The 57,671-nt window shown below is 38.0% G+C and carries 50 protein-coding genes (1 of these 50 running past the window's edge); 25 read left to right on the top strand and 25 right to left on the bottom strand.

The features are described from left to right. Positions 1-917, top strand: a 917-nt coding sequence (locus tag IQ282_RS02535) for an EamA family transporter (RefSeq protein ID WP_317174169.1), incomplete at its 5' end; no start/stop codon positions are given. A gap of 136 nt (positions 918-1,053) precedes the next feature. Here IQ282_RS02535 and IQ282_RS02540 read toward each other — a convergent pair. Both IQ282_RS02540 and IQ282_RS02545 read right to left on the bottom strand, forming a co-directional pair. Then, positions 1,054-4,716 carry a DUF7149 domain-containing protein gene (locus IQ282_RS02540; RefSeq protein ID WP_194850339.1) on the bottom strand — a complete coding sequence of 1,221 codons (3,663 nt, stop codon included), beginning with the start codon at positions 4,714-4,716 and terminating at the stop codon, positions 1,054-1,056. Between the two features lie 140 nt (positions 4,717-4,856). Beyond that, positions 4,857-7,562, bottom strand: coding sequence for a putative LPS assembly protein LptD (locus IQ282_RS02545; RefSeq protein ID WP_194850340.1), 2,706 nt, complete (start codon positions 7,560-7,562; stop codon positions 4,857-4,859). 143 nt (positions 7,563-7,705) lie between these two features. Between IQ282_RS02545 and IQ282_RS02550 the strand changes: the two genes are divergently transcribed. From IQ282_RS02550 to IQ282_RS02575, 6 genes are all read left to right on the top strand, one after another. Beyond that, complete coding sequence (locus IQ282_RS02550) at positions 7,706-8,839, top strand: N-acetylmuramoyl-L-alanine amidase family protein (RefSeq protein WP_194850341.1); 1,134 nt, start codon at positions 7,706-7,708, stop codon at positions 8,837-8,839. A 72-nt stretch (positions 8,840-8,911) separates the two neighbouring features. Continuing rightward, entirely contained in the window at positions 8,912-9,865 is a 954-nt protein-coding gene (locus tag IQ282_RS02555) for an MlaD family protein (RefSeq protein ID WP_194850342.1), read from the top strand. 3 nt (positions 9,866-9,868) lie between these two features. Next, complete coding sequence (locus IQ282_RS02560; RefSeq protein ID WP_194850343.1) at positions 9,869-11,227, top strand: (Fe-S)-binding protein; 1,359 nt, start codon at positions 9,869-9,871, stop codon at positions 11,225-11,227. Then, on the top strand, positions 11,227-11,661 hold the full coding sequence (locus tag IQ282_RS02565; protein WP_194850344.1) for an LNS2 domain-containing protein: 435 nt from the start codon (positions 11,227-11,229) through the stop codon (positions 11,659-11,661). Before IQ282_RS02560 ends, IQ282_RS02565 begins: the two co-directional genes overlap by 1 nt. A gap of 120 nt (positions 11,662-11,781) precedes the next feature. After that, complete coding sequence (locus IQ282_RS02570) at positions 11,782-12,573, top strand: (Fe-S)-binding protein (RefSeq protein ID WP_194850345.1); 792 nt, start codon at positions 11,782-11,784, stop codon at positions 12,571-12,573. A 429-nt stretch (positions 12,574-13,002) separates the two neighbouring features. Further along, the gene (locus IQ282_RS02575) at positions 13,003-13,485 is read left to right on the top strand and encodes an ABC transporter ATPase (protein ID WP_194850346.1); all 483 of its coding nucleotides are present in this window, start codon (positions 13,003-13,005) and stop codon (positions 13,483-13,485) included. Positions 13,486-13,557: 72 nt separating this feature from the next. Here the strand turns inward: IQ282_RS02575 and IQ282_RS02580 are convergent, their stop codons facing one another. Beyond that, positions 13,558-14,109: a hypothetical protein gene (locus IQ282_RS02580; RefSeq protein WP_194850347.1), complete on the bottom strand. Its 552-nt coding sequence runs from the start codon at positions 14,107-14,109 to the stop codon at positions 13,558-13,560. A gap of 284 nt (positions 14,110-14,393) precedes the next feature. On the opposite strand from IQ282_RS02580, the gene IQ282_RS02585 reads away from it, so the two are divergent. Continuing rightward, the gene (locus tag IQ282_RS02585) at positions 14,394-17,309 is read left to right on the top strand and encodes a glycoside hydrolase family 3 N-terminal domain-containing protein (protein ID WP_194850348.1); all 2,916 of its coding nucleotides are present in this window, start codon (positions 14,394-14,396) and stop codon (positions 17,307-17,309) included. Positions 17,310-17,321: 12 nt separating this feature from the next. Continuing rightward, on the top strand, positions 17,322-18,446 hold the full coding sequence (gene bshA / locus IQ282_RS02590; RefSeq protein ID WP_194850349.1) for an N-acetyl-alpha-D-glucosaminyl L-malate synthase BshA: 1,125 nt from the start codon (positions 17,322-17,324) through the stop codon (positions 18,444-18,446). A 67-nt stretch (positions 18,447-18,513) separates the two neighbouring features. Here the strand turns inward: bshA and IQ282_RS02595 are convergent, their stop codons facing one another. From IQ282_RS02595 to IQ282_RS02610, 4 genes are all read right to left on the bottom strand, one after another. Next, positions 18,514-19,014, bottom strand: a complete 501-nt coding sequence (locus IQ282_RS02595) for a hypothetical protein (RefSeq protein ID WP_194850350.1) — start codon at positions 19,012-19,014, stop codon at positions 18,514-18,516. 88 nt (positions 19,015-19,102) lie between these two features. Further along, a complete protein-coding gene (locus IQ282_RS02600) occupies positions 19,103-21,562 on the bottom strand; it encodes an outer membrane beta-barrel family protein (RefSeq protein WP_194850351.1) in 2,460 nt (819 codons plus the stop codon). 115 nt (positions 21,563-21,677) lie between these two features. Beyond that, positions 21,678-22,784: a peptide chain release factor 2 gene (prfB, locus tag IQ282_RS02605; protein ID WP_194850352.1), complete on the bottom strand. Its 1,107-nt coding sequence runs from the start codon at positions 22,782-22,784 to the stop codon at positions 21,678-21,680. Positions 22,785-23,262: 478 nt separating this feature from the next. Next, positions 23,263-23,655 carry an endonuclease domain-containing protein gene (locus IQ282_RS02610; RefSeq protein ID WP_228547190.1) on the bottom strand — a complete coding sequence of 131 codons (393 nt, stop codon included), beginning with the start codon at positions 23,653-23,655 and terminating at the stop codon, positions 23,263-23,265. 263 nt (positions 23,656-23,918) lie between these two features. On the opposite strand from IQ282_RS02610, the gene IQ282_RS02615 reads away from it, so the two are divergent. Further along, a complete protein-coding gene (locus tag IQ282_RS02615; RefSeq protein ID WP_194850353.1) occupies positions 23,919-24,935 on the top strand; it encodes a threonine aldolase family protein in 1,017 nt (338 codons plus the stop codon). A 373-nt stretch (positions 24,936-25,308) separates the two neighbouring features. Here IQ282_RS02615 and IQ282_RS02620 read toward each other — a convergent pair whose 3' ends face one another. Then, positions 25,309-25,632, bottom strand: a complete 324-nt coding sequence (locus IQ282_RS02620; RefSeq protein WP_194850354.1) for a YbaB/EbfC family nucleoid-associated protein — start codon at positions 25,630-25,632, stop codon at positions 25,309-25,311. A 108-nt stretch (positions 25,633-25,740) separates the two neighbouring features. Here IQ282_RS02620 and IQ282_RS02625 point away from each other — a divergent pair, with 108 nt between their 5' ends. The 3 genes from IQ282_RS02625 (at position 25,741) to IQ282_RS02635 (ending at position 30,368) form a co-directional block, all read left to right on the top strand. Further along, entirely contained in the window at positions 25,741-27,795 is a 2,055-nt protein-coding gene (locus tag IQ282_RS02625; RefSeq protein WP_194850355.1) for a S9 family peptidase, read from the top strand. Positions 27,796-27,854: 59 nt separating this feature from the next. Next, positions 27,855-28,895, top strand: a complete 1,041-nt coding sequence (locus IQ282_RS02630) for a PLP-dependent cysteine synthase family protein (RefSeq protein ID WP_194850356.1) — start codon at positions 27,855-27,857, stop codon at positions 28,893-28,895. A 216-nt stretch (positions 28,896-29,111) separates the two neighbouring features. Then, on the top strand, positions 29,112-30,368 hold the full coding sequence (locus IQ282_RS02635) for an aminotransferase class I/II-fold pyridoxal phosphate-dependent enzyme (RefSeq protein ID WP_194850357.1): 1,257 nt from the start codon (positions 29,112-29,114) through the stop codon (positions 30,366-30,368). Between the two features lie 68 nt (positions 30,369-30,436). Here IQ282_RS02635 and IQ282_RS02640 read toward each other — a convergent pair whose 3' ends face one another. The 3 genes from IQ282_RS02640 to uvrA form a co-directional block, all read right to left on the bottom strand. Next, positions 30,437-31,021 (bottom strand): hypothetical protein, encoded by a 585-nt coding sequence (locus tag IQ282_RS02640; protein ID WP_194850358.1) that lies wholly within the window; start codon positions 31,019-31,021, stop codon positions 30,437-30,439. Between the two features lie 439 nt (positions 31,022-31,460). Beyond that, a complete protein-coding gene (gene corA / locus IQ282_RS02645) occupies positions 31,461-32,531 on the bottom strand; it encodes a magnesium/cobalt transporter CorA (RefSeq protein WP_194850359.1) in 1,071 nt (356 codons plus the stop codon). 17 nt (positions 32,532-32,548) lie between these two features. Continuing rightward, positions 32,549-35,353, bottom strand: coding sequence for an excinuclease ABC subunit UvrA (uvrA, locus tag IQ282_RS02650; protein WP_228547191.1), 2,805 nt, complete (start codon positions 35,351-35,353; stop codon positions 32,549-32,551). Positions 35,354-35,555: 202 nt separating this feature from the next. Here uvrA and IQ282_RS02655 point away from each other — a divergent pair, with 202 nt between their 5' ends. Together IQ282_RS02655 and IQ282_RS02660 are read left to right on the top strand one after the other, a co-directional pair. Then, positions 35,556-36,140 (top strand): RNA polymerase sigma factor, encoded by a 585-nt coding sequence (locus tag IQ282_RS02655; protein WP_194850360.1) that lies wholly within the window; start codon positions 35,556-35,558, stop codon positions 36,138-36,140. Between the two features lie 61 nt (positions 36,141-36,201). Further along, entirely contained in the window at positions 36,202-36,351 is a 150-nt protein-coding gene (locus IQ282_RS02660; protein ID WP_194850361.1) for a hypothetical protein, read from the top strand. 35 nt (positions 36,352-36,386) lie between these two features. Here the strand turns inward: IQ282_RS02660 and IQ282_RS02665 are convergent, their stop codons facing one another. After that, positions 36,387-37,052 carry an endonuclease III domain-containing protein gene (locus IQ282_RS02665; protein ID WP_194850362.1) on the bottom strand — a complete coding sequence of 222 codons (666 nt, stop codon included), beginning with the start codon at positions 37,050-37,052 and terminating at the stop codon, positions 36,387-36,389. A gap of 29 nt (positions 37,053-37,081) precedes the next feature. Between IQ282_RS02665 and bcp the strand changes: the two genes are divergently transcribed. Continuing rightward, complete coding sequence (gene bcp / locus IQ282_RS02670; protein WP_194850363.1) at positions 37,082-37,531, top strand: thioredoxin-dependent thiol peroxidase; 450 nt, start codon at positions 37,082-37,084, stop codon at positions 37,529-37,531. Here the strand turns inward: bcp and IQ282_RS02675 are convergent, their stop codons facing one another. After that, positions 37,532-38,989 (bottom strand): TonB-dependent receptor, encoded by a 1,458-nt coding sequence (locus IQ282_RS02675; protein ID WP_194850364.1) that lies wholly within the window; start codon positions 38,987-38,989, stop codon positions 37,532-37,534. Positions 38,990-39,071: 82 nt separating this feature from the next. Here IQ282_RS02675 and IQ282_RS02680 point away from each other — a divergent pair, with 82 nt between their 5' ends. Both IQ282_RS02680 and IQ282_RS02685 read left to right on the top strand, forming a co-directional pair. After that, positions 39,072-39,845, top strand: a complete 774-nt coding sequence (locus IQ282_RS02680) for an MBL fold metallo-hydrolase (protein WP_194850365.1) — start codon at positions 39,072-39,074, stop codon at positions 39,843-39,845. Then, a complete protein-coding gene (locus tag IQ282_RS02685) occupies positions 39,842-40,345 on the top strand; it encodes a hypothetical protein (protein WP_194850366.1) in 504 nt (167 codons plus the stop codon). Before IQ282_RS02680 ends, IQ282_RS02685 begins: the two co-directional genes overlap by 4 nt. Before the next feature lies 1 nt (position 40,346). Here IQ282_RS02685 and IQ282_RS02690 read toward each other — a convergent pair whose 3' ends face one another. The 7 genes from IQ282_RS02690 to IQ282_RS02720 all read right to left on the bottom strand — a co-directional run bounded on the left by IQ282_RS02690 (position 40,347) and on the right by IQ282_RS02720 (position 48,503). Then, entirely contained in the window at positions 40,347-41,012 is a 666-nt protein-coding gene (locus IQ282_RS02690; RefSeq protein ID WP_194850367.1) for an alpha/beta hydrolase, read from the bottom strand. A gap of 2 nt (positions 41,013-41,014) precedes the next feature. Then, complete coding sequence (locus IQ282_RS02695) at positions 41,015-41,371, bottom strand: hypothetical protein (RefSeq protein ID WP_194850368.1); 357 nt, start codon at positions 41,369-41,371, stop codon at positions 41,015-41,017. Continuing rightward, positions 41,355-42,614, bottom strand: coding sequence for a dihydroorotase (locus IQ282_RS02700; RefSeq protein WP_194850369.1), 1,260 nt, complete (start codon positions 42,612-42,614; stop codon positions 41,355-41,357). Before IQ282_RS02700 ends, IQ282_RS02695 begins: the two co-directional genes overlap by 17 nt. Next, positions 42,611-44,512 carry a BatA domain-containing protein gene (locus IQ282_RS02705; RefSeq protein ID WP_194850370.1) on the bottom strand — a complete coding sequence of 634 codons (1,902 nt, stop codon included), beginning with the start codon at positions 44,510-44,512 and terminating at the stop codon, positions 42,611-42,613. The genes IQ282_RS02700 and IQ282_RS02705 overlap by 4 nt, the downstream gene beginning before the upstream one ends. Before the next feature lie 71 nt (positions 44,513-44,583). Then, complete coding sequence (locus IQ282_RS02710; protein WP_194850371.1) at positions 44,584-45,351, bottom strand: TIGR02757 family protein; 768 nt, start codon at positions 45,349-45,351, stop codon at positions 44,584-44,586. After that, positions 45,344-46,012, bottom strand: a complete 669-nt coding sequence (locus tag IQ282_RS02715) for an ABC transporter ATP-binding protein (RefSeq protein WP_194850372.1) — start codon at positions 46,010-46,012, stop codon at positions 45,344-45,346. Before IQ282_RS02715 ends, IQ282_RS02710 begins: the two co-directional genes overlap by 8 nt. Positions 46,013-46,037: 25 nt before the next feature. Continuing rightward, entirely contained in the window at positions 46,038-48,503 is a 2,466-nt protein-coding gene (locus IQ282_RS02720) for a DUF5916 domain-containing protein (RefSeq protein WP_194850373.1), read from the bottom strand. Between the two features lie 94 nt (positions 48,504-48,597). Here IQ282_RS02720 and msrA point away from each other — a divergent pair, with 94 nt between their 5' ends. After that, positions 48,598-49,122, top strand: a complete 525-nt coding sequence (gene msrA / locus IQ282_RS02725) for a peptide-methionine (S)-S-oxide reductase MsrA (protein ID WP_194850374.1) — start codon at positions 48,598-48,600, stop codon at positions 49,120-49,122. A gap of 2 nt (positions 49,123-49,124) precedes the next feature. Here msrA and IQ282_RS02730 read toward each other — a convergent pair whose 3' ends face one another. Together IQ282_RS02730 and folE are read right to left on the bottom strand one after the other, a co-directional pair. Further along, positions 49,125-49,436: a hypothetical protein gene (locus IQ282_RS02730; RefSeq protein ID WP_194850375.1), complete on the bottom strand. Its 312-nt coding sequence runs from the start codon at positions 49,434-49,436 to the stop codon at positions 49,125-49,127. A gap of 49 nt (positions 49,437-49,485) precedes the next feature. Then, complete coding sequence (gene folE, locus IQ282_RS02735; RefSeq protein WP_194850376.1) at positions 49,486-50,082, bottom strand: GTP cyclohydrolase I FolE; 597 nt, start codon at positions 50,080-50,082, stop codon at positions 49,486-49,488. Positions 50,083-50,656: 574 nt separating this feature from the next. Here folE and IQ282_RS02740 point away from each other — a divergent pair. Both IQ282_RS02740 and IQ282_RS02745 read left to right on the top strand, forming a co-directional pair. Continuing rightward, positions 50,657-51,283, top strand: a complete 627-nt coding sequence (locus IQ282_RS02740; RefSeq protein WP_194850377.1) for a Crp/Fnr family transcriptional regulator — start codon at positions 50,657-50,659, stop codon at positions 51,281-51,283. A gap of 59 nt (positions 51,284-51,342) precedes the next feature. Then, on the top strand, positions 51,343-52,143 hold the full coding sequence (locus tag IQ282_RS02745) for a sulfite exporter TauE/SafE family protein (protein ID WP_194850378.1): 801 nt from the start codon (positions 51,343-51,345) through the stop codon (positions 52,141-52,143). Between the two features lie 156 nt (positions 52,144-52,299). Here IQ282_RS02745 and IQ282_RS02750 read toward each other — a convergent pair whose 3' ends face one another. Next, positions 52,300-52,896: a class I SAM-dependent methyltransferase gene (locus tag IQ282_RS02750; protein ID WP_194850379.1), complete on the bottom strand. Its 597-nt coding sequence runs from the start codon at positions 52,894-52,896 to the stop codon at positions 52,300-52,302. Positions 52,897-53,010: 114 nt separating this feature from the next. Between IQ282_RS02750 and IQ282_RS02755 the strand changes: the two genes are divergently transcribed. From IQ282_RS02755 to IQ282_RS02770, 4 genes are all read left to right on the top strand, one after another. Continuing rightward, positions 53,011-53,670, top strand: coding sequence for a peroxiredoxin (locus tag IQ282_RS02755; protein WP_194850380.1), 660 nt, complete (start codon positions 53,011-53,013; stop codon positions 53,668-53,670). Between the two features lie 137 nt (positions 53,671-53,807). Continuing rightward, positions 53,808-54,185, top strand: coding sequence for a rhodanese-like domain-containing protein (locus IQ282_RS02760; RefSeq protein ID WP_228547192.1), 378 nt, complete (start codon positions 53,808-53,810; stop codon positions 54,183-54,185). A 4-nt stretch (positions 54,186-54,189) separates the two neighbouring features. Further along, positions 54,190-54,552, top strand: a complete 363-nt coding sequence (locus tag IQ282_RS02765; protein ID WP_194850381.1) for a cupin domain-containing protein — start codon at positions 54,190-54,192, stop codon at positions 54,550-54,552. Positions 54,553-55,118: 566 nt separating this feature from the next. Further along, a complete protein-coding gene (locus tag IQ282_RS02770) occupies positions 55,119-56,447 on the top strand; it encodes an MBL fold metallo-hydrolase (RefSeq protein ID WP_194850382.1) in 1,329 nt (442 codons plus the stop codon). An 88-nt stretch (positions 56,448-56,535) separates the two neighbouring features. Here the strand turns inward: IQ282_RS02770 and IQ282_RS02775 are convergent, their stop codons facing one another. Next, positions 56,536-57,168: a TlpA family protein disulfide reductase gene (locus IQ282_RS02775; RefSeq protein WP_194850383.1), complete on the bottom strand. Its 633-nt coding sequence runs from the start codon at positions 57,166-57,168 to the stop codon at positions 56,536-56,538. Positions 57,169-57,396: 228 nt separating this feature from the next. After that, on the bottom strand, positions 57,397-57,671 hold the 3' portion of the coding sequence (locus tag IQ282_RS02780; RefSeq protein ID WP_194850384.1) for a hypothetical protein. 103 nt of this gene lie beyond the right edge of the window; only the last 275 of its 378 coding nucleotides appear in the window; its start codon lies off the right edge, out of view; it ends in the stop codon at positions 57,397-57,399.

Below are 57,671 nucleotides of genomic sequence, written 5' to 3' on the forward strand. Positions count from 1 at the left end.
ATTTTTGCACAAAATTTGGAATGAACAGTAATTTAAAGGGTGTTATCTACATCGCATTAGGTGCCTCCAGTTATGGAGTTTTAGCAACCTTTGTAAAATATGCCAATAACAACGGCGTGGGAACTGGCGGGATGGTCTTTTCGCAGTTTGTGGTGGGAGCAATTTGTCTCACGCTACTTTCTCTATTCTTAAAAGGAGAAAAAGGTATAGAAAAAGTAAAACCCAGCTCGAAATATCCTAAGTTGAAGCTGATGATGTTCGGAACGCTTTTGGGTTTTACCAGTAGTTTTTACTATTTAACGATTCAATATGTTCCTGTATCTGTAGGAATTATAATGCTCATGCAAGCCATCTGGATGGGTGTTGTTCTGGAATATATTATTGCTAGACATCTAATTACTAAGATTAAAGTTATAGGAGCGATCGTTACCATTATAGGAACGTTGCTGGCTGCAAAAGTCTTTGAAACCGACTTTGACGTTAATCTAATCGGTATCGGTTTTGGATTGTTAGCAGCGCTAAGTTATACGGGAACGATGTATGCTTCAAATACGGTTTCTCTGGAACTCTCTGTTATCAATAGAAGTAAATATTTGGTTTACGGTGGTCTTGTGGTTGCTATATTGTTTTGGAATGTTCAGATTTTAGAAACTATGAGTTGGGAAGTATTTTTCAAATGGGGCGCATTCCTTGCCTTTTTTGGAACCATTCTCCCGCCGATTCTCTTCAACAAAGGTTTTCCTGAAATAGGTACTGGTCTAGGAAGTATCGTTGCAGCAGTGGAGATTCCGGTTTCTGTCTTTAGTGCTTACCTGATTCTCAATGAAGACATCAGTGCATTGCAATGGCTAGGTATTGTGATTATTCTTTGTTCTGTAGTCTTGATCAATTTGAAGAAAGCGCAGAAAACGATTTAAGTTGAACTAGCAACTTTAGTTTTTAACAGCCGACTCAAATCACCACAAATCATCGAAACATAAAAACGCCGCAGCAAATCATTGCTCGGGCGTTTTGGGTTTTAAGATTTGGATCTTGAAAGATCTAGAAACAGACTTATGCGGTGGCTTCCTCGATGATTTTTATTTCGTCTGCCGTGAGATCGTAGAGTTGGTAAACGAGTTGGTCGATTTGGGACTTGTAAATATTAAGTTCTTTAACATTGTTTTGAATAGCAAGGCTTATAATTTTATTTACAATTTCAATAAAATCTTGCTGTTCACTTAAAGATATATTTGGTATTGAAAGTTTATCTAATTCATTTTTTGTCACTTTCGATCCAGAAAATTGCTTGGTGAAGAAATAACCAGCAAGTTTTGAGTTCAAAATTGCCACTAGAAATTTTAAAGAGGATTCTGTAGTTTTCTTTCGAATTACATAAGTAGAACCTAAAGTATAATAGTTATCTATATCATAGGTGGATTTCAAATAACCGTCTTTACCTATGAATCTATATAATATGAGTTTTTCATTTTCAAATCTTTCTTTTTCTCCTGGTCTAGCCGTTGACTTTTTTTTCATTAATTCAGGTAGATATTCTACATATTTACCCGACCATTTCATTATGTAGCTATTAAAATCTTTTCCTTCCAAAACCTTTTTGGGATTTTGTAAACCTTCTTTAGTACTGTAGATAAACCTCGAATCATCTGCTGTATTCATTCCCAAATCTATTTTAAAAAAATCCTTAAGTTTTCTCTTTGATTTATTTAGTTTTTGTATTAGAGAATAATCTTCAATCGAGATGTCTATCGGGATTTCTTTCTTTTTCTGAGACCTTATGAATTCTAATGGAATTTTCCTGCTATTTGAACTATTAATTATCTCTTTTATTTTTGCGATGCTTTCAAAGCGATAATCTTTTAAATTTATAAAATCATCATTATTACTAGCAATCTCTACGATACTTGTTAGAACGTTAGCCTCTTCAAAAATACCATTGGGAAATACTGCCAGATTATTAATTGAACTTTTATTAAAAATCAATTTTCTCAAACTTTCAAAACTACTACTGGATAACCAAGAATATGGAGTAATCTGACATATTATTCCGAGTTCATTTTTTATCTTTAAAGACAATTCAATAAAAAACGAGTATAGATCTGTTTTGAATGTTGCAGATTTATATTCAGTGCCTTTTCTAAAAACATAATCTCTAATATTACTATTTAAATCTTTTATAGTTTGATAAGGCGGATTCCCAATCACCACATCAAAACCTAAAAAGTCCCCATTATCATCCAGTACTTCTGGAAACTCAAAACGCCATTCAAAGGCATCTTCATAGATTTTGTTATTCTTGATTTCTTCTATTGTGGTTTGAAGCTTCTTTGAATCGGCAGTTAGTTTCTTTAGTTTTTTATTCCAAGCAGTTTTTTCTCTTTTGGAGAGTTCAAACATCTGGGTTTGATTTGCCATGAGAAAGATCTCACCTTGAATTTTATTGAGCTTTACGACTTTGGGATCATTGCTGGAAATCTCACTTCTAAAATCACTCTTGATATCTGCGATGAGCTTTTCCATGTCGTGCTTCTGCTCTTTGTTTTGAGCATTGCGATAGGTGTCCACGGCAATTTTATAACTGTCAATAGTCCATTTGCTGTTTTTCAAGGCCATTTTAAGGTCGGCATCCAGATCAAATCTGCTGATCAAGGAATTACCACACTTGATATTGATATCAATGTTAGGTAGAGTTTCTAGAGCCTCAACCTCCGTCTTCTCCAGCGGAGAAGGAACTTTATAATAGGCATTTTTCAACAGCTCGATCCATAATCGCAAGCGGCAGATTTTTACAGAATTAGGGTTGATATCGACCCCAAAAAGGCAGTTTTCAATAATCGTCTGCTTTTCATGGAACAGCGCTTCCTGAATGCGCTGGCTTTCTTTATTGGTAGGATTGTATTCAAAGAGATTTCCTTCCTCGTCTGTCACGATCAATTCATCATTAACCACTTCAAACTGGTATTCCTTTAATCGGGAGCCGGTCCTGTCCTGTAAAATGCGCAGGTCATTTTTAATCGCAATGATCTCATTGAGTGCAGAAACTAGAAAGTGTCCAGAACCTACCGCTGGGTCACAGATTTTTATGCTGTTGATAATGTCGTTTGCTTCCTGACGGTTTTCGCTCTTGTCATAAACATCGTCCAGATTTTTACAATTCCAGTTTTTGACCTCGTTAAACTTTTGCACCACAGATTTACGAATGGTCTCGCGGCACATATACATCGTGATGAATCCCGGTGTAAAAAAGGAGCCGTCCTTATAACCGTTGATCTTTTCAAAAATCAATCCTAATACTGAGGCATTGATCAAGGTTTTATTGTCTTCCTGAATTGCCTCTGATCCTTCACTGCTAAAATCGTAGGCATTCAAAAATTCAAACAGGTATTCCAGCGCGTTTAGATCACCAGTCTTTTTCTTTCCGTTTTTATTTTTTAAAACTGTTCCCTGGTAAATGGGAAGGGTTTTATCATCGCGCAGGTTGCTTATGAATAAAGTACCGTGTTCTATTCCCGTAGGTTCAAAAAGCGAACTGTTCAGATAGGGAACCTTGGCAAAAAGCTCTTTGACGTCCTCATTTCTATCGGCATAATTTTTTGCCAGGACTTGAAAAAATAAGCTATTGAGATCATCATAGTTCTTGATCTTATCAAAGCTCAAAAATTCATAGCTCACATCTTCCTTATGATAGATTTTAAGCTGTGCTTCCAGAAGTTTCAAAAAGAGAATCCTGTTGATCCAGGTAATTCCCAGTTCCAGACCTACATTAAATAAACGTTCTTCATGAGTCGCTCCAAAATGTGCGGGATTATCCAGCCTATTAATTTTATCCAGACTGTCCAACTGGATCATCGCATTTTCTAGAAACGATCCCGTATTGCGTTCTCCAGCTTTATTTCTACCTATGATTTTCTTACCGCCATCCTTTGATTCTACCAGACCGATGATGTGCAGCAACTCTCCATAAAACCGCTTGTCCAGACTGTTGCTATCGTTTGCAAAAGGTAATTTCAATAAATGCTCTGGAGAGAGCAGCTTAAACAAAGAAATGAGCTTTGTATCATCCTTAGGATTATCATTGCGCAGCGGCTTTTCATAATCCCGTATATCAAAAAATGTAAATTCTACATGCTGGGCGATGTTTTGAATAAAAGGTTCTGCAATCTCTTTGTAGAAAAAATCGGTAGTTTTTCCGGCTAATCGTCCTTCCTCAAAATCTGTGAACTGTTTAACAAGGGTTTTGTTTTGGGCAAACTGCTTTTCAAACAGATTTGCGTCAAATATGAACCACTCATTTATGTTAGTCGCCACCAGGTACTTTACCTCCAGATTTTTATGGGTGATGCGTTCTCTCAAATAATACAGCACCAGTTCTTGAAAAGCCTTGACGTTGATTTTCGTCTTTGTCAGCATCTCTGACTTATTGGTAGGCTTTTTTGCCTCAATAATAACGCCCACGCTGGTTTTTGCGGTAGCGCCGTTGTGAATGACTAGGTCATTGCGACCCTTGGTATTTATAAAATGCTGGGGTTCGTAATACGTTTTCTTCAGAAAGTCAGAAACGAGATTCTTGTGAAACTCTTCAGATTCTGTATCATTCGTCCGGTCCAGCAGCTGGATCAAGTTAGTTTTGAAACTTTCGATTTCCGTACGGTTCGGCTTTATTTTTAGAAAAGCTTTATTGATGGCTTTTCTGGGCTTCAAAATGTCAAATTTCATGGAAGGTGGTCTGTAAGTCAGGTTTTAAATTTAGGTATTTTGAGGGAATCCGCTTTCGCGAAAGCGAAAACATCAGAATATTCTGCCCTATCTACATAAGGAGGTAAATATTTATAGAGAATTCTGAACTTTAAACCCTGCTAAAATCGAGGATCTGGCTGCTTGCGCTGATCGTACTTGATATCGCTCAACGCACCAGACTTGATGCCTATAAAGAAAAACCAACTGTTATTTACCCCTATAGGATTCCAGTTAAAACTCATGCGGAAGCTTTCCAGATCGCGCTCAAATCGCAGGGTGGTAAAAGAAACGCCGTCACCTACAAAATCATAACCCGTATTCCCACCGATGCTCCACCGTGGGGAAAGTTCTAGGTCGCCGCTTACCATAATACTATTTCCAGTAATGGCATTTTGACGAGCGTTGTTGCCATAATTCATGGTGTAGGCAAAATTTAAGGTCCATGGCAAATCAAATTTATACCTGCTTTTTTTCAAATCCACTTCTTGTTCTACTAACGGCTCCTCCTCGTAGGCTAATCCTGTTTGTGGATCGATAGGCTTCCCAAAAAGATCATCTTCCCGACCGCCATTGCGCAAGGTGGTATTCTCGACCTTGCCCTCTTTTTCTTCCTCTTCATCTCCTTTGATAAAATCCTTACTGCTCAATTTAAAGTTGATACGAGCACCCGCGTTAGTCAAACGGAATAAGCTGCCGCCATTATCAATATTAAACCGATCTATTTTTTGATTGTTATTATTTAATGCATAAGGATCCAGCGTGGCATTCAATTGTAAATCAACATCTTTAAATACGGGAATGACACCTCTCACATTTATGGGGCTAATGTTAAGGGAGTCACCAGCGAGATTATACGCGGTGTCTAGATTTAAGCTTTTGACCCATTTTACTTTTTTAAGCTCACCATCAGGATTGTCCCTATCCTTAACCTTAGCTTCCAGGGTATTTTGAAGACTGAAACCTACACTGCTGGAATAAACGCGGCCAGGTGCACCATAAATGGAACCTTGAAAACGGCTGAAAAAGCGCTCTTCATCAGAAACAATCACGCCCTGCTCGTCTAACAGGCGTTCATAATACTGGTCAAAACTAGGGTTTGCATTATAGGAAAGTGAGGGACGTACCACGTGACGAATCGCCTGTACTCTAGCTTCTTTATTATCAGAATTCCACTGTCCATAAACAGTAGTTCCTATACTGGCACCATAGTTATAGGTGCGGTAACTATCAAAGCCATTAATGGTATCGCGTCGTACTTCTAGAGCGCCACTCTCATTAGGTATAAGTGTTTGATCCACGGTATCAAAAACCCAAGATTCCTCATAATTAGCATTTGCACTCACACTAAAGTATCCCAACTTAAAGTTAGTCGCCACAGGAATCGTATGCTGAATCCCAGCACGAGCCTGATCTAGAAACCCTGGACCGAAGAAATTTGTATCGTTTGAATTGATAGTGTTTTCTGCATTTACTGTGTATTGCAAGTTTATGTTTTGAATAATTCCTTTTTTAGTTCCGTTTTCTGGGGCGAAAGGATATACTCTAGAAACGCTCCCTTGAAAATTAGGAAGTCGCATGGTAGTTTGATTTGTATTGACATTCTGATTGACAGAAACGGTGGTATTCAAATTTACCTGCGGTTCTCCTGGAAAGGTTTTAGAGTAGGAAATGGAACTGCTCAAGTTATTGATAAGCGTGGCACTTTGATTTGTTTGATTGAAAGAATTCCTGTAAAAATCTGGACTTCCTAAATTTACACTCGCACTAAATCTCGAGTTGGGATTTGTATTGGGATCTTGACTGTGTTGCCAGTTTAAATTATAACGACCGGTTTTTCTAAAATCAGAGAAACCACGCTCGCTTTGAATTTGTGTCTCAAATAAAAATCGCACACTTCCTGAATATTTATAACGCTTGCGATAATTACTTTCTACTCGTGCACCATAACTACCATTTGTAAAATAATCTCCTAAAACAGTAAGATCGACATAATCATTGATGGCAAAATAATAACCGCCATTTTGCAAGAAATATCCTTGATTGTTGTTATTCCCAAAAGACGGGAGTAGTATACCGCTGCGCCTTTCTGTCGTCATGGGGAAAAAGGCAAAAGGCAATCCTATGGGAGTAGGGACGTTTGCGATGTACATGTTGACCAGACCCGTTACAATCTTTTTCTTGGGTACAAATTTGATTTTCCTGGCGAGAAAATAATATTCAGGATTCTCAGGATTTTTTGAGGTTGTAAATCGGGCGTTTTTCATGAAGAAGACGCTGTCATTTACTTTTTTAGTAACCTCTGCAACTACATTGAACTCGCCTTGTGCCGTTCTAGAGTTGTAGGTAAGTGCTTTTTTTGAATTTTTATTAAAAACAATGGAGTCGGGTTTTACAACATTAGCACCTTGGGTGAAAACTGGTTTTTGAACGTAATTTCCTGTAGAATCTTCTACAATTCCATAAGCATAAACATCACCAGTATTATTGTCAATAATAATTTTACCTGCCTCTAGCGTGATATCACCATAAACAATAACAGCTTTATCATAGAGAGTAAGCGAGTTTTTACGACGGTCAAAGCGATTGTAGCCCAGTGCATTTGACTCCAGTTTGTATTCTAGAAAACCCTTAGGTTTTATGGTGTCTTGCTCTGTGGTGTCAATGACCGTAATGACATCCTTTGTGTTTAAACGCACCTCACTGGGCGGAGAGTCGACTACGACTGGAATAGGTTGCTGCTTTACAGGGATTTCTTGCCCATAAGCATGTCCCAGTCCTGTTAAGAAAACTATTGATAAAATGATATGCCTTAAAATGGGATACAATCTAGACTAGGGTATATTCGTTAACAGAATTGGTCTGGTTTTTGAAATATCAAAACTACATATAATTTTTAAGCGTTTTTTGTGATAATTACGCTTTCGCGAAAGCGAACTAAACAAAAATATACAGCTACTCATTTGCCTTTATGAAAACGAATATAAAACTCATTATTGTACTGTTACTGCAACCGGCATTAATTTTTGCCACGTCGCTCAAGGAATCTCCATCCAATGATCCACCGCGCAAGTTTGTGGTGGTTCTTGATGCCGGTCATGGTGGTCATGATGGGGGTAATTCCCATAAAGGAATTTATGAGAAAAATGTTGCTTTAAAATCGGTACTTGCGATTGGGAAAAAACTAGAGTCTCAACCAAATATTAAGGTTATATACACTAGAAAAACCGATGTTTTTATTCCTCTTAACCAACGCGCAAATATTGCTAACAAGGCTCAGGCAGATTTATTTGTTTCCGTACACTGCAATAGTTTCCATCTAGAACGTGCAAATGGTAATGAAACGTGGGTTCTAGGACTCACAAAAAGCAAGGACAACCTAGATGTCGTAATGAAAGAGAACAGTGTTATTTTACTTGAGGATAATTATGAGGAAAATTATGACGGATTTGATCCTAAAGATCCATCGTCATATGCAACGGGCGTTTTAGCACAAGAGATTTTTATGGATGATAGTATTGAGCTGGCTGCCATGATTCAGAAAAATTTTAAAAAAAATGTAAGACGAGTTGATCGTGGTGTGAAACAAAACTGGTTTGTGGTATTATTGAAGTCTTACATGCCGAGTGTATTAGTAGAAATGGGATTTCTTTCAAATAATGATGAGCGTAGTTATTTAACGAGCGAAAAAGGTCATCAAGATGTTGTCAACTCTGTATATGAAGGCATAATTTCTTACATAAGCCACAGAGATATCAATTTTGCTGAGCTAAAAAACTCACAGCCGGACGTTGTGGAAAAACAAGTCAAAAGCACGACAATTGATGGAAAACCGTCAGGTACGGCTATAATTAAACCCATGAGTGCAAATGCCACTTATAAGGTGCAGATTTCTGCGGGAAGTAAATCTATTAATGCGCTTTCAAAGAATTTTAAAAAACTTCCGCTTATTTCTAAAGAGAAAGATGGAGCTATTTACAGATATTTCACGGGCAACACAGATTCCCTAGAAAAGGCAAGTGAGTTGAAGGCGCAGGCAATTAAAAAAGGGTACGATACCGCATTTATTGTAATTATTGAGAATGGTGTGCGACGCAGGCTTTAATAACTGCTAATTAAATGTTAGGCTTAATATTCGAGCAAGCCTTATATTTACATTTGTGGAAATCGCTATACAATGAAATTTACCAAAGAGATTAAAGTAGGTGTACTAACGGTCGCTGCCGTTGCCTTGTTCATATTCGGTTATTCTTTCCTTAATGGGCGCAATCTTTTAAAAGCAGATCGCTCGTTTTATGCCGTTTACAATAATGTAGAAGGTCTGACTAAATCTGCTCCCGTAACCATCAATGGTTTAGTGGTAGGAAATATTGATGATATATCATTTCTTGATTCTAGAGGAAGATTGCTGGTAAAATTCCACGTTCAGGAAAAGTTCAGTTTCTCAAAGGAAAGCACTGCGACAGTTTATAGTACAGGTATCATAGGCGGAAAGGCGCTGGCCATAATCCCAAATTTTGAATCTGATGCTCGTCGTGCACAACCAGGCGATACGCTGCTTTCAAAAACCGATAGTGGTATTGAAGGGCAGATCATGGATGAATTTCTACCTTTAAAGGATAAGATTGAAAACATGGTCGTAAGTGCAGATAGCGTGCTGACTAATGTAAATAAAACCTTAAACCCAGACACTCGTAAAGCTATTGCAGTTAGTTTAACCGAGCTTAACAAAACACTGGTTCAAGTACAGGGGCTTTCTGCCAATGCCAACCAGTTTCTTGCGGCTAACGACAAAGAATTGAGCAGCACGATCAAGAATTTGAATAAGACTTCCAAAAATTTTGCGGCGATATCTGATACCCTTGCTAAAGTGCAGATCGCGAGTGTTGTAAAAGACCTTGAGCAAACCATTGGTAAATTTAACGGTGTTCTTGATGATGTAGCCGAAGGGAAAGGGAGTTTAGGAAAGTTAATGACAGACGACAGACTGTACACAAACCTTGAAAGAGCCACCCGACAAGCAGAAATGCTGATGCAAGACATAAAACTCAATCCCACCAGATATATCAATATTTCTGTTTTTGGGAAAAAGAATAAAGAATACGAAGAACCGGAAGACCGAAAGCAATAATCTATGGAGTACCTATCTAATCTCATTTTTGCCGTTCTCCTTTTAGGAATGGTAGGCTTCTTTGCCATGAACATACGCAAGATGATACGCAACATCAAGTTGGGTAAAGAAGTAGATCGATCAGATCGCAAGAGTGAACGATGGGCACAGATGGCGCGAATTGCTTTAGGCCAATCTAAAATGGTAAGAAGACCTATTGCTGGATTTCTCCATGTGATCGTTTATGTAGGATTTGTTATTATCAACATTGAAGTTTTAGAGATCATCATTGATGGTTTAACAGGTCAACACCGCATTTTTTCTCCGTTTTTAGGTCCAGTTTATGACATTCTCATAGCCACTTTTGAGATCCTCGCATTTTTAGTTTTGGTAAGTGTGATCGTTTTCTTGATCAGAAGAAACGTCCTGAAAATCCGCAGGTTTCTAGCTCGGGAGTTGAAAGGCTGGCCTAAAGATGATGCCAACTATATCCTATATTTTGAGGTTGTTCTAATGGGTTTGTTTTTAACCATGAACGCCACAGATCTTGCCATTCAACAAGGGGTTCAAGCGGGAACGTTTACAAGTGAAGCGGCGTTGCATTATGTCAACGCTGGGAGTTTTCCCATTAGCAGCTGGATGACACCCTGGTATTCAGGTCTTAGTTTTGATACACTACATATTATAGAGCGCACCTGCTGGTGGTTGCACATTGCGGGAATTTTAATTTTCTTGAATTACTTGTACTGGTCAAAGCACTTGCACATCATGCTTGCCTTTCCTAATGTATATCTAGCAAAACTAACTCCCAAGGGACAGTTTACTAATATGTCAGCCGTTACTGCAGAAGTAAAATTAATGATGGATCCGGATGCTGACCCGTTTGCCGCTCCAGAGCCAGGAACCGAGGATGAAGTACCAGCCTCATTAGGAGCAAACGATATCTTTGATTTGAATCAAGTACAGTTACTCAATGCCTACACGTGTACAGAATGTGGTCGTTGTACTGATGAATGTCCCGCAAATATTACCGGTAAATTATTGAGTCCACGTAAAATCATGATGGATACTCGAGATCGTCTGGAAGAGGTAGGTGCTATAATTAATAAGGAGGGTAAATTTATCGATGACGGGAAGAAGCTGCTTAATGATTATGTGAGTCCGGAAGAATTGTGGGCGTGTACTACGTGCAACGCTTGTGTTGAGGCTTGTCCTATAGGTATTGATCCGCTTAGTATTATTATGGAGATGAGAAGGTATTTAGTACTAGAAAACAGTGCTGCGCCTACAGAGTTGAATGCGATGATGGGTAATATTGAGAACAACGGTGCGCCATGGCCTTATAATCAAATGGACAGATTGAACTGGGCAAAAGAAAATTAATGGAAGAGGAGATCGATTTAACAGCTGCCACAAATGAAGAAGGAGAAGCCATTAGTCCGATACTAGCTGACGGTGTTAAAAATTACTTGATTGATATTGACGGTACCATTACAGAAGATGTTCCTAATGAAGAGCCAGAGCGCATGGCAACCTGCAAGCCATTTTCTGATGCACTAGCGACATTGAATGAATGGTATGAAGATGGTCATATTATCTGTTTTTTCACCTCACGTACGGAGGATCATAGAGAAGTTACAGAGACCTGGTTGAAAGAACACGGTTTCAAATATCATAGCTTATTAATGGGTAAACCTCGAGGCGGCAATTACCACTGGATAGACAATCACATGGTACGCGCCACACGTTACACCGGCGAGTTCACCCACTTGATTGAAAAGGAAGTCACTGTAGAAGTGTTTAAAAACCACAAATAATTGAAACGAGTTCGCTTTCGCGAAAGCGGAAACCTATAAAATCACCTGCTTTTTAAAATCAATTAAGGAACGGGTTTAAGAATCACACCATTTGGGATTCATAATTTTGAAATAATAGAAATGAGTGAAACAATAAAAGTACCAACAGTAGCGGAATTCATCGCGCAAGGCAAACAACCAGAAGTTCTCTTTTGGGTAGGATGCAGCGGTAGTTTTGATGATCGTTCTAAGAAAATAACCAAAGCATTTGTCAAACTACTAAATAAAGCAGGTGTAGATTTTGCCGTTCTAGGAGCAGAAGAAAGCTGTACCGGTGATCCTGCAAAACGTGCCGGAAACGAGTTCTTATTCCAGATGCAGGCGATGATGAACATTGAGGTGTTGAATGGGTATGAAATCAAACGAATAGTCACCGCCTGTCCGCATTGTTTTAATACTTTGAAGAATGAATATCCAGAACTGGGTGGAAGTTATGAAGTTATTCACCACACGTCATTCTTGAAAGATCTCATTGCTACAGGAAGGTTGACTATTGAAGGAGGAAAATTTAAAGGCAAGAAAATCACCTATCATGACCCTTGTTATTTAGGACGTGCAAATGAGATTTATGAAGCCCCACGGGAATTGATTGAAAAACTAGATGCGGCTTTAGTAGAAATGAAACGTAGCAAACGCAATGGATTATGTTGTGGTGCCGGTGGTGCTCAAATGTTCAAAGATGCTGAACCTGGTGATAAAGAGATCAATATAGAACGTACGGAAGAAGCTATAGACACTGGTGCAGATATTATTGCAGCCGCATGTCCATTCTGTAATACGATGATGAGTGATGGTATAAAAGGTTCTGATCAAGAAGGAAAAATTGAGGTTATGGATCTAGCGGAGTTGATTGCTAACGCGGACGATCTTTAAAAAAAATGAATGGGGATTCTTGCAACAAAAGAAAATAGGCTTAGTTTAAAGACGCGCATACTTTTTGTTATCATTGCCGTCATTTTGACTTCCTTGCTGGATATGAGCATCAGTTATTTTTACGATGAAGTTGCTATTGATTGGATAATCATTGTCAAGTCGGTAATTAAGAATCTTACCGTGTTTATTATAGTGTCGTATTTTTTCTTAAAACCAAAAAATTCCAAATAGAATAGAAAAAAGACCTGTCAAATCTATAATCCTGACGGGAATAGCTGCGGGTTTGTTTTATGCCATTTTAATGTTAGGATGGGATTTCTATGATGACGGAGTATTCAAAGTTTGGAAATTAATAGTTAATACCGTTTTTATCGGTGGATTCATTGGGTTCGCTTTTCAGAATAAAGTTACCAAAATAAAATAATTTCAATGCTAGTAGATTTTAAAGAACTTCCAGAAGAATCCAGAGTCTGGATTTATCAAGCTAATAGAACTTTTACCGAGGATGAAATAGCTTCATTGAAACCGCAGCTGGATTCATTTTTGAAAGAATGGACGGCTCATGGACAAGATTTGCAGGCTGGATATGATTTACCTTACAATAGATTTATTGTGTTAGGACTGGATCAAACTGAGGCTAATGCAACTGGATGTTCCATTGATGCATCCGTACATTTCATTCAGGCACTGGAGAAAGAATTCAATATTGATCTGATGGATAAAATGAATGTCTCATTCAAAAACGGACCTTACGTCGCCTATAAGGATCTAGCCGACTTCCGTAAAATGGCGAAGGCAAAATCGGTTTCTGCGAACACCATTGTATTCAATAATCTTGTGCAAACAGTAGGGGAGTACAAGGAATACTGGGAAGTGCCTGCTTCTGAAAGCTGGCATAAAAGATTCTTCTAGAGTTGAAACCTACTTTATAAATAAAAAAATCCTACATGAGAATGCAGGATTTTAATTTTGGAAGTGTTTCACTTATAGAGAAGGATCGATTTTAGCATCAAACTTCATCTTCAAAGTTACCTTTAAATTTGTAGCATCTTGAGTGCTTTTAAATTTCACAACTAACTTTAAACTCTCTGATTTTGCATAATCATCTATGTACAAATCATCAGTTGTACTTAGCTCCATAGTTGTAACGCCGTTAGGAACATTGTCTAGGGTTGCAACTTCTTTGTAGGGCAAATCATCCGTTTTAATTCCTAGGGTTACTGAGTCAATAAAATCAAAGTTATCTTGGTCATCTGCACTTACGAGTTCAATATCCAGATCTTCCAATTCGATTTCTTTAACCTGATTTAAAACTTCGTCAGTTCCTAATTCATCTTCAATTAGCTGGCGCAGATCCAGGCTAGTTTCTATAGGAATGGCAAATATATTGATCGGTAGATAATCAACGCTTAAATCTGCATTTGCAGGAATATCACTTACCGTTCTCAAGCGGTCCAATAAATCGTCGTCCTCGCTACAAGAGTTGAATAATGCAGCGAATAAAATCAGGGGTAATACTAAAAATTTCTTGTTCATAATAGGGTTTATTTTTCTGTAAAGAACCGTAATTAAATCAGTTGAAATCCTTAGAAATCCGTTAATAATTGATGCCGAATTGCTAATGTATTCTCAAAAATTTAGAGCTTTAAAAATCCTAAAAAGCCTAGGATATTGATATGCAAATGATTAACAAACTAGTTAAAAATCAAGGTTTATTTTGGCCTTATTTCAAGATAAGCCAACTGCATTTTCTCTATATTTCGGTTAAGGGAACGATTCTTGTTTTTTCTAGCAAACAAGCCATTTTTTAGATTATTATGATGAAGCATATGTACTGGTTGTTTATTGTTTTTGCTTTCGCGAAAGCGAACTCCCAACAATCCACAAACCCACTAGCCACGACTGATTTTGAAGCTCAGAAAATATGGGTGGACAGTGTCTATAAATCTTTGTCCCAAGAAGAACGCATCGGGCAATTATTTATGGTGGATTTATTTTCTAGTAAGGAAATGTCACGCATCTCCAAAGTTCGTAAATTGGTAGAGCAACAAAAAATAGGCGGGATCATATTTTCTAAAGGTGGCCCGGTACAGCAAGCATTATTAACGAACGAATTACAGTCAAAATCTAAAACGCCATTAATGATCGCCATGGATGCTGAATGGGGTCTTGCCATGCGGTTAGATAGTGTTTATGCATTCCCATGGAACATGACGTTAGGGGCTGCCAGAAAATCTACCAGCAGTTATGAAGTAGGGAAACGTATAGGAGAACACTCAAAAAGGCTGGGAGTGCATATGAATTTTGCGCCCGTTGTAGATATCAATACGAACTCTAAAAATCCCATCATCGGGAACCGCAGTTTTGGAGAAGATAGAGAGAATGTAACTCAAAAAGCATATGCATTCATGAAGGGAATGCAGAGCACAGGAACGCTCGCGAGTGCTAAACATTTCCCGGGTCACGGCGATACAGATCAAGACAGCCATAAAGTTTTACCTACCGTCGATTTTACGGCAAAGCGCATCGACAGCATTGAATTATATCCATACCGTAGATTGATTGATCATGGTCTTGCGAGCGTCATGGTGGCCCATTTAAATATTCCCAGTTTAGAGTCTCGTTCTGGATACCCATCAAGTATCAGTAAAAAGATAGTAACTGATCTGCTCAAGGATAAGATGCAGTTTGAAGGACTAATTTTTACGGATGCTTTGAATATGAAAGGTGCGAGCAATTTTAGCAAGCCTGGCGATATCGATCTTGCCGCTTTTAAAGCCGGTAATGATATCCTATTGATTTCTGAAGATATTCCTACTGCAATGGCAAAGATCAAGGCAGCCATGAAAAGTGGTGAAATCACTAATGAACGACTAGAATACAGCGTTCGTAAAATATTGATGGCAAAATATAAAGTGGGTTTAAATAATTATAAACCTATAGAAACTAAAGACCTTGTAAAGGATCTTTCTACAGAAGCTGATGATATTGTATATGAAGCTGCGATGGAGCAGGCGATTACTTTAATTAAGAATGAGAAGAAGATTTTACCGATTCGAGATTTGGAAACTAAGAAAATCGCCTACGTACAGTTAGGAGATGATTCCGGCGTTGTGTTTTTAAAAGAATTGAATAAATATGCAAAGGTTGATCAACTCATATCTGATGATCTGAAAACGATGCTCAACTTATTATCTGAGTATAACACAGTGATTATAGGTGCTCATCGCAGCAATGAAAACCCGTGGAAATCTTATCAATTGACTGCTAGAGAACTCACCATGTTATCTGAGATCAGTAAAAAGCATAGAGTAATTTTTGATGCCTTTGTCAATCCTTATATGCTTGCACAGTTGAAGAATACTGGTAATATTGAGGCGATTGTTATGTCTTATCAAAATAGTGTCTGGAGTCAAGAGCTGAGCGCTCAAATGATCTTTGGAGCCCGATCTTTTGACGGAAGACTACCAGTTTCAGCAGGTAAATTTGACGTTGGTGACGGTATCAGTCTAGAAGGAATTAACCGGCTGTCCTATGGTCACACACCAGCAAGTGTAGGTATGAATGCTGCGATTCTTTCCAAAATTGATTCTATCGCAAAATTTACTATTGATGGCAAAGGAGCCCCTGGTATGCAAATTTTAATAGCCCGCAAGGGTAAAGTAATATTTGATAAAGTGTATGGCGGTCACACTTATGGTAAAGATGATCCCGTACAGCCTACAGACTTATATGACATTGCATCAATAACAAAAATTCTAGCAACACTGCCACTTCTCATGGAGCTAGAAGATCGTAAGGTGTTGTCACTAGATGAACCGCTGGGTAAATTTGATAAAAAATTTAAATCTACTAATAAGTCTGAAATCACGGTAAAGGAAATGCTATCTCATTATGCCAGATTGAAGCCCTGGATTCCATTTTATAAGTACACCCTTGACACTTTAGACGGTATGCCTTTACCAGAGTTTTACTCAAAGACAAGGAGCAAAAAGTATCCCACTGAAGTTGCAGATCATCTTTATGCCAGCTCAATAGTACAAGACACAATTTTAAACCGAATTGCAAGTAGCGATTTACTGACAAAACTAAGATACAAATACAGCGATTTGCCCTATTACATATTCAAAGACTATATAGAAGGCTATTATAAAAAGAACCTGGATGAGTTGACACAGGATCACTTTTATGAAAGCATGGGAATGACACACACAGGATATTTACCGCTCAAAAGATTTCCTAAGAATCAAATTGCACCTACAGAAAACGACCTTGTATTTAGAAAACAACAAATACAGGGTTATGTCCATGATCAAGGTGCGGCAATGCAGGGGGGAATAGGTGGCCATGCAGGAATTTTTTCTACCGCAAACGATGTGGCCAAAATGATGCAAATGTATCTTCAAAAAGGTACGTATGGTGGGAAGACTTATTTTAAATCTTCCACATTTGATAAGTTTAACCATCGGTATTATGCTAATGATGACGTACGTCGTGGTATAGGTCTGGATAAACCTTCTTTAGATAATGTGGGAAACACCTGCAACTGTGCGAGCGATTCTAGCTTTGGTCACAGTGGATTCACGGGAGCTTTTACATGGGCAGATCCTGAGGAAGAGTTGGTTTACGTATTCTTGTCAAACCGGGTCTATCCTGATGCAGACAACCGTTTTATAATTAACCAAAACATACGGACCAATATTCAACAAATAATTTATGACTCGATCATTAAATAAAAGAAAGGTTTTATGAAAATTGCAATTGTGTGTTATCCTACTTTCGGAGGTAGTGGAGTAGTGGCAACCATGCTAGGTACAGCGCTGGCACATCGTGGCCATGAGGTACATTTTGTTACCTATAAAATGCCAGTGCGATTAGAGTTGCTTTCTCAGAAAATTTATTTTCACGAGGTAGATGTCGAGGAATATCCGTTGTTTCACTACCAGCCTTACGACCTTGCTTTGAGTAGTAAACTGGTCAACGTGGTTCAAGAATATGGCATTGATATTTTGCACGTTCATTATGCGATACCGCATGCTTATGCCGGTTATATGGCGCAACAGATGCTAGCAGATCTTGGTATTAAATTACCTATGGTGACCACCCTGCATGGAACAGATATAACCCTAGTAGGAAATCATCCAGGATATAAACCGTCGGTTACATTTAGTATCAATCACAGTGATGTGGTCACATCAGTTTCTGACAGTCTTAAAAAAGATACTCTAGATTTATTTGATATTAGAAAGGAAATTGATGTCGTTCCCAACTTTATTGATATGTCCCTTTACAAAACAGAATTCAATGATTGCGATAGGTCTGTGATGGCATTTCCTCAAGAACGCATCATTACCCACATTAGTAATATGCGTCCCGTGAAGCGTATTACAGATATCATCAAGATATTTGAAATTGTTCAAAAGGAAGTTCCCAGCGTTCTAATTATGGTAGGTGACGGTCCAGAGCGTGCTGAAGCCGAAGAATATGCTCGCAGTCGCAAGTTGCAATTGAGTATTAAATGGCTAGGTAACAGTACAGAAATTGACAGAATTCTTTGCTTTTCAGACTTGTTTGTATTGCCGTCTGAAAAAGAAAGTTTTGGACTTGCAGCCCTAGAAGCAATGGCAAACCGCACGCCTGTCGTTTCTTCAAATACTGGTGGATTACCAGAAGTTAATGAGGATGGGGTTACAGGTTTTACCAGCGATGTCGGCAATGTTGAAGAAATGGCACAGAATGCCATAAAAATATTGAAGAACGATGATGTGTTGAACGGGTTTAAAAAAGCCGCTTTCGCGAAAGCGGAACAATTTGACATTAACCTTATCATCCCACAATATGAAGCGCTATACCAGCGGGTTTTAGAGGAATAATAATCGTGCATTGTGAGCAAAAAAAAGCGACCTAAATAGGTCGCTTTTCATTTGTATGATAAAATTACTAGAATTGGTAACGGACACCTAAAGCTATATCAAGCTCTAAATCATCACGATAATCTGCAAAATAAATTTCTGGACGAACATCTAGCGATAAAATCAATGGAATGTCAAAGTTATATTCAATACCTACTTGACCTGCTGCAAAAATAAAGATTTCGCTATCATCATAATCATCATTGTTAGGTCCACGGAAGTCATCATCAAAATCAATACTACCTAGTCCACCACCTACACCTGCGTACCAATTGAAACCACCTTCAATGTTCCATAACCATTGATAAACACCAGTTACTTTAAATGCATCAAAACGATTTCCAGTTTCAATTCCTAGGTCTACTTCTAATCTGTTGTTACCGCCTAAGGCACGTTGATAAGAAATTTCAGTTCCTAAGCCATCGCCATCTCCTATTCTTAATCCAATTGCGTTATCAGCAATTTCTTGAGCTTGCATTGATAGAGAAGCACCTAAGGCTAGTGCGAGAGTAAATATTAATTTTTTCATAGTGTAAGTTTAGGTTACAAATATGTAAACATAAAGCATAGCTAATACCTTAGGTTTTGTTAATAATGAAAGGTGGTTCACCGTTCACTTAGCCTTGAAATTCAAAATCTTCGCCATTATCATCTCCACCGCGATTGTTTTCATTTCTTTTCTTTTGATTGAATCTATAAGTGAAAGCTAGAGTGATCTGACGTTCTCTATATTGAAATCTGCTAGCAGAAATAAAATCATCCGTTCTAGTAGTTCCTTCTCTTTTTCTAGAATTAAATAGATCACTAACATTAATTGTTAGGGAGGCTTTATCCTTTAAAATGTCCTTACTGGCGGCTAGGTTTACGGTTGTTATGGCATTATTAGTCCCTTGTGAATCTTCTGATGCTCCACGATAATTAATTCTTGCTTGAAAATCAATTTTTGCGGGTAAACTTATTTTCTGATTCAATCGAGCAGAATAACTAGTATTTATGAAATCAAAATTTTCATCTTGGAATTCAGGGTCGTTCATGATTTCACCGTTGTTCTCTACTCTAAATAAATTGAAATCAGAGTTGATAGTCCACCATTTGACTGGATTATAAGTCAATGTAAACTCAAATCCTAAGCGATCTTGAGTGGAAAGATTGATAGGAAACCTTCTTATTACGGGATCACCTTTTGAGGTAATCTCTCCCGTAGGCTGTTGAATGAATTGAAAGTTATCTGTACTGCGGTTAAAATATATTGAGGTGCTCAAAGTTAATTTTGACCAGCGTTTTAAATAACCTAAATCGAGGGCATTAGAAAAAGCAGGGTCTAGGTCTACATTCCCTTGAAATACATTTGATTCACTAGACCTACTTGGAAATGGGTTTAGAAAACGTCCGCGAGGTCTATTAACGCGGCGGCTATATCCTAACGTTATATTTTCTCCATCTTGTAATTCATATCCTAGATTAACGGTGGGAAATAAACTTGAATAACTTTTAGTATCACTGCTATTAGTAGTTTCCTGGTTGATGTTCACATTAGTTTGTTCAAATCTTAATCCACCCAATACAGAAATCTTACCAAATTCTTGACCATACTGACCGTAAACAGCATTTACGAATTCTTCATAACTGAAGGTATTGTTTAAGCCTAAATCAGGAGTTAATGGTATGTTGGGAAAATCTGCACTTTCTTCAAGAAAAAAGCTATTTGTTATATCACGATAGTTACCTCGATATCCTGCTTCATATTGAATGTTTTCTCCCACAGGCTTTTCCCAGTCGACTTGCAATAATGCTTCAGTCTCATCCTCGGTTTCAAACACTCGTTCTGTATCAGTATTTGTATTAGAAGCAAGGGAGAACTCGGTAATGTTCTGCGGCTTTTCCTCATTGGAAATAGAATATTGTGAGTTAATGGAAAGCTTTTGGCCATTATCATCTAATTCACTATCATATCTTAAGGAGAACTGTATGTCGTTTTCTTTTTCTTCCTCTTGTTGCCTTCTAAAACTATTCTCTTCTACATTAGTAATATATTTTATTCTGCGAATACTATTGGTAGTTAAATCATCATCTTTTCCAAATCGATAGACTAAATTTCCAACGATGCTGCTTTGGTCATTAATAAAATATTCTGCACCTAGACTGGTAAAGTAATTTCTTCCAATCCTGTCAAAGTTTCTATCTTCAGATACAAAAGCATTTGAATTTGCGGCACCACCATTAGGAAATAGATATGAGGTTTCAGAAGACGCATTTCCAGGAGATGTGCGATAGCTATATCCCGTATTGGTAAATAGATTCCATTTTTCGGTTCTGTAATTTCCATTGAGAGAAGCTCCAAATTGCTCTGGATATCCAGTACTTAGATTTACCGAGCCATTAAATCCTTGTAAACGATTTTTTCTTAAAATAATATTGAGAATACCAGCCGTTCCTTCCGCATCATAACGAGCACTAGGTGATGTTATCACTTCGATTTTCTCAATAGCTTCTGCGGGAATCTGTCTCAAGGCTTCTGCACCATTGAAACCTACAAGAGCACTAGGTCGCCCATCGATAAGAATACGTACATTTTCATTCCCTCTTAGAGAAACATTTCCTTCTACATCCACTTGAACGGATGGCACATTATCCAGTACATCGCTAACTGTTCCACCGCGCACGGTTAGATCCTTTCCTATATTATATATTTTTTTATCCAGTCTCAAATCGACAGTTGTTTTTTCTGCTACAACTACAGCTGCTTCGAGATTTGAAATATCTTGTTCCATAATGATGGTACCAAAATCGATGTTTTCTTTCACTTCAACATTGTTGCGCACAACTGGTTTAAAGGATATAAATTCCCACTTTAGGGTGTATGTACCTGGACTCACGAGAATCTTATAGTTCCCGTTAAGATCTGTGATTCCTCCTTGTGGAGATTTATTAGGATCATTACTTAATAATGATACAGTAGCAAATTCTAGAGGGGTTTGGGTTGTTTTATCGAGGAGCTTTCCAGTTACCTGAATTGTTTCTTGTGCATACAAGCAAATGGATAAAAACAAGAATAAAATAGAGAGTGAATGTTTCATGAGAGATTTGGTCTTTAATTTTTGACCATCAAAAAACATCAAGGTTTAATCTATGATTGTTAACTTTAAGTGAAATCAAAAAAGCATGTCTTAAAACGCTGTTAACGAATTCAGCCTACAATTGATCAGATGGCTTTTCTTGTCCTGCGTCCATCAAAAATGCTTTAAGAAAGGCGTCTAGATCGCCATTTAAAACCGCATCTACATTTCCGGTTTCATGACCAGTTCGAACGTCTTTAATCAACTTATAAGGATGTAGTACATAATTGCGTATTTGGGAACCCCATTCGATCTTCATTTTTCCCGATTCAATCTCATCGCGCGCCGCATTCTGTTTTTGTAACTCAATCTCGTAAAGTTGAGACTTTAACATCTGCATTGCCTTTTCTCGGTTTTCTAATTGGGATCTTGTTTCAGAATTATGAATAACAATTCCCGATGGATGGTGGGTTAGAATGGCTTTAGTTTCCACCTTATTCACATTCTGTCCACCAGCACCACTGGATCTTGCAAATTCCCAAGAGATATCTGCAGGATTTATGTCAATCTCAATCGTATCATCCGCTAGCGGGTATACATAAACAGATGCAAAGGAGGTATGGCGCTTCCCATTGGAATCAAATGGAGACATGCGTACCAATCTGTGAACGCCATTTTCACCTTTTAACCATCCAAAACCATAATCTCCCTCAATCTCAATAGTCACTGTTTTGATACCTGCCACATCACCAGCCTGAAAGTTGAGCTCTTTAACTTTAAAACCGTTTTTCTCTGCCCACATCATGTACATGCGCATCAGCATTTCTGCCCAGTCACAGGATTCCGTTCCACCAGCTCCGGCAGTTATTTGTAGAACAGCGCTGAAATCGTCGCCTTCATTGGACAGCATGTTTTTGAACTCCAATTTATCCACCAGCTCAAATGCGGCATTGTATTTATTGGTCACATCCTCTTCGGTAGCCTCTTTTTCCTTGTAGAATTCGTAAAGCACTTCCAGATCTTCACCTAGCGTTAAAGCCATCGCATAATCTGTTGTCCATGCCTTTTTATTACGTAGGATTTTCATGGTCGCTTCAGCTTCCTTAGAGTTGTTCCAAAAATCTGGTGAAAATGTTTTCTCCTCTAGATTCCTGATTTCAATCTCCTTAGACTCAATTTGCAGATAGTCTTTCAACGCTTTGGTACGTTCTTGTAATTGCGCGATATGGTCTGCTGTAATCATAGATTGGAAAGATTTAGGAGCACAAAAATACGGCTTAAATCTGTGTATTAGTAAAGAATTGCCACCGCTGCCCTTACCCTAAAGGGAGCCATCGCGCTAATTATTTGTGGGTAAACGCTTTGTTTAATGTTTCGAATTAGAAAGCCCACCCTTTAGGGCTGGGGCAAGGTTTTCGTATCGTGGAAGAATTGCCACCGCTGCCCTTACCCTAAAGGGAACCATTGCGCTAATTTTTTGTGGTTAAACGCTATGTTTAATGTTTCAAATTAGAAAGCCCACCCTTTAGGCCTGGGACAAGGTTTTCGTATCGTGGAAGAATTGCCACCACTGTCCTTACCCTAAAGGGAGCCATCGCTCTGATTATTTGTGGGTAAACGCTTTGTTTAATGTTTCGAATTAGAAAGCCCACCCTTTAGGGATGGGGCAAGGTTTTCGGCCACTGAATGATCTGAAGGAATTGCTGGCGCACGGATACTGCCTATGGAAGGTTATCGCGCAGTATGGAGTTAATGCGTTCAACAACACGCTCTAGATCGTCCGTTATCTCACTATTCTTAAATCGGATTTCTGAGATTCCAAGATCTTGGAGGTATGCAGTCCGTACTTTATCCTTCACATTCCGCTCCTGTGTTAAATGGTAACCGCCATCGATTTCTATACTTAAGCGGATTCTATGACAGTAGAAATCGAGAATATATCCCGCAATGGGATGCTGTCTGCGGAATTTGAAACTTAGTGGTTTTGTTTTAACATAATCCCACAAAATCACTTCAGCTGGGGTCATGGATACCCGCAGTTTTTCTGCATTTCTGAAAATGGTGGGCGACGCTCGGCTGTGCATTCCGGTTCTTTTCAAATCGTCGTCTTCCATAATTTATTCTGAAATGTAGCTGCATTTTTATCTCAAGCAATCAGCAGGGACATAAGTATTAACTCAATAGCTTGTCAAATAGACTATTGAATAATCAGTAAGATAGGTTTTTCGTGTTTATAATGAGCATAGAGCAACTTGACTTAAGTCTGGTTTTGGAAATTTGCTTGTTATATTTGTTGCAAATGTTCCCGTTGTTTATCCGCTTTCTTTTGAGTTCGCTTTCGCGAAAGCGAAATAACTTCAAACCCTAAACAAAATCCATGATCGATTTAAGAAGTGATACCGTTACAAAACCTAGTCCTGCGATGCTTGAGGCGATGTTTCATGCAGAAGTGGGCGATGATGTTTATAAGGAAGATCCATCGGTAAACGAGCTGGAACGTAGGGTTGCGGAGATGTTTGGGATGGATGATGCGTTATTTTTCCCTACCGGAACCATGGCAAATCAGGCTGCGATTAAAATGCATACTCAACCTGGCGAGCAATTGATATGTGACAAATACGCCCATGTTTATAATTATGAAGGCGGTGGCGTTTCCTTTAACAGCGGCGTGTCTTGTAAATTATTGGACGGTTCACGCGGGATGGTTACTGCAGCCCAAGTGGAGGAAGCGATCAATCCGCCAGATTTTTATCACAGCCCATTGACGACATTGGTCTGTCTGGAAAATACGACCAATAAAGGCGGTGGTGCCTGTTATGATTGGGAAACTGTAAAAGAAATCAAAGCGGTTTGTGTGAAGCATGGTCTAGGATTGCACTTGGACGGCGCACGTTTGTGGAATGCAATCGTAAAAACCAATCAAGATCCGAAAGAATACGGTGAATTATTTGACACAGTTTCCGTTTGTTTTTCTAAGGGAATGGGAACGCCGCTAGGAACTGTTTTGACTGGTAAGAACCCGCTCATGAAAAAAGCAATGCGAGTTCGCAAGGTCTTGGGTGGCGGAATGCGACAGACCGGATTCATGGCCGCCGCTGCATTATATGCACTCGACAATAATATGGATCGCCTCAATGAAGACCACAGAAAAGCAACCGAATTAGGAACTTTTCTACAATCCCAATCTTGGGTCAAAAAAGTAGAATCTGTAGAAACAAATATTGTCATTTTTGAAGTAACTGATGAGAAATCAGTCAGCGACTATTGCAAGAAACATGATTTTATAATCAGTAATATGGGACAGGGAAAATTAAGGCTTGTCACACATCTAGATTATACAGACAATCAGCATGCGAAGTTTATGGAAGTAATGGAAAAGTTTAGGGGAGAATAACTAAGAGTTTAGATTATTAATTAGGTATCATGAAAACTTATCATAATTGTCACCCTGAATTCATTTCAGGGTCTCCCGTGACAATATTTTGAATCCATCACACGCAGGATTTCAACTTACTAGAATGCTTATACCTTCCTGCTCACATCAAATTTAGGAATCAAATTGAAGAGATGCATAAATACTGAATACCGATAAATTCAGCACAAGATGAATTTAGCATGACAAAATTTAGTTACCTAAAAACTCCCTACCCCTAGATATGTCTCGCAAATCCAGATTGTAACTAGAGGATTTTTTTTAATTTTACCTCATACCTCATACCTCATACCTCATACCTCATACCTCATACCTGAAATCTCATGCTAAAATCCTACTTAAACATATCCAGCCCTGGAATATTAGGCATTCCCTCTGATGCTACTGCAGCAAGTTCTTTATCGTAGATCTCTGAAGCACGATTCAGAGCTTTGTTGAGGTTTAGAATCAAATAATCTTCCAGTTGTTCTTTGTCTTCCAGCAATTCATCTGCAATATTGATGGATTTTATCTGTCGGTCTGCAGTTACAGTGATGTCGATGAGGCCATCGCTTGATTTCTCATCAATTAATACGGTACTCATTCTTTTTTTGGTTTCTTCTACTTTTTGTTGGGTTTCTTTAAGCTTGCCCATCATTCCCATCATATCTCCTAACATAGTCTCTAATTTTATTGTTATTTAGCAAAAATAAGAACTAACCAGAATCTACAGCATCTCTTTAGGTTGATTATCTTGCGCCCCAAATTTAGCCGACTCAAATTCCCTATGGATATTAAAGCCCCAAAAGCCCAAAAAGTACCCCACACACACGAGATTCACGGACACAAACGTCATGATAACTACCACTGGATGAAGGAGCGCGACGCGCCTGAAGTGATTAGTTATTTGAATGAGGAAAATGAGTATTACGAGAAGATGACTGCTAACACTGCAGATCTTAAGGAATCTTTATTTGAAGAAATTAAAGGCAGATTAAAGGAAGACGATGAGTCGGTTCCTTATTTATACAATGGCTACTGGTATTTTACCAAAATGGAAATAGGCGAATCCTATCCTTATTATTACCGCCGCAAAGATGACACAGACCATACAGAACTACTTTTCAATGTGAATGACATGGCCACAGGTCATGAATTCTTCAAGCTTTCTGGTATCAATATTTCGCCTAACAATAATCTAGTTGCTTATGGTATTGATGCCGTGGGCCGCAGGGAATATTCGCTATTCGTAAAGAATTTGGAAACAGGCGAAATAAAAGCAGATGCCGTTCTGGGAACTACGGGAAGTTCTGTGTGGGCAAACGATAATTACACCCTATTTTTTGTACGTCAAGATCCCAAGACCTTGAGAGCTAATAAAATCTTCAAATACAGTCTGGATCAGAATGTCAATGATGCGGCTGTTATTTTTGAAGAGAAGGAAGATACGTTTAACTGCTTCGTTTATAAAACGATGTCAGAGCGCTATATCATGATCAAATCGTCTTCCACCTTAAGCGATGAGATACAATATATCGACGCAAGCCAGCCGGACAGTACCTTCAAAATGATTCAGGAACGCCAGCCAGAGATGGAGTATAGTGTTTCGCATTATGGCGATCATTTTTACATCATGACAAATGCTGATGGTGCCACTAACTTCAAAGTAATGCAGACTCCCATTGAGAGCCCACAAATGGAGCATTGGGTGGATTTGATCAAGCACGACCCTGCGTCTTTATTGGAAGATCTTGATATTTTCAAAGAATTCATGGTAATTACAGATCGGTTTAACGGTTTGAATAGGATCAGGATCAAGTCTTGGGATGGTACCGTGGATTATTTCTTGCCATTTACTAGCGAAACCTACACCGCGATGACGAGTGCAAATTTTCAGTTTGATTCTGAATTGTTGCGTTACAGTTATAACTCGCTAACCATGCCGCCGTCCGTTATTGAGTTCAATATGCGCACTAAGGAAGAAGTGATTCTGAAGACACAAACCATTGAAGATCCTGATTTTAATCCGGATGATTATGCTTCAGAACGGGTGTGGGCCACGGCTGCAGATGGTGTCCAGATCCCTATTAGTCTGGTATACAGAAAGGACCAACGCAAGGCAGATGGGAACCCTTTGTTGCAGTATGGTTATGGAAGTTATGGCCACACGATTGATCCCTACTTCTCGATTTCTAGACTCAGTTTGTTGAATCGCGGTTTTGTTTTTGCGATTTCGCATGTGCGCGGTGGAGAATATTTGGGTCGCGAATGGTACGAGCAGGGCAAGATGTTCCAGAAAATGAACACGTTTACAGATTTTGTGGCTTGTGGGGAATATTTGGTCGATAACGCTTTCGCGAAAGCGGGACACCTATACGCATCAGGTGGATCTGCAGGAGGATTATTGATGGGAGCGATCATGAATCTAGCGCCGCAATTATACAACGGGATTTTGAGCGCTGTACCATTTGTGGACGTTGTGAGCACCATGCTGGACGATTCCATACCGTTAACAACGGGAGAATATGATGAGTGGGGAAACCCTAATAATAAGGACAGTTATGAGTATATGTTGAGCTATTCGCCTTATGATCAAGTGATTGATCAGGAATATCCCAATGTTTTAGTAACAACGGGATATCACGATAGCCAGGTGCAATACTGGGAGCCGGCAAAATGGGTCGCGCGGCTAAGAGATCATCAAAAAGGTACTCAAGTCATTCTCTTCAAGACAGATATGACCAGTGGGCACAGCGGTGCATCTGGTAGGTATGACGCTTTGAAAGAAGTCGCTATCGACTTTGCATTCTTGATCGATCTGGAGGAAAAGTCCAGCAAATAATTAATTGTTTAAATTTGCAACGTTTTGGACTTTTTTGAGCCAAAACGAAAACACATTATATGAGCGGAAAAATTCAAGCGTACAACAATGTTCTTGAGTTGATAGGAGAAACTCCTCTTATCAAATTATCTAAAACGGTAAAAGGCTTTCCTGGTGATTACTATGCTAAGGTGGAGTCTTTTAATCCTGGACATTCTTCAAAAGACCGCATTGCCTTACATATTATAGAGCAGGCAGAAAAGAAAGGAATTTTGAAGCCTGGTGATACGATTATAGAAACGACCTCTGGAAATACGGGTTTTAGTATTGCTATGGTGAGCCGTATCAAAGGTTACGATTGCATTCTAGCCGTAAGTTCAAAATCCAGTGCTGACAAGATAGACATGCTCAAATCAATGGGCGCTAAAGTGTATGTATGTCCAGCACACGTGAGTGCAGATGACCCACGCAGTTATTATGAGGTTGCTAAAAGATTGCACGAAGAAATAAAAGACAGTTTCTACATCAATCAATATTTCAACGAATTAAATATTGAAGCACATTATCTAAGTACCGGTCCAGAAATATGGAAACAGACAGCGGGACAAATCACTCATCTAGTGGCCTGCAGTGGCACCGGTGGAACGATTTCAGGAACGGCAAAATATTTAAAGGAACAGAACCCAGCGATTAAAATTCTGGGAGTAGATGCTTATGGTAGTGTTCTTAAAAAATACCATGAGACCCAAGAATTCGATAAAAACGAAATTTATCCATATCAAATTGAAGGATTAGGTAAAAATCTAATTCCGTCTGCAACCGATTTTGATGTGATTGATAGCTTTACCAAGGTAAAAGATGAAGATGCCGCACACATGGCTCGCAAAATCTCACAGACTGAAGGTCTTTTTGTAGGATACACAAGTGGTGCAGCAATGCAAGCAGTGAAGCAATTGGTCAAGGAAAAGGAATTTGGTGAAGATGCCGTTGTGGTAGTGATTTTTCCAGACCATGGTTCCCGTTATATGAGTAAAATTTACAACGATCAATGGATGCAGGATCAGGGATTTTTTGATTCGGTTTCTACAGGAGCAGAGCAGCATATTGAGTATATCAAGTAAATAGTCTAATTATTAGTCTTTAAAATATTTACTCTACAACTAGATATTGCGCTCATCTCTTTTATTTGTGAATAATTGCTAGAATATAACCCTGCAATTTACCCTTTCAAAACACTGATTATCAATACCTTGTTAATATATTCAATGCATCACATGTGTTTTCCTGCATAGGAATTGTGCGTTTATTATCATATCTTTGTGTCCTTAATTTTGATGATGAACGATCTTTTTGATAAAATTTATAAGGACAAGGGACCATTGGGAAAATGGGCTTCTGTAGCAGAAGGCTATTTTGTTTTTCCAAAACTTGAAGGACCTATTTCTAATCGCATGCGTTTCAACGGGCGCGAGGTAATTACCTGGAGTGTCAATGACTACCTAGGACTTGCAAATCACCCTGAAGTGCGCAAAGTAGATTCAGAGGCTGCCGCTGAATATGGAAGTGCTTACCCAATGGGTGCGCGCATGATGAGTGGACACACAGACCTGCACGAACAGCTAGAGCGTGAACTTGCAGAATTTGTTCAGAAGGAAGCTGCATATTTGTTAAACTTCGGTTATCAAGGTTGTATGTCAACCGTAGATGCACTTGTGTCTAAGGATGATGTAATTGTTTATGATGTAGATGCACATGCCTGTATTATTGATGGGGTAAGGCTTCATCAAGGAAAGCGCTTTACTTATGTACATAACGATCTTGCAAGTATTGAAAAAAACCTACAACGAGCGACGAAACTTGCCGAAGAAACAGGCGGCGGAATTCTAGTGATTTCTGAAGGAGTTTTCGGAATGCGAGGAGAACAGGGTAAATTGAAGGAAATAGTAGCTCTGAAGGAGAAGTATAAATTCAGACTTTTTGTTGACGATGCTCATGGTTTTGGAACCTTGGGGAAAACAGGAGCAGGTGCAGGCGAGGAGCAAGGCATCCAGGATGGGATTGACGTATATTTTGCAACCTTTGCAAAATCCCTAGCAAGTACAGGAGCGTTCATTGCTGCTGATAAAGAGATCATGGATTACCTTAAATATAACCTGCGTTCGCAGATGTTTGCAAAATCTTTGCAAATGCAGTTGGTTATAGGAGCTTTGAAACGTCTGGATATGTTGCGCACTATGCCAGAGTTAAAAGAAAAGCTTTGGGAAAATGTAAATGCTCTACAATCAGGCTTGAAAAATCGCGGTTTTGATATAGGAACAACACAAAGCTGTGTAACCCCAGTGTATTTGAAAGGAAGTATTCCAGAAGCTATGGCACTGGTTAAAGATCTTCGTGAGAATCATGGTATTTTCTGTTCTATCGTCGTGTATCCAGTAATTCCTAAAGGTCTTATTTTATTGAGATTGATTCCTACAGCTACTCATACCATAGAAGATATAGAGATCACACTAGATGCGTTTGATGCCATCAGAGAGCGTCTTGATTCTGGTGTCTATAAAAGATTAAGTGCCGGCGTTGCTGAGGCTTTCGCATAAATACTTTGAATATTTCGCTTTCGCGAAATCTAGATAAAATAAAAAGTCCCGCGAGAAGCAGGACTTTTTTATTTGGATGTATTTATAGAATCTGCTTGCTTATATAGTGTTGCACGCTGTAATATGGACATGGGATAATTTTTGACGATCGCACTTTCTGCATTTCCTGTAGTAGACGTATCCATAACTCTGGCCATTGCGATCATAAACTCCATCCTGTCATCATAGAATATTTCAGTGCTGTGCAGTAAGTTACCCATCACCTCATAGGTGCTGTAAAGTGTCTGATCTGCATAAGCGCTTTCTAGTACAATACCATTGTTTTCATCAACAAGAAATAAATTGGGATCATGAGTGCGCTCCAGATTGTAGTTTCTAGGATCACGTTCTTCTCCATAGTAAATGACATAATTAAAATGATCTGTGTTGGCGGTACTGGAAAGATGAAATTCCATTGGAAGCTTTTGAGTTCCTTTACTAGTGGTGATTTTGAGATCGCCTTTGTAAACCCCTAGAAAATCTTCAGGAAAAACTTTTTCTTTAACTTCATCTAGCTTGGTTTGTGTAAACTCCTCAGATTTTTTATCAGGATTGCAACTGGTGATGGAAACTACCAAGGTAAAAATGAGAACTGTTTTAATAATGTTATTCATAAATTAGGATTAGTAAACTTCAAATTTAAACCGATTTCCAATCAATCAAGGTTTCTTAAACGAGGAAATCCCGAGAGTCCTAAGACGTCTCGAGATTTCCCACTAACCAACCAAAAAACTAATGAAAGTAATTTATTTCTCAAGTAAACAACCTTTCAATAAGTAGATTACAAATGGTATGCCATACTAGTATTTAAATGATTCAGAATTAATGGTGGCTTATGAAAAATCCAAAACTATACTCAAAGCTAGAAATCAAGCGCAATATTTATAATCCAGACCTAACAGTCTATATTTTTTAAGGTTTAGAATCGCAGCAATTTTATGAATACCCCCAGTATTTTGAGGTCTCCATTATTTTCTTCAAAAAAGAATTTTATCCTATTTCATAGAGCACAGCGTTCCTTATTCAGTGAGTCTGACGATAATGATATTGTATTTAAAGCCACTTTTTCCATTTAAAGTATCCCAATAATACTACGAAAATAAGTCCGCTGAATATCCAGAAGTACATATAACCATCTTCCCAATGCAGCTCTGGAATATTATCAAAGTTCATCCCGTAAACACCCGCAATAAAGGTCAACGGTATAAATATGGAAGACATAATGGTCAGCACTTGCATGATTTGATTCATCTTGTGACTCACGCTAGAAAGGTACATGTCCCTGAGGCCTCCATTGATTTCTCGGTAGGACTCCACCGTTTCTGTAATCTGAATGCAATGATCATAAGCATCTTGAAAATAACTTTTGATCTGGGGTTCAATAAATTTAGAATCTTCTTTCAATAATCGGCTGATGGATTCCCGCAATGGAAAAATGGCGCGTCGCAACGTTAGCAACATCCGTTTGTTTTTTTGTACACGTTCCAGTGAGGATTTTGTAGGCTCGTCAAAAATCTCGTCTTCCAGTTCGTCTAGATATTCACCGATCTGCTCGACAGCAATAAAATAATGATCTATAATACTATCGATTAAGGCATAAAACAAATAGTCATTATTACTATATCTAATACGTCCTCTAGATTGTTCAATACGTTCCCGTATATTTTCAAATACGTCACCCGTTTTCTCTTGGAAAGTAATCACCGCATCTTTAGTCAAAAGAATACTTACTTGTTCCTGATTGATATCGTTTTCTACAGGATCGTAACTAATCATTTTGATGCACTGATAAATGCACTCCTCATAGAACTCGGTTTTGGGACGTTGTGTAGTATTTGCAATGTCTTCTAACAATAAGTGATGTAAGTGAAATTTACTTCCCACTTTCTCTAACAAATCAATTTCGTGAACGCCATCGACGTTAAACCAGTTCACATGATCATCTTCCAGACGTTCTAAAAATATTCCCTCAAGTTTGGTATATTCTTTCGCATCATAGAGAATCGTTTCGGTATGCACCTTTTCAGTACGATCTTCCCCTACATATGAAATAGTTCCCGGTGGTTGAAATACACTATTGCGGGATTTAGGAGTGGCTCGACGACGCAATCTAGGTTTCTTCATGGGTAGATTTAAAACTTCTAATGTAGTTTTTCTGCAATAAATGGGGCGGTGTAGCTAGCTTTTACTTTTGCTACTTCCTCTGGCGTTCCAGATGCAACTAGATATCCACCCTCCGCACCGCCTTCAGGACCTAAATCGATGACATAATCAGCACACTTGATGAGATCCATGTTGTGTTCAATGACGATAACACTATGACCTTTTTCAATAAGTGCATTGAAACTGTCTAGCAACTTATTGATGTCGTGAAAATGTAAACCAGTGGTAGGTTCATCAAATATAAATAGCGTTTTGTCTGTCGTGGTTCCTTTAACTAAAAAGCTAGCCAGTTTAATTCTTTGTGCTTCACCACCAGATAGGGTTGAACTGCTTTGTCCTAATGTTACATACCCTAGACCTACATCCTGTAAGGGTTTAATTTTTCTGGTGATTTTTTCTTGGCTGTTGGCATCAAAATATGCCATGGCATCGTTGATCGTTAAATTTAGAATGTCATCAATATTCTTCCCGTCAAACTGGACTTCCAATATTTCTTTTTTAAATCTTTTTCCGTTACATGTCTCACAAACCAAAGTAACATCAGCCATAAATTGCATTTCGATAGTTACCTCGCCATCTCCTTTACAAGTTTCACAACGACCACCATCCACATTGAAAGAAAAGTGTTTCGGTTGGTAGTTTCTTATTTTGGACAATTTCTGACTGGCAAATAAACTCCGTATATCATCGTAAGCTTTAATGTAGGTAATTGGGTTTGACCTAGAACTGCGCCCTATCGGATTCTGGTCGATAAATTCTACGGTTTTCACATTCTCAAACTTGCCTTTAATGTCTGTGTATTGTCCAGGCTTTGCACCATATCCTCCTAGTTTTTTAAGCATCGCTGGATATAGGATCTGTTTTACGAGCGTTGATTTTCCACTACCAGAAACCCCTGTAATCATGGTCAAAACTCCCAATGGAAAAGTGACATCAATGTTCTTCAAGTTGTTCTGTCTAGCGCCTATGATGTCAACGTGATATTTGTAGGATCTTCGCTTTCGCGGAAGCGGAATTTCCATCGTACCATTTAAATATTGAGCAGTTAAACTGGTTGATTTCAATATTTCTGCAAGTGTTCCCGCTGCTACGACCTCACCACCGTGAGTTCCAGCCTCAGGACCTATATCAATAATTCGATCTGCAGACTGCATGATTTCCTCATCGTGCTCCACAATAATTACCGTATTCCCTAAATCACGCAGGTTTTTAAGGACTTTTATCAATCGCTTCGTATCCCGCGGGTGCAGTCCTATACTAGGTTCGTCAAGAATGTACATACTTCCCACAAGGCTGCTTCCCAATGATGTCGCTAGGTTGATACGTTGTGATTCTCCTCCAGAAAGCGAGTTTGATTTACGATTTAAGGTTAAATAATCAAGTCCGACATCAGACAAAAATTCCAAACGGCTGTTGATTTCTTTCATTAATCGTTTTGCAATGGTCTTTTGATTTTCATCTAGTTCCATCTCTTGGAAAAACACCTTAAGATTTTTGATAGGCATTTCTACTAGATCTGTGATGGTGACATCGTTGATTTTCACGTAATTCACTTCAGGTCTCAAGCGCTTTCCTTTACATAGAGTACATCGTGTTTTTCCACGATAACGAGAAAGCATGACGCGGTTTTGAATTTTATAGGCTTTGGATTCCAGTTCTGCAAAAAAACCATCAAGTCCTGTAAAGAATTTGTTACCATCCCAAACCAGGTTTTTTTGTTTTTCATTCAACTCAAACCAGGGCTTGTGAATGGGGAAATCAAACTTATCTGCATTTTTAATGAGTTGATCTTTATAGTAACTCATATTCTCACCTCTCCAAGGAAATACCGCGCTATCATAAACCGATAGGGCAGTGTTAGGAACCACAAGATCTGCATCAATCCCAATTACGTCGCCATAACCCTCACATTTGGGACAGGCACCATAAGGATTGTTGAAACTAAACAGGTTGGGGTTTGGTTCTAAAAACTCCATTCCATCAAGTTCGAATTTATTGGTAAACTCTCTCGAGAAAGAATTGTCCAACGCCTCAATGTAAGCCACTCCTTTACCTTCAAAAAATGCGGTATCTACAGCATCAGCAAGCCGGTTGTAGAAATCTTCATCGTCACGCTTTATAATCCTATCAATAACGATGAAAACCTTGTCCTTACTGGAAAAGCTAATTTCATTCTCATCAATTCGAACGACATCGCCGTTAACTTGAATACGGGTGAAACCTTGTTGTAACAATACTGCTAGTTGCTGTGGAATGTCTCTTTTACCTTTGACAATTAATCGTGTAGTCAAGAGCATTTTAGTGCCATCTTCCTGTTGTTTGACGTAGTTCATCACATCAGTAACAGTATCTTTTTTGACTTCGTTTCCAGATATGGGAGAATATGTGCGGCCTATACGGGCAAACAGCAATTTCAGATAATCATAGATCTCTGTCGTTGTTCCCACAGTACTTCTTGGGTTCGTAGAATTTACCTTTTGCTCAATCGCAATGGCAGGAGCGATACCTTTAATGTATTCTACTTTGGGTTTATTTAAACGACCTAGAAACTGTCGTGCATAAGAAGAAAGACTCTCTACATAACGCCGCTGACCTTCTGCATAGAGCGTGTCAAAAGCAAGAGATGACTTCCCGCTACCAGAAAGACCTGTAATCACGACCATTTCATTCCTGGGAATGACCGCGTTTAATTTTTTAAGGTTATGTAATTCAGCGCCCTTAACAAGAATGTTCTTTTTAGGACTAAGGGAATCTATATTATCGAAGATCATTTTCTCTGGCATAAGTACAAAGATAACAAGCGGTTCAACGAATTATGACGAGCAAGAATCATTAATATGTTAAATTGTAAAGAGTTGTTTTGCTAGTTTGGAACAAATGTTGTTATCTTTAACCCGTTAACAAAATATTAATCTACCGCGTATACTATAACACTACTCTAAAAAATCGATCCTGCTAACTAGTTGGGTTATTAGATGTTACAGTATGAATGATATAAACGCAAATGACGCTGTACTTGTAAGTGAGTACATGCAAGGTCGGGAATACGCACTGGAAATCCTGATCAATCGCCACAAGCAAAGAATTCACGGCTTTATCTTTTCTAAAGTTTTAGATAGAGATATAACAGAAGACATTTTTCAGGATACCTTTATTAAGGTGATCCGCACGCTCAAACGCGGTAAATATAACGAGGAAGGAAAATTTCTGCCATGGGTGATGCGCATATCGCACAACCTGGTTATAGATCATTTCCGTCGTAATAAACGAATGCCTAAGTTCCAATCTCGTAATGATTTTGATATTTTTGACGTGATCAGCGATGGTCAAGATAGTATTGAGTCTGAAATGATTGAAAGTCAAGTTCATGAAGATGTGCGAAGACTGGTAGAGGAACTTCCTGATGACCAGAAAGAAGTGCTTCTGATGCGCATTTATAAAGAGATGTCGTTTAAAGAAATAGCAGAGATTACTGACGTTAGTATCAATACGGCGTTAGGTAGAATGCGTTACGCTTTAATCAACCTGAGAAAGGTAATTGACAAACACAACATCGTTCTAACAAAATAATTTGAGTTGTAAATAATATTGTCAATTTAGGTGCGTTTAGTAGTTATAAATAAACTTCAACATGCCAAAACTTTACAATCAATTTTCATCTTCAGAACGAGTGAATCATTTAGGTCCCAAACCCGAAACCATTAATAGGATTTTAGCCTATTCCAAAGCATTGAGTGTCCATCGTGTGGGCAATATGACCATCGAGACACTTAACAATTAGTATTTTGTTTTTTAGATTTTGAAAATCCGCTACTATTACTTAGAGCGGATTTTCTTTTTATAGTAATCGTCAAGTACTGTTTTTCTCCCTATGGTTTTAGTGATGATATCTTTTTCCATGTCCCAGGCTCGTGCTGGACTATACTGACGCCCATACCAGATAATTTGTAAATGAAGATCGTTCCACTTCTCCTCAGGGAATAAACGCTTTGCATCCTTTTCTGTTTGCACTACATTTTTACCATTAGTGAGGTTCCAGCGATACATCAATCGATGTATGTGAGTGTCCACGGGAAATGCAGGAATACCAAATGCTTGGGACATTACAACAGCCGCTGTTTTATGACCCACAGCAGGAAGCTCTTCTAAAAATTCATAAGTTTGCGGCACTAGTCCATTGTGCTTATCAATTAGTATGTGACTAAGTCCGTGAATTCCTTTAGCTTTCATGGGAGAAAGACCCACTGGCTTAATAATCTCTCTAATTTCCTCAACAGATAAATGAATCATGTCATATGGATTATCAGCTCTCTCAAAGAGTAATGGTGTGATTTGATTCACTCTAACATCAGTGCTTTGGGCACTCATCAATACTGCTATCAATAAGGTGTAAGGATCCTGATGATCCAGTGGTACGGGAATCTCTGGATATAATCCTTCTAACGTATCCATCACAAAATTCACTTTTTCCTGCTTATTCATTTTGTATCTTTATGTTTCAAAATTAATCTATGACCACTCTCAAACCAGGCGATAAAGCTCCAGATTTTTCCATTCCTAATCAAGACGGTAACACTGTTTCCCTATCAGATTTTAAAGGTAAGAAGTTAGTTTTATTCTTCTACCCCAAAGCCAGTACTCCAGGATGCACTGCAGAGGCTTGCAGTCTAAGAGACAACGTAGAACGCTTTCGCGAAAGCGGATACGAAATACTTGGAGCGAGCGCAGATAGTCCTAAGAGACAAACTAACTTTAAAAATAAATACGAACTTCCTTACGATTTACTTGCTGATGAAGATCATACGTTATTAAATGCTTATAAAGTCTGGGGACCTAAAAAGTTCATGGGGAAAGAATATGATGGCATTCATCGCACCACTTTTGTAATTGATAAAGAAGGAGTTATTCAAGAGGTAATTACTAAAGTAAAAACAAAGGAACACGCAGATCAGATTCTTTAATTAAGAATCTGATGCTTTTGGTTCCGGTAATCCACAGCCGAAGAAGTGTCCATCCTTAATCAGTTCTGGAAGTCCTTCTGGAACCATCTCTTTCCAGGCTAAATCACCATCACAAATCATACGCAACACCTCGCGTGAAAATATATGGCCTATTTCTGGGTCATAATCTTCAATGTCAATAACGCGACCATTGTATTTAAAGAATTTATATAATTCCTTCAAACGTGGGTGAACCTTTAGATTTTCACTAGTTATCAATTCGCCAGTTTCCGCATCGGTCATTGGGTAGAGGTACACTCTTAAATCTTTAAAGAATAACTTGCCGAAGGCTTCTAGAATACCACCGCTTAAGTGATTGTAATATCTTGCATCAAAAATGTCTATGAGATTATTTGTTCCCATGACCAGTCCTATGCGCTCTTTAGTATAATTATTTAAGTATTCTACCAATCGATAATATTCCTTGAAATTAGAAATCATTACCGTCTGGCCCAGTGAGCAAAGTAATTCTGCACGGTGCATAAAATCTTTTTCATCAATTTCACCAGAAGCTTTCAAGTTGCTAAGGGTAATTTCAAAGATTGTTTCAAGTCGATCTTCCTGTACCTTTCCCGATTTGATAAACATGGCGCGGGATTTTTTATACATGTCCATATTCACCTTTGTAACGGGTCTAAAACTTCCCCTCAAAGCGAGGACGTTCTTTTTGTAAAGGATTTTTGCAGCTAGGATATTATTTCCATCAGGACCGAACATTACGGCCTCAGTCATTTCATTTCTTAACAGTTGCAAACTCATCAAACGATTATCTACATCTTCAAATCGTGGGCCGTCAAAATTGATCATATCAATCTCGATCTTATCCTTATCGATGTGATCGTACAGGTATTTTAGAAGCTTTTTAGGTTGATCGTGTTTATAGAAAGCACCATAAATCAAGTTAGTTCCTAGAATTCCCAATGTGATTTGCTGCAATCTAGCATCACGTTCTTTAAACCTAACGTGCAGTATTATTTCACTGTATTCTTCTGAGGGAGCTGCTTGAAACTTTAATCCCACCCAACCGTGACCTAAAAACTTCTTAGCAAAGTCAATAGTTGCAACGGTATTTGCATAGGTAAAAAATAACTTTTCTGGATGTTTCTCGCGTGAGATGCGATCTTCAATTAGTTGCGTTTCATGACGCAACATTTTGCGCAATCTAGATTCTGTAACATAACGACCGTCATCTTGAACACCATAAACGGCATCAGAAAAATCTTTGTCGTAGGCACTCATTGCCTTGGCTATCGTTCCAGATGCGCCTCCTGCTCTGAAAAAATGACGCACCGTTTCTTGTCCAGCACCTATTTCTGCAAACGTCCCATAGATGTTTCGATTCAAATTGACGCGTAAAGCTTTGTTTTTCAACGAGGGAACTGATTCAAAGTCGTTGTCTCCAGCAAGCATAATTGCCATTAAGTAGCCATTTTTGTTATGTAACAAAGGTAGCGAACCCCATAGTAGAACAAAAAAATATCAATACTTTTATAAATAATTAATGAAAGTACAAATCACCATTTTAGGAACAGGAACATCACAGGGAATACCCGTCATAGGTAGTACCCATCCCGTCTGTTTAAGCGATGACCCCAGAGACAAACGGCTCAGGGTAAGTAGCGTCATAGAAATCGAGGGTCAACGCTTTATAATTGACTGCGGTCCAGACTTTAGACAGCAAATGTTGACGAATAATATCGACCGTTTTGACGCATTGCTTTTTACCCATGAGCACGCAGATCATACCGCGGGACTTGATGATTTACGTCCGTTTTTTTTCAGGCAGGGAGCGATTCAATGTTATATGAGTCAGCGAGTGGAAGATTCCTTAAACGAGCGTTTTCGTTATATGATGACCAGAACTGATAAATATCCTGGTGTTGCAGATCTTGACATTCATTTATTTGACACTGACGACTTCATAATAAATGGTGTAAAAGTTACTCCTATAAGAGCAGATCACGGATTTTTACCCGTTCACGGCTTTCGCTTCGGTAATCTTGCTTACATGACAGATGTTAAAACGATAGAACCTGCAGAAAAGGAAAAATTAAAAGGATTAGATGTTCTTATAATTAATGCGCTGCGCGAGGAGGAACATTTATCGCATCTTAATGTAAAAGAAGCGCTGGAACTTGTAAGGGAAATTGAACCTAAACGTACTTATTTCACACACATTAGCCATCATCTAGGATTTCATGCCGCGGTAGAAAAATCCTTACCAGAAAATGTTTTCCTGGCCTATGACAACCTTAAAATCACCATTGATTCATGAGAAGAAGTTTATTCCTTTACCTATTTATATTTGCCTCATTAATCTCATTGATCATTTACGTCAATGCAAGAAACTATCAAGAAGTTCTTGAAAAAGATGTCATCAGCCTGCGCAAGCAGATTCTTAAAAAGGATGCCATACTGGACAGTATTGCAGACTCACAAATGGCGGCTCCCATTAATTTCACACTGGAGCAAAATCAGGAGGCTTCAAATTATTTTGAGAAGTTAGGATTCACTACAGATCAAGTCAAGCAAAAAGTTACAGATCAATTGCTGGATCTAAATCTTGAAAATGGCGGGAATCCATTAGTGCCATTTATAGGTCAGGGTAGGGGATTCCAGGTAAACGAAACGCACTTTATCAATCATAAATGGGTGCTGGTAAACTTCTCTGATAATTATCAGTGGGGAGAATTACTTGTTACCTACACGATAAAAGAAGATAAAAGCATAAGTTTAGAAACGACAGCGTCTGTTTTAAACGATAAGTACCGCTAGTTTACAGACGGCTTTCCAACCAGTTTTTCATGTCATGAAAATTTTCAGGCGATACTCCATGACCTATGGGATATTGTTTAAAAACGTAATCGACATTCAGTTTTTCAAGAATAGGTTGTGTCTGCATTCCCCATGCAAAAGGAACTACTTGATCCATGGTGCCGTGGGATACAAAGAAATTTGATGGGTTCTCGCTTTCGCGAAAGCGTGCTTCCATTCCCTTAAATTGCTCCACAAGATCTTTATTTAAGTAACCAGACATTGCTATAACATTCTTGAATAAATGAGGATCAGAAAGCGCCAAAGCGATTGATAATATGGCCCCTTGGGAAAAACCTAAAATGTTTATACTAGAGGTATTTACATCATACTTAGCAGTGATTTCCTTAATAAATTTACGGATCAACTCCATACTCTCTCGTGCTTGATCTAGGTCTGAGAATTTATCCATATCCGCGGTGTAATTGATGGCATACCACGCTGCTCCCTGTGGCGGCATATCAAAAGGGGCACGTGCGGAAATGATGTGAATTCCAGCGTCTAATTGAGGTACAAAAGAGAATAGATCTTCTTCATTACTCCCGTATCCATGCAGTAATAAGAGCAACGGAGGGTTTTCACAATTTGCAGGACGGCTAACGTATTTAAGACTTAAATCTGTATTCATTTTTATTTTATAAAGCTAAACCACTTTTGAAAGGCTGTTCCTATCACGGGCAAGGGTGTTGTTTGATTTTTTAATGCGTCTACAAAACCTAAAATGGCTATGAAAACAATAAGAGAAATGAGCAATAGTGCAATCAATGGACTAGGAACGATATTACTAAATGCAGTAATCAGAATTGCAATTATTGCGATCCCAAACATTTGTCTGTGATGAAATGTTACAAAAGACTGGTTTTTATTAAAGTTGAGTAATAAAACTACTCCTAGTACTGCAATGAATACTATGAAGTGAAAATATAGCAACAGTGCGGACGCATAAGCAACAAGTGCCAGTGTCTTTCCTTTAGGATCTGATGTCATTCCATTCTAGTTTATTGTTATTTAATATTCCTAAAGCCTTTCCTTTCAATTTCCTGCCGATGAAAAGACTGTTTTTTGAAGTACTTTCTAAGTTGTTTTTTTCTAAAATTCTCAAATCTTCTGGATCAAAGAATGTAAGATTTGCAGGTTTTCCCTCTGCTATTTCTGGTTGATCTTGATGGAATGCCATGTAGCCGGCAGTCAGTAATTTTATAGACAACTCCATTCCTAGAACTTGACAAGCCATACCAAAAGAACTTTCTAACCCTATTGTACCGTAATCTGCTTGATCAAATTCTACATTTTTAGACTCAACTGTCAATGGTATATGATCGCTTGTAATCATATCAACTGTTCCAGATTTAAGATGTTTTAGTACCTTTTTTACTTCAGCGACCTCACGCAATGGAGGCTGTACTTTGAAATTAGTATCATAATCTAACAGAGCATCGCTAGCAGTTGTAAAGTGATGAACGGTGACGCTACAGGTAATATTCAAACCTTCTTTCTTTGCTTTTTTAATCAAGTCCAGCGATCCACTGGTTGTGATTGTTGGGAAATGTATTCTAGCATCTGTATATCTCGCAATTTCAATATCTCTGGCAACTCTCAGTTCTTCTGCAAATTTAGGGATGGTCTTCAGGCCTAGTTCTGTCCCGGTTTGATCTTCATTTATAATTCCTTTTCCAGCAATTTGCGCATCTTGAGAAAAAGATTGAAGAATGCCGCTAAAAGGTTTTAAATACTGCAATCCTATCTTTAATAAATTTGGGTTTTCTATGGGGAGTTTGAAATCATAGTAAGCAACAGCTCCAGCCTGATGCATATCATACAACTCCGCGAGATGGTTTCCCTTTTGATCTAAAGAAAAGTTTCCTATTGGTAGTAAAGTAACTGCATTACCGCCGCTTTTAGATTTCAAATAATTGATACCACTTTCATCTTGAGGGTTTGGTTTGTTGTTTGGATTCAACATGATATGGGTAAATCCACTTGAAGCGGCTGTTGCTAACCCATTTTTCATCGTTTGTCGCTCTTCAAATCCAGGTTCACCAAAACTCACACTGCTATCAAACCAACCAATAGAAACATGTAAATTGTCTGCTACTATGATTTGAGCGTTATCAACATTAATATCAATGCCTATTTTTTCTATGATTCCATCACGTATCAATAGATCCATTTTCTTTAAATGAAACTCACTGGACTCACATACGATTATTGCATTTTTAATAAGAATCATTTGATAAATTTTAAAATCATCAATTCGCAAATTAGAAAAAATAATGCTGCCGCCACAAAGTATTTCCACAGTTCTATAGCATCTCGATTATCTTGAAATTGTTGAACAAATGTGGTGACACTCTCTAGAGTTTTCCCTCCTAACTCTACTTTAGTATAAAACTCTTGATTATTCTCATCTCGCGGCACGTTGTAGGAAATAGAAGCGACTATTGCGTCATTAAGTAACACATCATAAGTTCCAGCTTTTTGAATCTCATTACCAGTCTGCAACTCAACATAGGAATCATAAGCGCGTTGTTCTGGAATTAGTCTCTGACCTTCCAGTTTCAATTCGAGAATCTGATCACCCTCTAGTTTTGAGCGTACATTTACGATATTATTAGAGCCTAATTGCTGATAAAGAACACCGGAATCAGAGCTTTTTAGACCAAGCTTGTAAAAAATAGGTACTACTAAAGGTGAATCCTGAAAATTTGAATTTTCTTCATTTAAAGGTGCGGTGAAAATATATGTATTATTTTTTTGCAGTAAAAAAGCGGTTCCATCCTCAAAAGAAAGAATTTTATTCATCGTATTTTCTATAAAAGATACGGCGCTAACTTTAGGATATTGAAAGTTTGTTACCCGCTCACTAAAAACATTGCTCAACAATGGGTGGTCAAAATTTATGGATACAATCCGTTTTTCAATAATCCTTGCTTGCGGATTTCCAAAACCTGTAATTGAATTATAGCCCTCACCATCTAGCGATGGGATGATTATTAAAGTATTACCATTAGAGGTAAAACTATTGAGTTCAACCACAAGGTTTGCGGGAATGTTGGAAATTTCATTTAATATAAGAACTGACTGATCTTTGATGCTGTTGTAATTGAGTTGATTACTGCTTACAGATTGATAGTCAAACTCGTCGCTCGTATAAATTTTCTTTAAAAAGTCAGAATCACTGTCATTAACGTTTAAAACTTTGATTTTATCTTTTTCGTTTGTTGAAAGGAAGAGCTTATTATCAAACGAAAGTCCCTCATCATCAATTTGTAAATAAGCGTTGAGTTTAATGTTTTCTAGAATCTTAAATTGGGCGGTTCCTTTTAGTTTAGAAACAGGAGCTGTTGTTTTGGCGAGCAGTATATTGTTATTGAACAAACTCACAGTTATTGGATTTTTGACATCTTCCTGAGATGATAGTTTCACATCTATAAAACGCTCTTCTTTATCATTTGTTTTGATATAAGCAGTGTCCAGACTAATGTTTTGATTCCTTTCCGCTTTAAGCTGGATTAGTTTTGCAGATAGATTTTTGGATTTCAAATTAAATTCTTGATTTTCAAATTTCTGAAAATCTGATATCCAGACCAGCGTTGCCTCTGAATTACGTTGTTCTAATAATGAATTTGCTTTCAACTCCACTTGATCTGGAGAAAGTGAACTGGCAGAAAATGGAGCGTTCAACAATTCATTGGCAACCTCTTGTCGGGAGACATTTTTATATACGTTATCGTTGGTAAAAAGACTGAAATTAAGATCTGCCGGCAGTTTTTCTATAAGTTGATTGACTGCGGTTAGGTAAAGCATTCCATTAGCGCCTTTTGCTTGCAGGCTGTAGGAATTATCTAGATATATAATGGTATTATCTCTTGAACCGTTTGCTTTTTCAGAAGAGAAATACGGTTGTGCAAAAGCAAAAACGAGACAAGCAATGGCTAGCATTCTTGCCATTAGTGTCAACCATTTTTTGAGGGTACGACTTTTTCTAGTTTGAGTGACCAGTGGTTTTAAAAAGGCAACGTTAGTAAACGCAACTTTTTTAAATTTTCTGAGTTGGAATAAGTGAACAATAATCGGAACGAGAAGAAATAAAAGCCCGTAAAGCAGTGTGGGATTCTTAAAAAGCATCGATTATCTTGATTGTTCAAAGATAGGTTGTTCCCTAGGAATTACAAACTAATTTACATGCTGCCCAGCAGCTATAAATCATCAAATGCACCTAAACCGAATAATGCAAAATCGTACTTTACTGGGTCAACTGGATCCATTTTCCTTAGAGCATTGTCAAGTTCTAAAACAGCTTTACCGTCATTCTGTTTTCTTTTCAATAGCTTGAGTTTCCTGGAAATATTTCCCGTATGAACATCAAGTGGGAGCGATAAACTGCTCATTGGGATTTTATTCCATATCCCAAAATCTACACCGCGATCATCTTTTCTAACCATCCAGCGCAGGAACATATTAATGCGTTTTGCGCTACTATTTTTCATGGGATCGCTCACGTGTTTTTGAGTACGCGGCAAATGGTCTGTCTCAAAAAACCGCTGTTTAAACTTAGAAATTCCTTCTTGCAGGTTGCTTGATGAAGAATACGCTTTCTCGAAAGCGTTCTCTAAACCACCATCAATATTTTCTATGTTTTGCAATGCCCTCAAAAACATTCTTAGGTCATCTGCATTAAATGTGCGGTGTACAAAACCTTCAAACCTATCTAAATCTGACTTTTGGAAATTTTGAACGAAATCTGCAGGGGAATTGTCCATCAGTCCCATCAATTTGTCAGCATTATTGATAATGGATTTACGGTTTCCCCAGGCAATAGTGGCCACAAGAAATCCAGCAATCTCAATATCCTTAGGGTTTGTAAACCGGTGGGGAATTTGAATAGGGTCGTGAGGTATAAAGTCTGGCGTGTTATAAATGCCTACTTTATGATCAAGAAATTCTTTGAGTTCCTTTTTATTCATGCTCCACAAATCTACCATCACTCATGGTAAGTGTGCGATCTGCAAGCATCGCGAGTTCGTGATTGTGGGTAACGATGACAAAGGTTTGGTTGAAAGATGCTCGCAAGTCTAGGATCAAATTATGAAGATCTGCAGCGGTGCCGCTGTCTAGATTTCCTGTAGGTTCGTCTGCAAAGATAACTTGAGGATCGTTGATTAGTGATCGCGCGACGGCTACGCGCTGTTGCTCACCACCGCTCAATTCACCAGGTTTATGGTGTATGCGATCGCCTAATTTTAAGTAATCTAGTAATTCTTTAGCGCGTTTTTCTGCAGCTGCTTTAGATTTCTTATTGATAAAAGCTGGAATACACACGTTTTCAAGTGCCGTAAATTCAGGTAATAGCTGGTGAAATTGAAATATAAATCCCAAAGACTGATTGCGGAAATGGCTGAGCTGGCGCTGTGATAGTTGGGTAACATCAGTGCCATTAATAATTAGAGATGTATCTTGATTTTTATCTGGACGTTCTAGAGTACCTAGAATATGTAGTAAGGTCGTTTTTCCGGCTCCGGAAGTTCCTATCACACTTACTATTTCTGCTTCCTTTATGCTTAGGTCAACACCTTTGAGCACTTCTAGGTCTGCATAACTTTTATGGATATTTCTAGCTTCAATCATCATAACAAATGTACTCGCTTAAATTTTATCCGAACCAGTTTTTAGCATTGTTCACATCTATGAAATAGGAAATACGCAAGGAAATATTATGCCTAACCGGTTCTTCAAATAAATTTGTCAAACTGTTCCTGTAATCTATGCTTCCCTGACTGTCTACATTAAAAATGCTGTTTCTGTACAATAGCGTGGCTTCACTACCTGGTGCAAATCTCCAGCGGTAGGAAAGGTCAAGATTCCAGACATTAAAATTAGCATCAGGATTTGAATTTTCTGCTAGCTCAAAATTACTGGGTTTGGTTGTTCCATCGTTCTGTAATTCTCCAAAATTGCGACTAAATCGCGCTCGAGACCAGAAATTCCTAAAGGATAAACTTAATGCCTCTTTATTGTTGAAATTGTAGGTGCCTGAAACTCTGTTTTCAACACTGTGTGTATCTCTCCTACTTAAGATAGAAGTAGCACCATTGTTTATGCGACGCACATAGCTATTGCGTTGATCGTTTTTATCCCACTCAAATCGATAAACCAATAAAAATTTATCTGAAAATCGGTAACGAGGTGAAATATTGTAACCATACCCTTTTTCATCATCGTTAAAAGCGGAGAAGTAATTAGCTCTTATATCTATCGCAAACTTTTTACGATAATCGGTAGAAATAAATCCTCCTGTGGAAAAATTTGCATTGTAGCGCACGTTTAAATCTTCAATTCTAGATTCAAATCTATTCAAATCACGGGTCGCAAGATTGAAATCCATACCAAAACCATTTCGCTCTCGAGTGTTAAATCTGCCATTAAGTCTTACTGTACTTCTTATATGAAAGTCTGGATCTAATGATCTTCTATGGTTAGCACCTAGTTCAATATTATAACTATTAAAAATCCCTGTAGGTACGAACTGATTATATTCCATTTCACCACCGAATTGCTGAAAATTTGTTCTAAAGTTCCTGCCCAGATCGTTGGGATTCCAGTTTTCACTCACATATACATGAGATAAACTGGGGCGCCAGTTTCCGCTTGTTCTGCGCCATCGTGCTTCTGTATTCAGACCACTATCCACGCCATCAGCAGTAAAACGATTGCTCATTTTAACCTCTGCACGATAATTATTACTTAGATTTTTATCGTTGTGATCTAAAACTAGAGCGGTAACATTAGCATCTGTAAAGCTACCGTTGCGCAGTGTGCTTGCATTGACAAGGGCTATGGAAGAATTTGTACCGTATTGTTGATCTAGAACGAGAACGTTATAATTAGTTAACGGCTCCGTCAGTGCGTTGCGACGGTCCCCAGTTAGACTGTTTTCAATTGTCGCTTCCGTTCTTCCAGAAATGGCATTTAGAAAACCGATGCCTAAACCTTGGCGATTTCTTCCCGTCACTTTAACAGCGTTCAGTAATTTTGAAGCATCGGGATTATCGACAATATTCTCATCTGTAAATAGAGCAATATTTCCTGCGCCACTGGGGGATTGCCCTATACGTCTTGAAAAGAAAATATCCCCTTTATTAAATAGATCTGTTCCCTCTGTAAAAAAAGCGCGGTTCTCACCAAATGTTTGCTCAAATGGACCCAGATTGAGTCGAACTTGATCAAATGCCACCTGACCAAAATCTGGTATCAATGTCGCATCCAGAGTAAATGCTTCATTAAGACCATATTTCAGATCCATTCCAGCAGAAAAGTTGTTGATGCTATTTCCATCAAACTGATCATAACTTGCCTGTGCAAAAGGATAAAGATTTAAACGTAGCGGAGGATTGATATTCTCAATTCCAGTCAATAGGGCGTCATATTGCGAGGAGGAACCTCGTGTGCGATCAATATAATTAAAGGAGTATTCCTCGTTTAAATGTGTGATTTTTCTAAATATCTGAAAACTCCAGTCCTGCACCGGTGCTTCATTAAACCTTAAGGTCCGGTAAGGAATCCGCATTTCTATGAACCACCCATTGGCACCTATGGTGGTTTCTGATTCAAAAACAACATTAAAGCTAAAGTCAGTTCGACTATTTTCTGCTGTGGCATCACCTAAACTGTTTGCGCTAGTTGCGTAAAATCGGGTTTGATTGATTTGATTATTGTAGGTGTTTACAAAAAAGCCAAACAAATCTGCTTGTGCAGATATCTCATCTCGCTGGGAGAACTGACGCAATATTTGAGAAGGATCATCATCATATAAAAATCCTGCGACATAAAGTGCATCATTATCGTAAGCGATCTTGAACTCTGTCCTATGGGTTTCTCGTTCTGGGAGACCGCTGGTAGGCTCGATCATTTTAAAATTACCTCCAGCAGGAATATTGTTCCAAAAATCCTCAAAGGGTTTACCATCGACTTTTGGTTGAGAAGTGACCCTGGTGGCGCTGTATTGTTTGCGTTTTATGACGGTTGAATCGGCATTTTGAGACTGCGCTTTCGCGAAAGCGGAAACCATTAAAATCCATAAAATTAATAGGAAGTACTGCTTACCCGAAATTTGACCCATTTTGCAAAAATAATATTTTATGAACGGCTAGCGATAAAGAGTTGTTAAGAAATTTCTTTAATGCGAATGCTGTCGTAAATTGGTAAAAAAAGCTATGGAAGCAATACTAGCTGGGGGATGTTTCTGGTGTACAGAAGCAGTCTTTCAACGCGTTAAAGGAGTAAGTAAGGTAGAACCAGGATTTTGCGGCGGTGCTATAAAAAATCCACCTTATAGAGAAGTGGTGCAAGGTAGAACTGGACATGCGGAAGCAATAAAAATAACTTTTGATGAATCTGTTGTTAGTTATCACAATCTATTGCAGGTTTTTATGGCCACGCACGATCCTACAACACTAAATAAACAAGGGTACGATATAGGAACACATTATCGCAGCGCAATATTTTATCTCAACGATCAACAGGAAAAAATTGCGCGGGAATATGTCAGCGAATTAGGAAAATCTGGTGAATTTGAAAACCCTATAGTAACTGAAATTGCACCTTCTCAAGGTTTTTACCCTGCAGAAGAGCAACATATTAATTATTATAATAACAATAGAGAACAAGGATACTGTCAAATCATTATTGACCCTAAAATACGCAAGCTGCTGGCAAAGCACGCAGATCTAGCGGTGTAATTTTAAAGAGCTTCTACCTCAATAATTTGAGGGCTATTAGAAGCTTTTTTTTCTTTACTGATAATGTAAGTATAGATCCAGGTTAAAGTAAACGTAGGTATAATATCGAGTCCGGGAACTAGTTCTTCAATGGTAGTCAAAATACCTGCTGTTTTTCCAGTACGCCCAGGATAAATTTGGGTCATTAAATAACCTGCAATAGGAGCCCATATAATATCTGTAAACTCCCCAATAATTGGTACTACATAAGATACCATTCCAACAAGGTCAAATAAAATGCTGAAGAAAAGCTTTGAGGATTTTGATTGAAACATAGTGTTGTTTAATAATTTCCTTAAAGACTATTCAAAAAGTATTCCGGTTTTAATGAAGGTTAGAAGAGATTAAGTTAAGAAACTCACTGCGAGTTTCTACTTTTTCAAACTGGCCTCTAAAGCCACTGGTCGTTGTGTAGCTATTCTGTTTTTGCACACCACGCATCATCATACACATATGAGCTGCCTCAATTACCACAGCCACTCCTTGCGGCTTGAGTGTCGTGTGAATGCATTCTAGAATGTCATGAGTAAGTCGCTCTTGAACTTGTAAACGTCTTGAGAAAACATCAACAATTCTTGGGATTTTAGAGAGGCCTACAATATGTCCATCAGGAATGTAAGCGATGTGTGCCTTTCCAAAGAACGGTAACATATGATGCTCGCAAAGAGAATATAATTCTATGTCTTTTATAATAACCATGTCGCGGTAATCTTCAGCAAACATCGCGCCTCTCAAAATTTCCGCGGGATCTTGATCATATCCACTAGTTAGAAACTGCATGGCTTTAGCAGCTCTTTCTGGAGTTTTTATTAAACCCTCACGGGTAACATCTTCTCCTAGACTCTCAATTACACTTTTATAATTCTCCTGAACATTGCTAGTTACTTCTATATTATACTCTTCAAAAACACGGTAAGGCATGGGTTTTAATTTTTGGAATTCAAGGTTAGCATGGAATAGAAAACCAACCAATTAATTTGTAAAGGCATTCTAAAAAAACTTTTGTCGTGAAATATATGGTTTGATTTCAGTTGTAATAAAATATATTTTTATAAGAAAAAGCAAAGGTGTTTTTGTTTCTGCGAAGCTTTAGGAGAATATTTTTTTGGGATTCTTGAGGTGTTGAAAACTCCAAGATTAGTAGCGATCCACATATTGAGTAATTAATTTAGTCTTTAATCTTCTGCAAAATTATAGAATATAAATAATAAGGAGAACCCCCTTAATTTAGGCCATGATTAAAATAAGCGATTTTTAAAGAAATCATTCGGATTATTTTATCACGGTTTTGAATTGATAGTCTCGAACAAGATGTAGTAAACATCTAGTCTTAACCTCTTTTAAGTAGTAGTTTATCTTTACTAACTTTATACTTGTATGTATCTCACTTTACATACTTATTTCTAGAACTAACTCTACGTTTACTTTTCAATAATACCTGATCAATAAACGGATCGTGTTTCCTAACACGTCATCACAAAAAAATAAAGAATAAATGGTCAAAGATCTCCACGAAAATTACGGTTCGCAATTTGAACCAGCGCTTCTAGAAGAAATAAATCAAGTAGCTATTTTTATGGAGGTTCCAGAAGGCAAGGACCTCATAAATCCAGGTCAATTTATAAAATCTATGCCGTTGCTTTTATCTGGAAGCATCAAAATTATGAGACCCGATTCTAAAGGGGATGAACTTTTATTGTATCATCTTGAAAAAGGGGATACCTGTGCCATGACCATGACTTGTTGTTTGGGAAATACTAAAAGTGAGATTCATGCAGTAACAGAAACGGATACGAAATTGCTGATGATCCCTATAGGTAAGATGGAAGAATGGTCTGGTAAGTATAAAACCTGGCGCAACTTCGTTTTTTCTAGTTACCATGAGCGTATGATGGAATTATTAGAGAGTGTTGACAATATCGCATTTAATAATATGGACGAGCGGTTAGACTTATACTTGAAAAATAAAATAAAGATTTTTAATAGTAAACACATTTACACAACCCATAAGGAGATCGCTGCAGATCTTCATACCAGCCGTGTCGTCATTTCTCGCCTGCTCAAAAAGATGGAAAATAACCGTAAAGTTAAGTTGCATCGCAGTTTTATTGAAGTCCTGTAACATAGGTCACTCAACATAGCTGCACAACTGGATATATTTGTTTCAAATTTGAAATAGTAATGGAAGCTGTAGAAGTTATAGGGTATGTTGGGGCATTCTTTATCGGTCTTGTTCTAGGTCTTATAGGTGGTGGTGGTTCGATTCTAACGGTTCCCATTTTAGTTTATGCTCTGGCTTTAAATCCAGTTATAGCCACTGCATATTCTTTGTTTGTTGTTGGTACGACCTCTCTGGTAGGAGCGATTAAGAACATGAGAAATGGAATGGTTGATTTTAAGACAGCAATCGTTTTTGCCATTCCCGCCTTTATCGCCGTTTACTTTACAAGAGCATTTTTAATTCCAGCAATACCCGATGTTTTATTTGAGGTTAACGAATTTGTCTTAACTAAAAATCTAGGTATAATGTTGTTTTTCGCCATCATTATGCTTCTCGCCTCAGTTACAATGATACGAGATAGAAAAAAAGTAACCGATGAGGATACAGTGATCTCCTATAATTATCCATTAATAATCATTGAAGGTGTAGTTGTTGGGACGATTACTGGAATAGTGGGCGCGGGCGGTGGTTTTTTAATCATTCCAGCACTGGTTTTACTTGCAAAACTACCCATGAAAAAAGCGGTGGCCACGTCTCTTTTTATAATTGCTATTAAATCATTGATCGGTTTTCTGGGGGATGTACAGACGCATCACATTGATTGGACCTTTTTACTTTCTTTTACTGCAATTTCTGTAGCTGGGATTTTCATAGGTATATGGCTTAACAAATTTATTGATGGCAAAAAATTGAAAAAAGCATTTGGATGGTTTGTTTTGGCTATGGGTATATATATTCTTTATAGAGTGTTGGCAGCTTAAAATTGATTTTTTAATCGATTGATCTAAAGCACTCTACCACTTTGAAATAAGACAATGTTTACATTGACCTAGCCGACTCTATTACTTAAAAACTTGCACAAATTCAATTGATTCATTTTAAGTTTCGCAGGACAGTTGTTGTGTTAAACGCTGATATCAGTATGATAGCTTTTGAAAGACTAAGGTTGTCATCGCTCTTAAATCTTGAACGTTAGTAGTTTTCACAGGCTCTAATAGAACAACAGGGTACATTTGCAAGAGTTCTGTAATTAAACTTCTAGACATTAATAATCCGCCAGCTTCTCCGCTTTGGTTGTCCTTAACTATTGAATTATTACTATCAAGTCCTATGTCGGATGCAGAACGTAAAAAGAGTGTTCCAGATCCTTTCAACACTCGTATTAATTCTGAAAATATGGTGTGAAAATGCTTTTCACTATTGGAGAAATGCAAAACAGCACTACATAAGATATGATCAAAATGAGAATTATCATAAGTTAGATTATCTAGGGATCCTATGGTGAATTTTGAGTTGAATTCTGGATAATTTGCTCTGGCTATTTCAATTCGTTCTCCATTGATATCAATTCCAGCGATGGGGTGGTTATTTTGATAAAACCATTTCAGGTTACGACCATTTCCACAACCAGCATCCAGTATAGATTCACCTTCTTGAAACCGGCCCTTCAAAATTTGATCTATAAGATATATGTCTACATTACCTAGAAGATTATAGGTTTGTTTGGTATTCATCGTTTTATAATTTGTAATTCAAATAAACAGGTTTAAAATGATTATCTGTTACAATTGTTACCATTTTACTGCTTGATTGTGCCTAACTTTAGTAAATAATCAAATTTAGCAATTATGGAAAATTCAGAAATAAATGTCGGGCATTCGATGCCCAGGATAGGTGATAATGCTCCTAATTTTAAAGCGAAAACCACAAAAGGAGCTATTCAGTTTTCAGATTTTGCACCAGACAAATGGGTAGTCTTGTTTTCGCATCCGGCAGACTTCACACCAGTCTGTACCACAGAAATGAGTGGGTTTGCAATACGGAAAGATGAGTTTACAGCATTGAATACAGAGCTTCTAGGGCTTAGTATTGATAGCATCCACTCGCATCTTGCGTGGGTGAATAATGTAAGGGAAAAGACGGGAGTCTATTTTGACTTTCCCATTATTGCAGATATTGATATGAAAGTGTCAAAGCTTTACGGTATGTTGCAACCCAATGAAAGTGAAACTGCCGCCGTGCGAGCTGTTTTCTTCATCGACCCTAAGAAGAAGATTAGATTGATCATGTATTATCCATTGAACGTAGGAAGAAATATGGACGAGATCTTAAGATCATTAGAAGCTCTACAAATATCAGATGAGAATGGTGTTGCTATGCCGTTAGATTGGAAAAAAGGAGATAAGGTAATTGTACCGCCACCAAAAACCTTAGATGAAATGAATGACCGTATGGCAGATAACAGTCTAGAGAAAGTTGATTTTTACCTTGCTAAAAAATCGATCTAAATATTATTCTTCGGCTAAAGTATATGAAGCTAGAAGCTTTTAAAACTTGGCTCTTTTCTTTATGATTAAGGGAATTAAATTCAGCTTTGGAATGCTAGTTGTACCTTAATATGTATTAATCTTTTAAAATCAAAGTGATGAAAAATATTATATTATTTATGGCACTTTTCGGGTTCGCCTTAGGTGCCACTGCACAGCAATCAGATGCTATTAAAACTTTAACTGTGACAGCATTTAAAAAAGCAATTAAAGAGGATAAAGTACAGCTTGTAGATGTGAGAACATTGGAAGAATTTAAAGAAGGTGCTATAGAAAATGCATTAAACATCGATTATTTTGAAATCGAAAAATTCAAAACAGAATTCGGAAAACTAGATAAGGATAAACCTATTTACCTTTACTGTAGATCAGGAAGTCGCAGTCAAAAAGCAGCTGCTAGATTAGAAACTATGGGTTTTAAAAAAATATTTGATCTCAAGGGTGGCTACATGGGCTGGCCTGAAAGAAAACAGTAGAAACATGAAAAAACTATCAATATTTTTAATTCTAATAATGCTAATGGTTGGCTGTGATGATTCTGGTCAGGAAGTTATAACTGAAAACGACCTCGCTTTAAAAGTTTCCTATGGAGATGAGATTTCAACCCAGACGGTTTTTGAAAGCAATTACAAAGTCATCCTTTTTGCAATGAGAAAAGGACAGGATTTGAAACCGCACAGTGCTCCCATGGATGCACCCATGATCATGCTGGAAGGAAGTGCTAGAGTAGTTATAGGGGAAGCTGAAACAGTTTTAACTAGGGGAGATATGTTAATTTTGCCCAAAGAACAAAAACACGGAGTAACTCCCATTACCGATTGTAAATTCATGCTTCTTAAATAGCTTCTATTTTTAATAAAGCAATAATCATTTAATGCAGTTACTATCTATGTGTTTGCACTAAATTATAGAGGTTTTTTAAATGTTGCAGATTTCAATGATTTTTAGTTTGAATGGATGTCAATTTGAATCTTATCGCTTTAGTTATTATAAGATTGTCGGAGATGTTTGAACTCCGCTAATTATGAGTGTTAACGGGCCTTCAAGATAAAAAAATTTCAATTCTGAATACGTTAGTTGTAATTTTTCATCAACTAACTTAAGTTTCACTTATTAACTGCTAATTGGGTGGCAGAACGATTAATTATTGGGGCGTAATTCATAAAAGAACCATTGGAGTGCAATGGTCTAAAGATTAAGCAATTCAATTAAGAGAAATGATCGGAAATTTTTGAAGATCAAATTATCAGAACTAAATATCTGACCATAGATCATATCACGCCATTTTACACATCACAGAATTTTCAATTTGTAGCTCTAAAAAGCGACACGGTAAAACTTTGTAGTTGTGTATCAAAAGTTACAACTAAGCAGCTTAGACTTCTTTAAATTTATAAAAAGTAATACTTATGAAGATCAAACAATTTGAATACAAACCGCTTTCCCACTATTCTTATGCCATTGTGAGCAACGGGAAAATGGCAATCATTGACCCTGAACGTGATCCTGAGCAATATTACGCTTTCGCGAAAGCGAACAATGCTCAAATCACTACAATAATAGAAACCCACCCGCATGCAGATTTTGTAAGCTCACATTTAGAAATACACAAACATACCAATGCGACGATTTATAATAGTAAAATATTAGGTGCTGATTATCCGCATAAATCATTTGATGATGGTGATCGTATTACGTTAGGTGCCATTACTTTAACGGCGATCAACACTCCCGGACATTCTCCGGATAGTATCACAATAATGGCTAGTGAAGGTGAAGAAACCGCACTTTTTACAGGCGATACCATTTTCATAGGTGATGTGGGTAGACCAGACTTGAGAGAAAATGCTGGAAATATAAAGGGAAAACGTGAAGAGCTTGCAGAGATGATGTTTGAAACAGTTTCTAATAAGTTTACACATCTTCCTAATAACTCCATTGTTTATCCAGCTCACGGCGCAGGATCTCTTTGTGGAAAAAGCTTGAGTGATGCTTCTAGCAGTACATTGGGCGATGAACGCGCCAATAACTGGGCCTTCCAAAAGCAGTCCAAAGAGTCTTTTATAGATACACTACTTGAGGGACAACCTTTTATTCCTTCCTACTTTGGATTTGATGTTGATATGAACAAAAAGGGTGCGCCAGCCATGCAGCCCTCCATTGATAAAGTTCCTTTCTCTGAAGATGAGAATGCTTCTGGACTTATCATTGATATGAGGGATGAAAAGTCCTTCAAACAAGGACACTTGAAAGGAAGTATAAATATTCAAGCCGTATCTGACAATGCGAAATTTGAAACATGGTTGGGATCTATTGTTGAGCCTAAAGAATCCTATACGCTTGTGGTTGATGTAAAGAAAAACAAGAATCATATCCTGCGACGTATTGCTAAAATAGGCTATGAAAAACAACTGAATGCGGCAATTACAGTATCTGCTGAAAATCTGCAGTCAACACCAGACTTAGATTTGATCGATTTTAAAAACAATCTTGAGGACTATACGATTGTGGACATACGTAATACGAGCGAAGTAGAACAAGGTAAATTTTTTGAGAATGCGCTATCGCATCCATTGAATAACTTGCGCAAAACGGCAGGCAAGATCCCGACCGATAAACCTATTGTTGTTCATTGCGCTGGAGGGTATCGCAGTGCAGCTGGAAGCAGTATTCTTCAGGCAGTATTAAAGGATGTAACTATTTATGACTTAAGCGATAATGTGAAGCAGTTTCAATAATTCAAAACTGTGAAGGTCAAAAAACCGCAATGGCTATCGCCATTGCGGTTTTTTTATGGATCAATTGAAGTCAAAAATTCAAAAAATATTATTTCAAACTGATCAGGAACTCCTTGAAATCTGATGTACTATAATCTGCCATTCCTTTGTGAATCAAAGCTAGGTTTCCATCAGCACCAATAACGTAAGTGGTAGGAATGGTCGTCGATTGATACATCGCTGGCGGGTTATTCCCAGGTGCATAAATAGGTAGGTTATAGCCTCTATTTTTATTGAAAGCTTTTGCCTTTTCAAAATCTTGGTCAAGGGATACCATCACAAATGCTACCTCATCTCCTAATTCCTCATGCAGCCTATCAATACTGGGCATTTCGGCAATACATGGAGGACACCATGTTGCCCACATATTTATAAAAATGACTTTGCCTTTTAGATCTGCTAATGATATCATCTTCCCCTGTTCGTTGATTAAATCAAAATTAAAATCTGCTTTCACAAGATCAGGAGATACTTGCGTTGAATCACGGCCTTCCATGTTTCTATTTACCGCCACCTCTTCTACATCAGGGTTCATGATGCCAGTTGCAAGCAGTCCGCGCTGGGCAAACGCAATGACTTCGGTATGTAGTCCGGTGATGTAAAGTGTGAGCGCTATGGCGCCTATGATGCCGTATTGAATCCAGGTTTTTCTGGAGTTGTTATCTTTTTTAGTATCGTTCATTAGAAATGTTTTTGTTTGAGTAAATATGGTAATCGGGATAAAAGAGGATTGTCTTTAGTGCTCTATTTTTGAAGTTGAATGTTAGATAGAATCCTGTGTAAAATCATGAGATTATTGTCTCGATAGTAGCAAAAGTTGCTCTAGGAAAAATGATTTGTATGTAGTTTGATATGCTTCCGTTTTTAAACAGAACATAAGTAACCGTAAGGAATTTCCTAGAGATCTTATTTACGCCCCTTGAGGAGGCGGAGAACTGTTATCTATATAAGGATAACTCAAATTAGAAATGTGGTGTTCATTGTAAACGACACCTGTTTCATAAATACAGGCATCCCATGTGAAGACTTCCAGCTGAAACGCAGAGTTACAAAGGCTCTGAAAGGTTATAATTTGAAAGTTAACTGGATCTGCATCGGAAAAATCTGCAGATTGTTGGGAGTCTTGAGTGAAATAGCTCTTCTTACAATGTGACTTGACAAAGCTAATTTCAGAACCGCTGAATA

Origin of the sequence: Nonlabens antarcticus, assembly GCF_015356755.1 — a bacterium.
Taxonomy (GTDB): domain Bacteria; phylum Bacteroidota; class Bacteroidia; order Flavobacteriales; family Flavobacteriaceae; genus Nonlabens; species Nonlabens antarcticus.

Bases quoted from the DNA above. Each gene is read 5' to 3' on its own strand.
- IQ282_RS02540 (WP_194850339.1), bottom strand. From the start codon at position 4,716: ATGAAATTTGACATTTTGAAGCCCAGAAAAGCCATCAATAAAGCTTTT.
- IQ282_RS02550 (WP_194850341.1), top strand. From the start codon at position 7,706: ATGAAAACGAATATAAAACTCATTATTGTACTGTTACTGCAACCGGCA.
- IQ282_RS02555 (WP_194850342.1), top strand. From the start codon at position 8,912: ATGAAATTTACCAAAGAGATTAAAGTAGGTGTACTAACGGTCGCTGCC.
- IQ282_RS02560 (WP_194850343.1), top strand. From the start codon at position 9,869: ATGGAGTACCTATCTAATCTCATTTTTGCCGTTCTCCTTTTAGGAATG.
- IQ282_RS02565 (WP_194850344.1), top strand. From the start codon at position 11,227: ATGGAAGAGGAGATCGATTTAACAGCTGCCACAAATGAAGAAGGAGAA.
- IQ282_RS02570 (WP_194850345.1), top strand. From the start codon at position 11,782: ATGAGTGAAACAATAAAAGTACCAACAGTAGCGGAATTCATCGCGCAA.
- IQ282_RS02575 (WP_194850346.1), top strand. From the start codon at position 13,003: ATGCTAGTAGATTTTAAAGAACTTCCAGAAGAATCCAGAGTCTGGATT.
- IQ282_RS02580 (WP_194850347.1), bottom strand. From the start codon at position 14,109: ATGAACAAGAAATTTTTAGTATTACCCCTGATTTTATTCGCTGCATTA.
- IQ282_RS02585 (WP_194850348.1), top strand. From the start codon at position 14,394: ATGAAGCATATGTACTGGTTGTTTATTGTTTTTGCTTTCGCGAAAGCG.
- bshA (WP_194850349.1), top strand. From the start codon at position 17,322: ATGAAAATTGCAATTGTGTGTTATCCTACTTTCGGAGGTAGTGGAGTA.
- IQ282_RS02595 (WP_194850350.1), bottom strand. From the start codon at position 19,014: ATGAAAAAATTAATATTTACTCTCGCACTAGCCTTAGGTGCTTCTCTA.
- IQ282_RS02600 (WP_194850351.1), bottom strand. From the start codon at position 21,562: ATGAAACATTCACTCTCTATTTTATTCTTGTTTTTATCCATTTGCTTG.
- prfB (WP_194850352.1), bottom strand. From the start codon at position 22,784: ATGATTACAGCAGACCATATCGCGCAATTACAAGAACGTACCAAAGCG.
- IQ282_RS02610 (WP_228547190.1), bottom strand. From the start codon at position 23,655: ATGGAAGACGACGATTTGAAAAGAACCGGAATGCACAGCCGAGCGTCG.
- IQ282_RS02615 (WP_194850353.1), top strand. From the start codon at position 23,919: ATGATCGATTTAAGAAGTGATACCGTTACAAAACCTAGTCCTGCGATG.
- IQ282_RS02620 (WP_194850354.1), bottom strand. From the start codon at position 25,632: ATGTTAGGAGATATGATGGGAATGATGGGCAAGCTTAAAGAAACCCAA.
- IQ282_RS02625 (WP_194850355.1), top strand. From the start codon at position 25,741: ATGGATATTAAAGCCCCAAAAGCCCAAAAAGTACCCCACACACACGAG.
- IQ282_RS02630 (WP_194850356.1), top strand. From the start codon at position 27,855: ATGAGCGGAAAAATTCAAGCGTACAACAATGTTCTTGAGTTGATAGGA.
- IQ282_RS02635 (WP_194850357.1), top strand. From the start codon at position 29,112: ATGAACGATCTTTTTGATAAAATTTATAAGGACAAGGGACCATTGGGA.
- IQ282_RS02640 (WP_194850358.1), bottom strand. From the start codon at position 31,021: ATGAATAACATTATTAAAACAGTTCTCATTTTTACCTTGGTAGTTTCC.
- corA (WP_194850359.1), bottom strand. From the start codon at position 32,531: ATGAAGAAACCTAGATTGCGTCGTCGAGCCACTCCTAAATCCCGCAAT.
- uvrA (WP_228547191.1), bottom strand. From the start codon at position 35,353: ATGCCAGAGAAAATGATCTTCGATAATATAGATTCCCTTAGTCCTAAA.
- IQ282_RS02655 (WP_194850360.1), top strand. From the start codon at position 35,556: ATGAATGATATAAACGCAAATGACGCTGTACTTGTAAGTGAGTACATG.
- IQ282_RS02660 (WP_194850361.1), top strand. From the start codon at position 36,202: ATGCCAAAACTTTACAATCAATTTTCATCTTCAGAACGAGTGAATCAT.
- IQ282_RS02665 (WP_194850362.1), bottom strand. From the start codon at position 37,052: ATGAATAAGCAGGAAAAAGTGAATTTTGTGATGGATACGTTAGAAGGA.
- bcp (WP_194850363.1), top strand. From the start codon at position 37,082: ATGACCACTCTCAAACCAGGCGATAAAGCTCCAGATTTTTCCATTCCT.
- IQ282_RS02675 (WP_194850364.1), bottom strand. From the start codon at position 38,989: ATGGCAATTATGCTTGCTGGAGACAACGACTTTGAATCAGTTCCCTCG.
- IQ282_RS02680 (WP_194850365.1), top strand. From the start codon at position 39,072: ATGAAAGTACAAATCACCATTTTAGGAACAGGAACATCACAGGGAATA.
- IQ282_RS02685 (WP_194850366.1), top strand. From the start codon at position 39,842: ATGAGAAGAAGTTTATTCCTTTACCTATTTATATTTGCCTCATTAATC.
- IQ282_RS02690 (WP_194850367.1), bottom strand. From the start codon at position 41,012: ATGAATACAGATTTAAGTCTTAAATACGTTAGCCGTCCTGCAAATTGT.
- IQ282_RS02695 (WP_194850368.1), bottom strand. From the start codon at position 41,371: ATGACATCAGATCCTAAAGGAAAGACACTGGCACTTGTTGCTTATGCG.
- IQ282_RS02700 (WP_194850369.1), bottom strand. From the start codon at position 42,614: ATGATTCTTATTAAAAATGCAATAATCGTATGTGAGTCCAGTGAGTTT.
- IQ282_RS02705 (WP_194850370.1), bottom strand. From the start codon at position 44,512: ATGCTTTTTAAGAATCCCACACTGCTTTACGGGCTTTTATTTCTTCTC.
- IQ282_RS02710 (WP_194850371.1), bottom strand. From the start codon at position 45,351: ATGAATAAAAAGGAACTCAAAGAATTTCTTGATCATAAAGTAGGCATT.
- IQ282_RS02715 (WP_194850372.1), bottom strand. From the start codon at position 46,012: ATGATTGAAGCTAGAAATATCCATAAAAGTTATGCAGACCTAGAAGTG.
- IQ282_RS02720 (WP_194850373.1), bottom strand. From the start codon at position 48,503: ATGGGTCAAATTTCGGGTAAGCAGTACTTCCTATTAATTTTATGGATT.
- msrA (WP_194850374.1), top strand. From the start codon at position 48,598: ATGGAAGCAATACTAGCTGGGGGATGTTTCTGGTGTACAGAAGCAGTC.
- IQ282_RS02730 (WP_194850375.1), bottom strand. From the start codon at position 49,436: ATGTTTCAATCAAAATCCTCAAAGCTTTTCTTCAGCATTTTATTTGAC.
- folE (WP_194850376.1), bottom strand. From the start codon at position 50,082: ATGCCTTACCGTGTTTTTGAAGAGTATAATATAGAAGTAACTAGCAAT.
- IQ282_RS02740 (WP_194850377.1), top strand. From the start codon at position 50,657: ATGGTCAAAGATCTCCACGAAAATTACGGTTCGCAATTTGAACCAGCG.
- IQ282_RS02745 (WP_194850378.1), top strand. From the start codon at position 51,343: ATGGAAGCTGTAGAAGTTATAGGGTATGTTGGGGCATTCTTTATCGGT.
- IQ282_RS02750 (WP_194850379.1), bottom strand. From the start codon at position 52,896: ATGAATACCAAACAAACCTATAATCTTCTAGGTAATGTAGACATATAT.
- IQ282_RS02755 (WP_194850380.1), top strand. From the start codon at position 53,011: ATGGAAAATTCAGAAATAAATGTCGGGCATTCGATGCCCAGGATAGGT.
- IQ282_RS02760 (WP_228547192.1), top strand. From the start codon at position 53,808: ATGAAAAATATTATATTATTTATGGCACTTTTCGGGTTCGCCTTAGGT.
- IQ282_RS02765 (WP_194850381.1), top strand. From the start codon at position 54,190: ATGAAAAAACTATCAATATTTTTAATTCTAATAATGCTAATGGTTGGC.
- IQ282_RS02770 (WP_194850382.1), top strand. From the start codon at position 55,119: ATGAAGATCAAACAATTTGAATACAAACCGCTTTCCCACTATTCTTAT.
- IQ282_RS02775 (WP_194850383.1), bottom strand. From the start codon at position 57,168: ATGAACGATACTAAAAAAGATAACAACTCCAGAAAAACCTGGATTCAA.